36 protein-coding genes (1 of these 36 only partly in view) are annotated in these 47400 nt (G+C 65.1%); 22 read left to right on the top strand and 14 right to left on the bottom strand.

Features of this window, described 5'->3' with window-relative positions:
* Positions 1 to 251 precede the first annotated feature (251 nt).
* The 4 genes from AC1RQP_RS21485 to AC1RQP_RS21470 all read left to right on the top strand — a co-directional run bounded on the left by AC1RQP_RS21485 (position 252) and on the right by AC1RQP_RS21470 (position 7753).
* Entirely contained in the window at positions 252 to 3521 is a 3270-nt protein-coding gene (locus tag AC1RQP_RS21485; RefSeq protein ID WP_492938414.1) for a transglutaminase family protein, read from the top strand.
* Between the two features lie 27 nt (positions 3522 to 3548).
* Entirely contained in the window at positions 3549 to 6074 is a 2526-nt protein-coding gene (locus tag AC1RQP_RS21480) for a circularly permuted type 2 ATP-grasp protein (RefSeq protein ID WP_492938413.1), read from the top strand.
* A complete protein-coding gene (locus AC1RQP_RS21475) occupies positions 6071 to 6949 on the top strand; it encodes a transglutaminase family protein (protein WP_492938412.1) in 879 nt (292 codons plus the stop codon). The genes AC1RQP_RS21480 and AC1RQP_RS21475 overlap by 4 nt, the downstream gene beginning before the upstream one ends.
* A 327-nt stretch (positions 6950 to 7276) precedes the next feature.
* On the top strand, positions 7277 to 7753 hold the full coding sequence (locus tag AC1RQP_RS21470; protein WP_492938411.1) for a hypothetical protein: 477 nt from the start codon (positions 7277 to 7279) through the stop codon (positions 7751 to 7753).
* A gap of 240 nt (positions 7754 to 7993) precedes the next feature.
* Here the strand turns inward: AC1RQP_RS21470 and AC1RQP_RS21465 are convergent, their stop codons facing one another.
* The 5 genes from AC1RQP_RS21465 to AC1RQP_RS21445 all read right to left on the bottom strand — a co-directional run bounded on the left by AC1RQP_RS21465 (position 7994) and on the right by AC1RQP_RS21445 (position 13120).
* Entirely contained in the window at positions 7994 to 8818 is an 825-nt protein-coding gene (locus AC1RQP_RS21465) for a phosphodiesterase (RefSeq protein WP_492938410.1), read from the bottom strand.
* A gap of 68 nt (positions 8819 to 8886) precedes the next feature.
* The gene (locus tag AC1RQP_RS21460; RefSeq protein ID WP_492938409.1) at positions 8887 to 10167 is read right to left on the bottom strand and encodes an ABC transporter substrate-binding protein; all 1281 of its coding nucleotides are present in this window, start codon (positions 10165 to 10167) and stop codon (positions 8887 to 8889) included.
* A 28-nt stretch (positions 10168 to 10195) separates the two neighbouring features.
* On the bottom strand, positions 10196 to 11032 hold the full coding sequence (locus tag AC1RQP_RS21455) for a carbohydrate ABC transporter permease (RefSeq protein WP_492938408.1): 837 nt from the start codon (positions 11030 to 11032) through the stop codon (positions 10196 to 10198).
* Complete coding sequence (locus AC1RQP_RS21450; protein WP_492938407.1) at positions 11029 to 11976, bottom strand: carbohydrate ABC transporter permease; 948 nt, start codon at positions 11974 to 11976, stop codon at positions 11029 to 11031. The genes AC1RQP_RS21455 and AC1RQP_RS21450 overlap by 4 nt, the downstream gene beginning before the upstream one ends.
* Positions 11969 to 13120, bottom strand: coding sequence for an ABC transporter ATP-binding protein (locus AC1RQP_RS21445; protein ID WP_492938437.1), 1152 nt, complete (start codon positions 13118 to 13120; stop codon positions 11969 to 11971). The genes AC1RQP_RS21450 and AC1RQP_RS21445 overlap by 8 nt, the downstream gene beginning before the upstream one ends.
* A gap of 151 nt (positions 13121 to 13271) precedes the next feature.
* Here AC1RQP_RS21445 and AC1RQP_RS21440 point away from each other — a divergent pair, with 151 nt between their 5' ends.
* From AC1RQP_RS21440 to AC1RQP_RS21415, 6 genes are all read left to right on the top strand, one after another.
* Entirely contained in the window at positions 13272 to 14171 is a 900-nt protein-coding gene (locus AC1RQP_RS21440) for a LysR family transcriptional regulator (RefSeq protein WP_239622316.1), read from the top strand.
* Positions 14172 to 14398: 227 nt separating this feature from the next.
* On the top strand, positions 14399 to 15226 hold the full coding sequence (locus AC1RQP_RS21435; protein ID WP_239622317.1) for an HD domain-containing protein: 828 nt from the start codon (positions 14399 to 14401) through the stop codon (positions 15224 to 15226).
* A 116-nt stretch (positions 15227 to 15342) separates the two neighbouring features.
* Positions 15343 to 16239, top strand: coding sequence for an alpha/beta fold hydrolase (locus AC1RQP_RS21430; RefSeq protein WP_492938406.1), 897 nt, complete (start codon positions 15343 to 15345; stop codon positions 16237 to 16239).
* 152 nt (positions 16240 to 16391) lie between these two features.
* Positions 16392 to 16967: an HdeD family acid-resistance protein gene (locus tag AC1RQP_RS21425; RefSeq protein ID WP_239622319.1), complete on the top strand. Its 576-nt coding sequence runs from the start codon at positions 16392 to 16394 to the stop codon at positions 16965 to 16967.
* A 204-nt stretch (positions 16968 to 17171) separates the two neighbouring features.
* The gene (locus AC1RQP_RS21420; protein ID WP_492938405.1) at positions 17172 to 18383 is read left to right on the top strand and encodes an ABC transporter substrate-binding protein; all 1212 of its coding nucleotides are present in this window, start codon (positions 17172 to 17174) and stop codon (positions 18381 to 18383) included.
* 183 nt (positions 18384 to 18566) lie between these two features.
* A complete protein-coding gene (locus AC1RQP_RS21415) occupies positions 18567 to 19781 on the top strand; it encodes an acyl-CoA dehydrogenase family protein (protein ID WP_492938404.1) in 1215 nt (404 codons plus the stop codon).
* A 396-nt stretch (positions 19782 to 20177) separates the two neighbouring features.
* On the opposite strand, the gene arsA is transcribed toward AC1RQP_RS21415, so the two are convergent.
* The 3 genes from arsA to AC1RQP_RS21400 all read right to left on the bottom strand — a co-directional run bounded on the left by arsA (position 20178) and on the right by AC1RQP_RS21400 (position 24569).
* Positions 20178 to 21935, bottom strand: coding sequence for an arsenical pump-driving ATPase (gene arsA / locus AC1RQP_RS21410; protein WP_492938436.1), 1758 nt, complete (start codon positions 21933 to 21935; stop codon positions 20178 to 20180).
* A 209-nt stretch (positions 21936 to 22144) separates the two neighbouring features.
* The gene (locus AC1RQP_RS21405) at positions 22145 to 22336 is read right to left on the bottom strand and encodes a thiolase family protein (RefSeq protein ID WP_492938403.1); all 192 of its coding nucleotides are present in this window, start codon (positions 22334 to 22336) and stop codon (positions 22145 to 22147) included.
* Between the two features lie 493 nt (positions 22337 to 22829).
* The gene (locus tag AC1RQP_RS21400; protein ID WP_492938402.1) at positions 22830 to 24569 is read right to left on the bottom strand and encodes a methyl-accepting chemotaxis protein; all 1740 of its coding nucleotides are present in this window, start codon (positions 24567 to 24569) and stop codon (positions 22830 to 22832) included.
* Between the two features lie 237 nt (positions 24570 to 24806).
* On the opposite strand from AC1RQP_RS21400, the gene AC1RQP_RS21395 reads away from it, so the two are divergent.
* The 4 genes from AC1RQP_RS21395 to AC1RQP_RS21380 all read left to right on the top strand — a co-directional run bounded on the left by AC1RQP_RS21395 (position 24807) and on the right by AC1RQP_RS21380 (position 31295).
* Positions 24807 to 26189 carry an ethanolamine ammonia-lyase subunit EutB gene (locus AC1RQP_RS21395; RefSeq protein WP_492938401.1) on the top strand — a complete coding sequence of 461 codons (1383 nt, stop codon included), beginning with the start codon at positions 24807 to 24809 and terminating at the stop codon, positions 26187 to 26189.
* A 151-nt stretch (positions 26190 to 26340) separates the two neighbouring features.
* Positions 26341 to 27927 (top strand): B12-binding domain-containing radical SAM protein, encoded by a 1587-nt coding sequence (locus tag AC1RQP_RS21390; protein WP_239622325.1) that lies wholly within the window; start codon positions 26341 to 26343, stop codon positions 27925 to 27927.
* 6 nt (positions 27928 to 27933) lie between these two features.
* On the top strand, positions 27934 to 28719 hold the full coding sequence (gene eutC / locus AC1RQP_RS21385) for an ethanolamine ammonia-lyase subunit EutC (RefSeq protein ID WP_492938400.1): 786 nt from the start codon (positions 27934 to 27936) through the stop codon (positions 28717 to 28719).
* A gap of 209 nt (positions 28720 to 28928) precedes the next feature.
* Positions 28929 to 31295: an efflux RND transporter permease subunit gene (locus AC1RQP_RS21380; RefSeq protein WP_492938399.1), complete on the top strand. Its 2367-nt coding sequence runs from the start codon at positions 28929 to 28931 to the stop codon at positions 31293 to 31295.
* Between the two features lie 30 nt (positions 31296 to 31325).
* Here AC1RQP_RS21380 and AC1RQP_RS21375 read toward each other — a convergent pair whose 3' ends face one another.
* Both AC1RQP_RS21375 and AC1RQP_RS21370 read right to left on the bottom strand, forming a co-directional pair.
* The gene (locus AC1RQP_RS21375) at positions 31326 to 32159 is read right to left on the bottom strand and encodes a hypothetical protein (RefSeq protein WP_492938398.1); all 834 of its coding nucleotides are present in this window, start codon (positions 32157 to 32159) and stop codon (positions 31326 to 31328) included.
* Positions 32160 to 32234: 75 nt separating this feature from the next.
* Positions 32235 to 32732, bottom strand: a complete 498-nt coding sequence (locus AC1RQP_RS21370) for a hypothetical protein (RefSeq protein WP_492938397.1) — start codon at positions 32730 to 32732, stop codon at positions 32235 to 32237.
* Between the two features lie 458 nt (positions 32733 to 33190).
* Here AC1RQP_RS21370 and AC1RQP_RS21365 point away from each other — a divergent pair, with 458 nt between their 5' ends.
* From AC1RQP_RS21365 to AC1RQP_RS21340, 6 genes are all read left to right on the top strand, one after another.
* Positions 33191 to 33424: a hypothetical protein gene (locus AC1RQP_RS21365; RefSeq protein ID WP_025035011.1), complete on the top strand. Its 234-nt coding sequence runs from the start codon at positions 33191 to 33193 to the stop codon at positions 33422 to 33424.
* Positions 33425 to 33616: 192 nt separating this feature from the next.
* Positions 33617 to 34501 (top strand): squalene synthase HpnC, encoded by an 885-nt coding sequence (gene hpnC, locus AC1RQP_RS21360; protein ID WP_492938396.1) that lies wholly within the window; start codon positions 33617 to 33619, stop codon positions 34499 to 34501.
* The gene (gene hpnD, locus AC1RQP_RS21355; RefSeq protein ID WP_492938395.1) at positions 34491 to 35330 is read left to right on the top strand and encodes a presqualene diphosphate synthase HpnD; all 840 of its coding nucleotides are present in this window, start codon (positions 34491 to 34493) and stop codon (positions 35328 to 35330) included. Before hpnC ends, hpnD begins: the two co-directional genes overlap by 11 nt.
* Positions 35330 to 36598: a hydroxysqualene dehydroxylase HpnE gene (gene hpnE / locus AC1RQP_RS21350; RefSeq protein ID WP_492938394.1), complete on the top strand. Its 1269-nt coding sequence runs from the start codon at positions 35330 to 35332 to the stop codon at positions 36596 to 36598. The genes hpnD and hpnE overlap by 1 nt, the downstream gene beginning before the upstream one ends.
* 52 nt (positions 36599 to 36650) lie before the next feature.
* Positions 36651 to 38603, top strand: coding sequence for a squalene--hopene cyclase (shc, locus tag AC1RQP_RS21345; RefSeq protein WP_492938393.1), 1953 nt, complete (start codon positions 36651 to 36653; stop codon positions 38601 to 38603).
* A complete protein-coding gene (locus tag AC1RQP_RS21340; protein WP_239622334.1) occupies positions 38600 to 39349 on the top strand; it encodes a phosphorylase in 750 nt (249 codons plus the stop codon). Before shc ends, AC1RQP_RS21340 begins: the two co-directional genes overlap by 4 nt.
* A 118-nt stretch (positions 39350 to 39467) precedes the next feature.
* On the opposite strand, the gene hpnH is transcribed toward AC1RQP_RS21340, so the two are convergent.
* A complete protein-coding gene (gene hpnH, locus AC1RQP_RS21335) occupies positions 39468 to 40628 on the bottom strand; it encodes an adenosyl-hopene transferase HpnH (RefSeq protein WP_492938392.1) in 1161 nt (386 codons plus the stop codon).
* 35 nt (positions 40629 to 40663) lie between these two features.
* Complete coding sequence (ispH, locus tag AC1RQP_RS21330; protein ID WP_239622336.1) at positions 40664 to 41590, bottom strand: 4-hydroxy-3-methylbut-2-enyl diphosphate reductase; 927 nt, start codon at positions 41588 to 41590, stop codon at positions 40664 to 40666.
* A gap of 452 nt (positions 41591 to 42042) precedes the next feature.
* Between ispH and hpnN the strand changes: the two genes are divergently transcribed.
* Positions 42043 to 44631 carry a hopanoid transporter HpnN gene (hpnN, locus tag AC1RQP_RS21325; RefSeq protein ID WP_492938391.1) on the top strand — a complete coding sequence of 863 codons (2589 nt, stop codon included), beginning with the start codon at positions 42043 to 42045 and terminating at the stop codon, positions 44629 to 44631.
* On the opposite strand, the gene AC1RQP_RS21320 is transcribed toward hpnN, so the two are convergent.
* A complete protein-coding gene (locus AC1RQP_RS21320) occupies positions 44599 to 45258 on the bottom strand; it encodes a DUF2147 domain-containing protein (protein ID WP_239622338.1) in 660 nt (219 codons plus the stop codon). The two genes, hpnN and AC1RQP_RS21320, sit on opposite strands and share 33 nt — an antisense overlap.
* Positions 45259 to 45400: 142 nt before the next feature.
* Here AC1RQP_RS21320 and hpnO point away from each other — a divergent pair, with 142 nt between their 5' ends.
* Positions 45401 to 46792, top strand: coding sequence for an aminobacteriohopanetriol synthase HpnO (gene hpnO / locus AC1RQP_RS21315; RefSeq protein ID WP_239622339.1), 1392 nt, complete (start codon positions 45401 to 45403; stop codon positions 46790 to 46792).
* A 94-nt stretch (positions 46793 to 46886) separates the two neighbouring features.
* Here the strand turns inward: hpnO and AC1RQP_RS21310 are convergent, their stop codons facing one another.
* Positions 46887 to 47400: the 3' portion of an alpha/beta fold hydrolase gene (locus tag AC1RQP_RS21310; protein WP_492938390.1), read on the bottom strand. It continues 368 nt past the right edge of the window; 514 of the gene's 882 nt are visible here — the last part of the coding sequence; its start codon lies off the right edge, out of view; its stop codon occupies positions 46887 to 46889.

The following is a 47400-nucleotide window of genomic DNA, read 5'->3' as shown; positions in this document are numbered from 1 at the left end:
GCTGATCCTCCCAGCCGACAGAGAACTGTCACCCATCCATCCGGTCTACCGTGTTACCTATCTATCCGGTCTGGACATGCTTCTTCCTTCTCCCCTTGTGGGAGAAGGTGGCGCAGCCTCGCCGGTGCGGCCGAACAACGACCACCATCACCGCCCCGCACCTTACCTAGGCACGGTCTGCCCGTTGTTAGTGCTTGATCGCACCGACATCAGGTGTTCTGCTCAAAAAAGCTGCTGGAGCATCGCACCCCGTGTCGATCTACGTCGCATTACACCACGTCACGCACTACAAATACGACCGCCCGATCGACCTTGGCCCGCAGACCATCCGCCTGCGGCCGGCGCCGCATACGCGCACGCCGATCCTGAGCTATTCGCTCAAGGTCACGCCATCCAATCATTTCGTGAACTGGCAGCAGGATCCGCAAGGCAACTGGCTCGCTCGCTACGTCTTCCCGGAGAAGGCCACCGAGCTGAAATTCGAGGTCGACTTCACGGCGCAGATGACCGTGGTCAACCCGTTCGACTTCTTCGTCGAGCCCTATGCCGACAGTTTTCCGTTCGAGTACCCGAAGGATCTCAAGACGGAGCTGGCGCCGTATCTCGAGACCGTCAAGCCCGATCGCCTGTTCGCGCAATATCTCGACTCGATCCCGACTGAAGCCCCGAACACCGTCAACTTCCTGGTCGATCTCAATCGCGAGCTCCAGAAGAAGATTCGCTACATCATCCGGATGGAGCCGGGGGTGCAGACGCCGGAGGAGACGCTTGCTTCCTGCGCGGGGTCATGCCGCGATTCCGCCTGGCTCCTGATCCAGACGTTCCGCCATCTCGGCCTCGCCGCGCGTTTCGTTTCCGGCTATCTCATCCAGATCCGTCCCGACATCGATCCGATCGAGGGACCGCCCGAAGTCGAGAACGACTTTACCGATCTGCACGCCTGGGCCGAGGTCTATCTGCCGGGCGCGGGCTGGATCGGATTCGATGCGACCTCCGGCATGCTCGCGGGCGAGGGGCACATCCCGGTCGCCGCCACGCCGCATTATCGCTCCGCGGCGCCGATCTCGGGCGGTGCGGGCTTTGCCGAGGTCGAATTCGCCTTCGATATGAGCGTGCGGCGCATCCGCGAGGCGCCGCGCATCACGAAGCCCTTTTCCGATGAGGCATGGGCGCGCCTCAACGATCTCGGCGAGCAGGTCGACGGCGATCTCGCCGCGCAGGATGTTCGGCTCACGATGGGGGGCGAGCCGACCTTCGTCTCGGTCGACGATCTCGAGGCGGCGGAATGGAACACCGACGCCGTCGGCCCGACCAAGCGCGCGCTCGGTGACGATCTGATCCGCCGCTTGCGCACGCGCTTCGCGCCGGGCGGCCTTTTGCATTACGGCCAGGGCAAATGGTATCCGGGCGAGAGTCTGCCGCGTTGGGCCTTCGGCCTTTACTGGCGCAAGGACGGCGTGCCGATCTGGAAGAACGCCGACCTCATTGCCAGGATCGAAAATCCGCGCCGCGCCGAGGTGAAGGACGCCGAGGCCTTCATGGAAGGCACGGCGGCCCGGCTCGGCCTCGATGCCGGCTACATCATGCCGGCTTATGAGGACACCGCGTATTGGCTCCAGAAGGAGGCCGAGCTTCCCGTCAACGTCGATCCCTCCGATTCCAAACTGTCGGATCCGGAAGCCCGCGCGCGGATGGCGCGCGTGTTCAACGAGGGCCTCAACACACCGCGCGGCTTCGTGCTGCCGGTGCAGCGCTGGAACGCGCCGCCGCGCTGGCGCAGCGAGCGATGGCAACTCCGGCGCAATCATCTGTTCCTGATGCCAGGCGATTCGCCTCTCGGTTTGCGCCTGCCGATCGGGTCGCTCGGTTACGTCCCGCCTAACCAATATCCCTACATCGTCGAGCAGGACCCGATGGAGGCGCGGGACAAGCTGCCGGTGTTCACGCTCGCCGCGCGTCCGGAATCTCCGCCGCGGGCTGCGCCCGAGCATCTCAACACCTCCGTCCCGGTGCGCACCGCGATGTCGGTCGAACTCCGCGACGGCGTGCTCTGCGCCTTCATGCCGCCGGTCGAGCGCATCGAGGACTATCTCGAACTGGTCGCCGCGCTCGAAGCCACCGCGGAGGAGATGCAGCTGCAGGTCCATGTCGAGGGCTATCCGCCGCCGTTCGATCCGCGCATCGAGGTCATCAAGGTGACGCCCGACCCTGGTGTCATCGAGATCAACGTCCAGCCGGCGAAGAGCTGGCGCGACGCGGTGGAGATCACCTCCGGACTCTACGAGGACGCGGCGAAGGTACGACTCGGTGCCAACCGTTTCCTGGTCGACGGCCGTCACACCGGCACCGGCGGCGGCAATCACGTCGTGGTCGGCGGCTCGAGCCCGCAGGACTCCCCGTTCCTTCGCCGCCCCGATCTCCTGAAGAGCCTCGTGCTGTACTGGCAGCGGCATCCGTCGCTGTCCTATTTCTTCTCCGGCCTCTTCATCGGCCCGACCAGCCAGGCGCCGCGCATCGACGAGGCCCGGCACGACAGCATCTATGAGCTCGATATCGCGCTCTCGCATGTGCCGCCGCCGGGCACCCAGGCGCCGCTGTGGCTGGTCGACCGCCTGTTTCGGCATCTGCTGGTCGACATCACCGGCAACACCCACCGTGCCGAGATCTGCATCGACAAGCTCTATTCGCCGGAGGGACCGACCGGCCGGCTCGGCCTCGTCGAGTTCCGCGCGCTCGAAATGCCGCCCGATCCGCGCATGTCGCTGGCGCAGCAGCTCCTGATCCGCGCGCTGATCGCCAGATTCTGGCGCGAGCCGCAGGCCGGCAGGTTCGTGCGCTGGGGCACCGCGCTGCATGATCGCTTCATGCTGCCGCACTTCATCTGGGACGATTTTCTGGAGGTGCTCACCGAGCTGAAGCAGTTCGGCTACCCGTTCGAGCCGGAATGGTATCTGGCCCAGCTCGAATTCCGCTTCCCCGCCTTCGGCCGCGTCCATCATGGCGGCGTGACGCTGGAGCTGCGCCAGGCGCTGGAGCCCTGGCACGTGCTGGGCGAGGAGGGCTCGGCCGGCGGCACGGTGCGCTATGTCGACTCATCGGTCGAGCGGCTTCAGGTCAAGGCGGAGGGCTTCGTCGAGGGCCGCCATATCGTCACCTGCAACGGCCGCCGCCTGCCGATGACCCCCACGGGCCGCTCGACTGAAGCCGTGGCCGGCGTCCGCTTCAAGGCCTGGCAGCCGGCCTCCGGCTTGCACCCGACCATCCCCGTTCACGCGCCTCTGACGTTTGATCTGATCGATACCTGGAACGGCCGCTCGCTCGGCGGCTGCGTCTATCACGTCGCCCATCCTGGCGGGCGCAACTACGACACCAAGCCGGTCAACACCTACGAGGCCGAGGCGCGGCGGCTGGCGCGCTTCCAGGATCACGGCCACACCCCGGGTCCGATGCAACCGCCGCCCGAGGAACGCACAAATGAGTTTCCGCTGACCCTCGACTTGCGGACCCCGCTCCTGCAATGAGTATGATGCGGGGGCAGGGAGAGGCGCATGGGCGAGGGCGCAGCCGAACAGGATGACAAGGCGGGGAAGGCGCAGGGCCAGCGTGAAGGCCAGCGCCGCCTCGCGCAATGGGTCCGCGACTATAGCCGGCTGCCCGGCATCCCCGACGAGTTCTTGGGCCCGGACGGCGCCCCGCGCGCGGTCTGGAGCCGCTTCTTCGACGCCTTCGGCGCGCTGGCGCCCGACGAGATCGAGCGGCGCTTCGGCATGGCCGACCGCCATCTCCGCGAAGCCGGCGTTACCTACCGCGCGCCCGGCGACAGCGCCGACCGGCCGTGGTCGATCAGCCATCTGCCGCTTCTGATCGACGAGGCCGACTGGCGGCAGCTTTGCGCCGGCATCACCCAGCGCGCCGAGCTGCTGGAGAGCGTGCTGCGCGACATCTATGGCGGGGGCCGGCTCGTTGCCGAAGGCGCGCTGCCGGCGGCCGCGATCGCCGGCAGCCCCGAATATCTTCGTCCCGTCTGCGGCGTGCCGCCCCCCGGCGGGCGCTATCTCTCGCTCTATGCCGCCGATGTCGGCCGCGGCCCCGACGGCCGCTGGTGGGTGCTCGGCGACCGCACCCAGGCGCCATCGGGCGCGGGCTACGCGCTGGAGAACCGTCTGGTGCTCTCGCGGGCCTTCTCCGACCTCTACAAGTCGATGAACGTGCCGCGCGTCGCGCCGTTCTTCGAGGCGTTCCGCGACAGCCTTCGTGCGCGCGCCGACCGCGACGAGCCGCGGATCGGCGTGCTCACCCCCGGCAGCTTCAGCGAGACCTATTTCGAGCATGCGACGCTGGCGCGCTATCTCGGCTTCCTGCTGGTCGAGGGCGACGACCTCGCGGTCAGCGACAACCGCGTCCACATCCGCACCGTGGCCGGCCTGAAGCGGCTCGACGTGCTGTTGCGCCGGGTCGATTCCAACTCGCTCGATCCGCTTGAGCTCGATGCCTCCTCGCGGCTCGGGGTCCCCGGTCTGATCGACGTCCTGCGCAAGGACGGCGTCGTCGTTGCCAACATGCCGGGCTCGGGCGTCCTGGAGGCGCGGGCGCTGCTCGGCTTCCTGCCGGCGCTCAGCCGCCGCCTGCTCGGGGAAGACCTGAAGATGCCGCACATCGCGACCTGGTGGTGCGGCCAGCGCGCGGCGCGCGACGAGGTGCTGGCGCGGCTCGACGAGGTCGCGATCGAAGGCGCCTACCGGCGCGGTGTGCCCGGTTTCGACAGCAGCGGTCCGGTGCTCGCGAGCGAGCTGGACGCCGCCGACCGCCGGCGCCTGGTCGACGCCATCACCGCGCGCGGCATGGACTATGTCGGCCAGGAAGTGGTGCGGCTCTCGACCATGCCGGTGTGGGAGCAGGGCCAGCTCACGCCGCGTCCCTTCGTGCTGCGCGTGTTCGCGGCCGCCACGCCCGACGGTTGGGCCATCATGCCCGGCGGGTTCTGCCGGATCGCCGAGCAGGCCGATGCGCGCGCGGTCTCGATGGGCGACGGTGCGCGCGCCGCCGACGTCTGGGTGGTCTCCGACAAGCAGGTCCCGACCGCGACGCTGCTGCCGGCGACCGACAAGGTGCGCATCCGCCGCATCGCCGGCGTGCTGCCGAGCCGCGCCGCCGACAATCTGTTCTGGCTCGGCCGCTATCTCGAGCGCGCCGAGGCGACGCTGCGGCTGGTGCGCGCTTTGGGCTCGCCGAGCGGGCCCAACAAGGGCACTGCGGCCTCGCTGCAATCGGCCGAACGCATCCAGCGCCTGCTGGTGGCCTGGGGCGCGATCTCGCAGACATCGCGGGCGGCTCCCGGGCGCATCACGGCCGAAGCGTTGCAGAGCGCGGAGCGTTTCGGCTCGGCACTGTCGCTGGTGCGCGCGGCACAGCGCACTGCGATCTCCTTGCGCGAGCGCCTGTCGCCCGATGCCTGGCAGGTCATCACCGAGATGGCCGAGCGTCTTGCCTACGAGGTCGAGGACGAGGACAGCGTGCTCAGCGCAGCCGAGCTGACCTTGCAGGAGCTTGCGAGCTTCGCGGGCCTCGCGCAGGAGAACATGAACCGCGCCGCCGGCTGGCGTTTCCTCGACATCGGACGCCGCACTGAACGCGCCATCAACACCACGCGCTTCACCCGCCAGTTCGCCTATGACGAGGCCGGCGACGAGGATCTCGACATCCTGCTGACGCTGGTCGATTGCCAGATCACCTACCGCTCGCGTTACCTGCTGGCGCCGATCCTGGCGCCGGTGCGCGACCTCGCCGTGCTCGACGGCTACAATCCGCGGTCGGTGGCGTTCCAGGTGACGACGCTGAACGAGCACATTGCCGCGCTGCCGAGCTTGAAGGAGCACGGCCTGATCGAGAAGCCGCAGCGGCTCGCGGTGGCGATGCAGGCGATGCTCGCGACCGCGGATGCCGAGAAGCTCGAGGTCAAGACCCTGTTCGCGCTGGAGCAGGATCTGCTCAGCCTTGCCGACGCGATCGGGCAGCACTACTTCCCGCACGGTCCCAATGCCAGCCGGCCGGAAAAGCTGACGGGGCTGGCGTGATCTACGACATCCGTCACGTCACCACCTACGAGTACGAGCATCCCGTTAGCTTCGCCCGCTGCACGCTGCGGCTGGAGCCGAGAAGCGGCGGCGGCCAGGAGCTGATCTCGCACGATCTCGAGATCCATCCGCGCCCGGCCGAGCGTAATGTGCGGCGCGATTTCTTCGGCACGCTCACCGAGAGCGTCGTGATCGAAGCCGCGCATCGCAATTTGCGCATCGACTCGCGCTCGCGCGTGTCGGTCTCGCGCGAGCCGCCGCCACGTGATGCGTCGAGCCCGTCCTGGGAGAGCATTCGCGACCTTGCCTTCGAGGCGACGAGCCTCGGGCCGGCTTCGCCCGTCGGCTACGTCTTTGCGAGCCCCCTGGTGCCGGTGCTGCGCCCGGTCAGCGCCTATGCCGCGGAAAGCTTTGCGCCCGGCGCGGGCATTCTCAAAGGCGCGGTCGATCTGATGCATCGCATCCGCAACCAGTTCCGCTACGACCCCAAGGCCACGGTGATCTCGACGCCGCTCGACGAGGTCTTCGAGAAGCGTCACGGCGTCTGCCAGGACTTTGCCCATGTGATGATTGCAGGGCTGCGCGGGCTCGGCCTGCCGGCGGCCTATGTCAGCGGATATCTGCGCACCATGCCGCCGCCGGGCCAGCCGCGTCTGCAGGGCGCCGACGCTACCCACGCCTGGGTGTCGCTGTGGTGCGGTGTGGAGCTTGGCTGGGTCGATCTCGATCCGACCAACGATGTCCTCATCGGCAACGATCACATCGTGCTTGCAATGGGGCGCGACTTTTCCGACGTCTCGCCGGTCGACGGCATCATCGTCGGCTCGCAGAAGCAGAAGCTCGGCGTCGCCGTCGACGTGCTGCAGGTGGAGTAGGGCGTGTACTCATAAGCGTCGGGCTCCGACGCAAGGCGGAGGTCTGCCATCTGGAATGTCATCGGCAGCTTGTGGCCCATCTGCGAAGTTGCGCCGCGTCTGACGGAAGTCCGCTCGTTGCGGCAAAGCGGACCGGATTTGCTCAACCTGAGCTCTTCGCATTTTGACCCAAAGCAGACCTCGTGCAATTTCAATCAACATTGAGCGTTTGCTAGTGCAAAATGGTAGAGAGACGAGGCTTACGCAACCAAATGTCCGGCTTTGCGGCGGTCCGCGGCGTGCGCCATGCCTTTGAGCCCGACTAGGTGACAATCTGGAGAGCCAAGCTTGAGCAATGTCGGCGCTAGTAAACTAGGGCTATTTCGCGATGCAATGATCGGTCTGCCTGTTTCGCACTTCTGGCGAGGTTACGGCTCAACGATCTTCTTGGAGTTTGGGCATCTCACGCCTAGAACCCGGCAATCTGGAAAGCCGGGCAACCCTCAAGGCGAACTTGGGCTTATGATCCACTGGAGCTGGCGTATCGAGAACCCAACATCCATCTTATGCGGAAGTTGGAGCGAGGAGCCCCGGTGGGAGCCGACGTTCGATCTGCTCCGCAACAAACGGGTCTTATCATTATCTGTAGTTGGAAGACTTCCCGAAATTGTCGTTGGTCTGACCGAAGGGCTCTACGTATCGTCATTCATGACCGCCGAAGGCGATCCCCAATGGACCCTGTTTGATCGGCGATCCGGCACCGAGAGGTGGCTGTGCGTCCGCGACGGGGAGTTAACAATCGAACTCGCTAAAAATCGAGATTGACCGCTCCTGCTGCGCGATTTCCGCTAGTGGCCCGGCGCTGCCCTTCGCCCAGAACACCGACGAGTCAGCTTTCCGGAGAAGAGCCGAACAGCGCAATTCGGTCTGGCCAAGGCAGCCTTTGGCCCATCTCCGACCGAGGGTGACGAGGCCAACGCGCCGCTATCGAGGCGGAGCGGACTCTCCAAGAAGCGCAGCGCGGGTTTATGAGTGCACGCCCCGGTAATGGTCGGCGCTCGCCGGTCACCGAACCATGGTGTCGCGATCCCAGGCCTGATAGTCGGGTGACCCCTCGACGCGGATGGGACCGTCGTAGCCGTACTCCACCATGTGGACGGTCACATAGTCATCCCCGAGGAAGACGACTCCATAGGATTGCGGCAGGTCGCAGGCGCTCAGCAGCCTGGTCTCGGAGAACAGCGGAAAGCTCGCATGGTTGGTGCCGCGCAGCGACGAGGCGGGGACCCCTGCAACCGAGCCGGCGAGGGGCAAGTGACAATGACCGAAGAAGACGTGGCGGATCCTTGCCCGATGTTGGCCAATGAGACGCCGGAACGGCGCTTCGTCGAGCAGGCGGATCTGGTCGAGGGGACCGAGATGCACCGGCATGGGGTTGTGGTGCATGAAGAGCAGGAATGGCCCGTCATGCTCGGCCAGCCGTGCCTCGAGCCAGCCGAGACGATCCTCGCAATAGCGGCCGGCGTGCGTTTCCGGATGGGCGGTGTCGAGGAACAGGCAGCGGCCGGCGGCGGTATCGTGGATGCCCTGGACGAAGCCGTTGTCGTCGGTGAGGTCGGGGAACACGCTCAGGAAGGCGGCGCGTCGGTCGTGGTTGCCGATGCACAGCCGGATCGGCAGCGGATATTCGTCGATGCGCTGCCTGAGCCATTGATAGTCGGCGAGATCGCCCCAATCCGAGAGATCGCCGGTGATCACCATCAGTTCAGCGTCGTGATGATCGTTCAGCGCATGGGCGAGCGCCCGCTCGAAATTGGCCCGCGGATCGCGGCCGCCGATGGTCGAGCCGGGCGCAGTCAGGTGAATGTCGCTCAGATGAAGCAGTTTCATCGCCATCTCCAGTCATTGGTGCGGCACGGGGCGCCGATGGCGTCCCGTGCCGGCGGATGTCAGGATCTTCAGCGCGCCGCGCCGGTGGTCTTCGGCAGCAGCTTCTGCACGTCCGCGGTCATGTCGGCGAGGACGGCCTCGGGCTCCTTGGCGCGGGCGCCCGAGATGATCGAGTTGAGATGATCCTTGATCACGTCGGTGATCTTCAGGCCGTTGTCGCCGGGGAAGGCGTACCATTTGGTGAGCAGCGCGAGCTGGCTGACCGCGGTGTAGTTGTTGGGGTTCTTGACGTAGAAGTCCTTCAGATAGACGTCGTTCGCGACCTTGTTCGGCGGCATGTAACCGGTGGTCTCCGCCATGATCGCGGCGCCCTTGGGGCCGGTCCAGAACTTCACCGCTTCCCAGGCGGCGTCGCGCTTGGCCTTGTCCTTGGCGAGGATCAGCACGACATTGCCGCCGGCCGGCAGCCGGCCGGCCGGAGAGACGACGTCCGGGAACGGGATCGTCTTCAGCGCGAACTTGCCGCCGGTCATCTGCGTGACCTTGTTGAGGTCCGAGGTCGAGGTGATGTGAAAGCCGGTCTTGCCGGCCGCGAACGCCGCCCGCATCGACGGCTGGTCGAGATTGGGCATGCCGCCCTCGTTGACGAGCCGCGCAATCGTGTTGATGGCGAACTTGCCTTCCGCTCCGTCGAACGCGACCTTGGTCTCGTCGGCATTGAGCATGGTGCCGCCGCGCGCGAAGACCGGCGCCTGCCACAGCCAGTTGCCGGTGATGTCCCAGGCATAGGTGACGCCGTTGGTGTCGTTGCCGAGCGCCTTGACCTTCTTGGCAAGCGCGATCAGCTCGTCCCAGCTCTTCGGCAGGTTGTTCACGTCGCCGCCGGCCTGCTTCACGAGGTCGAGATTGACGTAGACGATGGGCAGCGAGATCGCGAAGGGCAGGGCATAGACCTTGCCGCCGGCGGTGCCGATGTCGTACATCGCCTGGTGGAAGCCCTGCTTGTCGAAGTCCTTTTCGGCCGCGATATAGCCGCCGAGCTCGGCCGGGATGTTCTTGTCGACCAGGACGCGGATGCGGTTCAGGCCCTGGAAGGACACGTCCGGCATCTGGTTGGTCACGGCTTCCCGCAGCACCTTCTGGGTGGCGTCCTCGTAGGACTCGTAAGGCGCGCGCATGGTGACCTTGATCTCCGGGTGCACCTTGGCGAACTCCTCGGCGATGCGCTTGTGGGTCTCTGTGAACAGCTCCGGATAGGGATACTGCATCACGATCTCGGTCTGGGTCTGCGCGAGGGCAGAGCCGGCCGCAAGCGACAGAGCCGCCGCGGCGATGATGGACTTCAGCATGGATAGACTCCTGTTTGAGGTGACGTGGTTACTTGATGCCGGTGAGGGTGATGCCCTCGATGAAACGGCGCTGGGCGAAGAGAAAGGCGATGACGAGCGGTGCGATGATCACCATCGCCGCGGCCATCAGCGGGCCGTAGCTGGTGCCGGCCTCGTTGTTGCGGAAATGGGCGACCGCGAGCGGCGGCGTGCGCAAATGCTCGCTGTTGAGCACGATCAGCGGCCAGAAATAGTCGTTCCAATGCGCGACCACGGAGAAGATGCCGAAGGCGGTGACGGCCGGGATCGCGGCCGGCAGCATCACCCGCCAGACGATGCCGAATTCGGAGATGCCGTCCATGCGCGCAGCATCGACGAGATCGTCGGGCACGGTCTTGAAGAACTGGCGCATCAGGAAGATGCCGAACACCGAGATCGTGAAGGGCAGGACGAGCGCGGCATAGCTGTCGAGCAGGCCGGCCTTGTGCAGCATCAGGAAGACGGGGATCGCGGTCGCCTGCGGCGGGATCAGGATCCCGAACAGCACGAGCGCGAACAGCGTCTCGCGGCCGCGGAAGCGAAGCTTTGCCAGCGCATAGGCCGCCGGCAGCGCCACCATGACCTGCAGCACGAAGATCGAGACCGTGACGATGACGCCGTTGATCAGGAAGCGCAGGAGATTGGCCTTGGCGAAGGCTTCGCGCAGGTTCTCCGCCAGCGCGAAATGGTGCGGGATCAGGTGCAGCTCGCTGGAAAAGATCTCGGTCTGCGGCTTGGACGCGGTCGAGATCATCCAGATGAAGGGCGCCAGCATGAGCGCGGCGCCCGCGATCAGGAGCACGTGGCGGAGGATCGCCCGGAACGGGATGGGATGCGCGTAGCTCATGTGTAGTGCACGCCGCGATCGGCGAGCCTCGACTTGATCAGAGTGAGCAGGAGAACGAAGACCAGGAAAACGACGGTGATCGCTGCGGCATAGCCCGAGCGGAAGAACTCGAAGCCTTCCGTGTACATGGTGTGGATCAGCACCTCGGTGGATTTCGACGGGCCGCCCTTGGTCAATACGTGCACGGTGTCGAACACCTGGAAGGAGCGGATGCCGGAGATCACGACGACGAAGGTCGTGACTGGCCCCAGCATCGGCCAGGTCACGAGGCGGAAGCGGGCCCAGCCGCTCGACGCACCGTCGATTTCGGCCGCCTCGTACAGCTGCTTGGGGATGGAGACGAGGCCGGCGAGAAACAGCACCATGTTGAAGCCGACCGCCTGCCAGATGCCGATCGCGCACAGCGCATAGAGGGCGGTGCTGCGGTCCTGCAGCCAGGAAAAGGCCGGCAGGCCCGCGCCGCGCAACATCCCGTTCACCAGGCCGAATTGCGGGTGCAGCATGAACTCCCACACCACCGCCATGGCGATCAGGGTCGCCATGACGGGCAGGAAATAGATCGTCCGGTAGAGGCTGCGCAGGCTGGTGCCGCTCTGGATCAGGAGTGCGATGGCAAGGCCTGCGACCACGGCGCCGGGTACCACGATCACGACGTAAGCCAGCGTGTTGCGCAGCGCGGTCCAGAACACCTTGTCGGCGAACAGGTCCTGGTAATTGGAAAGGCCGATCCAGGAGAAATGCTGCGCGCCGAGCTGATAGTCGGTGAAGGAGAGGGCGATCACGCCGGCGAGCGGACCAAGCAGCATGATCAGCATCAACGCCGCGGCCGGCGTCACCAGGGCGTAAGCGGAGTATGTCCGCCGGCTGCCATGGGCCTGCACCGTGCGCCGTGTCGCGCCTGCGGGAACGATGGCCGCGCCAATGGTCATGGAGCCGTCAGACATGGGCGGGCTCACGGACGCCCTCGGGCTGCTCCAGTCTGAGCTCGATCCGCTTCCCGGCCGGATCGAAAATCCGCACCGCGTCGGGGGCGAAACCGAAGGTGACGGAGCTGGCCATCGCAGGCAGATGCCTGACGTCCGCGAGCCGCGCGATCAGGCGCAATCCGGCGCCTTCGATCGCAAGGTGCACAAAAGCTTCCGCACCGAGATTCTCCAGATGGACCACGGTTCCGGAGAACGGCCCCGCGCCGACGTCGATCCGCTCCGGGCGGACGCCGACGCGGCATTCGCCGGCCGCCGCATTGCACGAGAGCTTCAGGGCAGTCCCCAGCACGTCGACGCCGCCATCCTTGCGGATCCGGCCGGGGAGGACGTTGATCTTGGGGCTGCCGATGAATTCGGCGACACGGATGTCGCCGGGGTCGTTGTAGATCTCCGCAGGCGTCCCGGCCTGAATCAATTCACCGCCCATCATGACGGCGATCCGGCTCGACATCGTCATCGCCTCGGCTTGGTCGTGCGTGACGTAGACGAACGTCGCCTTGAGACGGCGATGCAGCTCGGCGAGTTCTGCGCGCATATGGACACGCAGCTTTGCGTCGAGATTGGAGAGCGGCTCATCGAACAGGAAAGCCAGCGGCTCGCGCACCATGGCGCGTCCGACCGCGACGCGCTGCCGCTGTCCGCCCGACAATTGCCCGGGCTTGCGCCGCAGCAATGGAGATATGTCGAGCTGCTCGGCGATCCCTTCGACGTCGGCCCGGATGTGCCGTTCCTTGGCGCGCCGGCCCGGCAGCAGCTTGCCGAGCAGCGGCAGCCGTTCGATCGCCGAGAGGCGCCGCATCCGCAACGGCACTGCAATGTTGTCGAAGGTACTCAGATGCGGATAGAGCGCGTAGGATTGGAAGACCATCGCGAGGTTGCGCGCGCTCGGGCGAATGGCGTCCACGGGGCGGCCATCGATGTGGACTTGGCCGGAATTCTGCGGCTCGAGGCCGGCAATGATGCGGAGCAGGGTCGACTTGCCGCAGCCGGAAGGACCGACCAGCGAGATGAACTCGCCGTCCTCAATTCGGAAATCAATGCCCTTCAGGACGTCCGTGCCGTCAAAGGACTTGCGGATTGCGGAAAGCTCGATCTGCGCCATGCGCGCTGGTCCCCTGCTGGCCTTGTTGCGGCGCATGAGGAGTAGGGAGCGCATCTGACATTCACATAACGGTCAATGGCCGTCCTTATGGTCATCCCAGGTTTTGCTTTTGCCGGTTCGGCAGACGGAGGATCGACTTGGGGTTGTTGTCGTGGCGTTGACGTCCTCGCGCGTCCGGGCGGTCAATGCGGTGTTCGAGACCGGCAGCTTTGCCGCCGCAGCAAGGCGGCTTGGGGTGTCGCAGCCGGCCGTTGCCCAGCTCGTGCGCGATCTGGAGGCCGAGTTCGCGGTTGCGCTGTTCGACCGGCACGGCCAGACTCTGATCGCGACGCCGCTGTGCCGCCGGCTCTACGCAGCGACGAGCCGCATGCAGGCGATCGAGGCGGACGCACTGGCCATCCTGCAGCAGCGCGATGAGCTCACGGGAGGTGAGCTCCGCATCGGGCTCGGCAACGCCATGCCGGGCATGGCGCTGATCGCGGCGTTCCGCAATCTGTATCCGAAGATCCAGATCAACATCGAGATCGGCAGCTGGTCGGCGATCATGGCCGCCGTGGTCGACCAGCGCGTCGACGTTGCCGTCTTGCCGGAGGTGCCGCAGGACAACCGCTTCCGGCGCGAGCCCTGCGTGCAGCAGCGCGTCGTGGCGATCTGTCATCCCGTTCACGAGCTCAGTCGCGAATCGCGCGTGTCCATCGCCGGCCTCGTGCAATATCCGCTGGTCTTTCGAACCCGGGATTCCGCGACCCAGCGCGCCGTGGACAGGGCCCTTCGCGCCGTCAACCTGCGCGCCACTCCCGCGATCATCGTCAATACACGCGAGGGGATGCTGGAGGCGGTTGCCAATCGGCTTGGTGTCGGTTTTGTCTGGGAGCACGGCTCGAGCCGCATCGATCGGATCGCGAAGGTGGCGATCGCGGAGATCGAGGCGGAGTCACCCGAATACATCTTCTCGCTGGCCGGCAAACGCGGCAAGCTGGTCGAGCTGTTCTATCTGGCCAGAAGTCTTTCGCGCTCGGCTGAAGGTGCCGCCATGCTGGCCGCGCCCTGATGCGGCAGTCGGGCCTGGAGTCGACCCCGGCCCACCGGCACCTTTGGTTGTGGTGCACTGTGGCGGCAACCGTGATGTTGCGCAGCGGGACGGCAAGATATTTACGTATTTTTGCTTCGGAGTTTGGTTACCCGGCCCAAGATGGGCTATGCTCCCCGCTGCGTCGAGGACAAGAATGAGACGTCGGGAGATGGCATGGGACACCAGCGGCAGACGGGGCTGCATCCATGATGACCTTACCGAGACTGGCGGCTGAATCCCTGGAACAGTTCCTCGGCAGATTCATGCGTCGCCGGTACGATGAGACTTCTGCGAACATCGTCGAGAGCGCGACCCGCACCGCGATGGAATGCATCGGCAACAGCGATGCGCTCTACCACAACATCGAGCATACGATGCTGGTGACGCTGGCGGCCCAGGCGATCCTCCGCGGCCGGAGTCTTCATACGCATCTGTCGGCCGAGGATTACGTCCATGTCCTGATCGCCTGCCTCGCCCATGACATCGGTTATGTGCGCGGGCTGTTCGAGGAGGATGACGCCGACGGCTTCGTGATCGATGCGGCCGATTCCAAGATCTCGCTGCCGCGTGGCGCGTCGGACGCGAGCTTGATGATGTATCATGTTGACCGGTCGAAGCTTTATGTGACGCGTCGGCTCCGACACATTCCCGGGGTAGATCCGGACCGCGTCGCCCGCGCCATCGAAGGCACGCGCTTTCCGGCCCGTGAAGGGCAGGAATATGACCACGAAGCCTCGATCCTGCGCGCGGCCGACTTCATCGGCCAGCTCGGCGATCCCAACTATCTGCGCAAGGCCAACGCGCTGTATTACGAGTTCGAGGAGGTCGGCATCAACCGTCAGCTCGGCTACGATTCGCCTGCCGACATCGTGAATCGCTACCCGCAGTTCTATTGGAATAGCGTCGCACCGCACATCCAGACCGAGATCGGCTATCTCAACAAGACCGAGATCGGCCGGCAATGGATCGCCAACCTCTACAGCAACGTGTTCCGCGCCGAACGCGACATCTCGCTGTCCGGTCCGCAGACATAGGCTACGCTCTTCTAGCCTGAATGGAGCGCAGCGAAACCCGGATTCGCGGATGCTGGCTTTCCGGAATTGCGCTGCGCTCCATTCAGGCTAAGAAGTCCCGACGCGGTGAGAAAAGCATGCAACAAAAAACGATCACCACTGATGTCCTCGACGTCGCGTATCTCGAATTCGGCGCTTCTGATGGCTGGCCCTGCATCATGGGTCATGGCTTTCCCTACGATGTGAACGCCTACGCCGCGACCGCGCCGATCATCGCCGAGGCAGGCGCACGGGTGCTGGTGCCCTGGCTGCGCGGCTATGGACCGACGCGGTTTCGCTCCACCGAGACGTTGCGCTCCGGCGAGCAGGCGGCGCTGGGCGCCGATCTCCTCGCCTTCATGGATGCGCTCGGCATCGAGCGCGCCGTCGTCGGCGGCTATGATTGGGGCGGGCGTGCGGCTTGCGTGGTCTCGGCGCTCCATCCGGAACGCGTGATCGGGCTCGTCTCCGGCAATTCCTACAACATCCAGAACATCGCCCGCGCCATGGAGCCGGCCTCGCCGCCGGAGGAGGCGGCGCTCTGGTATCAATATCTCTTCCACAACGAGCGCGGCCGCCGCGCGCTGGAGCGCAACCGCCGCGGCTTTGCCCGCCAGCTCTGGGCGATGTGGTCGCCGAAATGGGCGTTCGACGACGCGACATTCGAGACGAGCGCTGTGTCCTTCGACAATCCCGATTTCGTCGATGTCGTGATTCACTCCTACCGCCACCGCTACGCGCTGGTGGCGGGCGACCCTGCCTATGCCGCGATCGAGGCGAAGCTCGCCGCCCAGCCGCCGATCCGCGTTCCGACGATTGCGATCGACGGCGACAGCGACGGCGTCAATCCCGGCACGGCCCACCACGCGCGCAAGTTCGAGGGGTTTTTCGAGCGGCGCGTCTTCACCGATGCCGGCCATAACCTGCCGCAGGAACGGCCTGCCGAATGGGCCCAGGCCGTGCTCGACGTTCGCAACGCTGCCGCGCGCGCCTGATCATTGCAGCACATGGCAGACGTATTCGCCGCATTCGATCTTGATTTGCGTCAATGTTGCTGCGGATGAGGAGTGTTCTGCTGGCTGTCGTCCCGGTCCGGCTCGTGCTATCTTGAATTGTGCCTCCGGGCTTTGCAACAGGAGTGGCGGCCATGACGAGTGCTTCGGATACGTCTCACCAAGCGAGCCTCGGTTCGGGCATCGCCGCGCTGCATGCCAAATGGGGCTGGATCGTCGCGCTCGGCGTCGTCTATCTGATCGCCGGCTTCGTCGCTCTCGGCAGCGTCGTGATGGCGACGGTGGCGAGCGTGATCGTGGTCGGCGCGATGATGATCGTGGCTGGTGTCGCCGAGGTGATCGGCGCATTCCAGATGAAGAGCTGGGGCAAATTCCTGATCTGGGCGTTTCTCGGCGTGCTCTATATCGTCGCCGGCTTCCTGACCTTCGCGAATCCGCTGCTCGCGGCAGTCCTGCTGACGTTGTTTTTGGGGGCATCGCTGATCGCCTCCGGCGCCGTCAGGCTGTTTCTCGCCTTCAGCATGAAGCGCGAGAGCCCGTGGGTGTGGGTCGCGATCTCCGGCGCGATCACGTTGCTGCTCGGCCTGCTCATCGTGGCACGCTGGCCCGTGAACAGCGTCTACATCCTCGGCCTGTTTCTCGGTATCGACCTGATCATGGCCGGTGCCGGCTGGATCAGCCTCGGCTTTGGCCTGAAGCGGCGAGGCTGAGCGCAGGCGCGCGCAGCTCTCTCTTCATCTCTCCCGTCGGGACAGGTGAAGCGAGGGCTTGATGCGCCAAGCCGACACGGGCCATCAGCAACTCGACGCAAGACCATCTTGCGGAACTCCGCTGATCTGACGCGCTGACAATAAAGCAGCACGCCGCGCGGGCGCCGACCGCCTCGCGCGGGCGATCATCACCGGGGAGAAACCATGAGAGCCGCTTTGGCCCTGGCCGCAGCGCTGGCTGCCGGCTGCCTGTCCACGCCCGTTTTCGCGCAAAAGTCCTACGGTCCCGGCGTCAGCGACACCGAGATCAAGATCGGCAACACCATGCCCTATAGCGGCCCGGCCTCGCCGCTCAGCATCACGGGCAGGGTAATCTCCGCCTATTTCGACGAGATCAACGAGAAAGGCGGAGTTGGCGGCCGCAAGCTCAATCTGATCTCGCTGGACGACGCCTTCTCCCCGCCCAAGACCATGGAGGCGGCGCGGCGCCTCGTCGAAGGCGACGGCGTCGCCTTCATCTTCGCGACCATGGGCACGGCACCGAGCTCGGCCATCGCGAAGTATCTCAACAGCAACAAGGTGCCGCAGCTCTTCTTGATCAGCTCGGCCTCGAAGTGGAACGATCCGGCCAACATGCCATGGTCGATGGCGCTGCCCTGGGCGCCGAACTACACCAGCGAGGCCGCGATCGACGTCGCCTATGCCCGCGCCAAGAACCCGAACGCGCGCTTCGCGGTGCTCTATCAGAACGACGACGCCGGCAAGGAATATCTGCGCGGCGTCAAGGAGGCGCTCGGCGCCGACGCCGACAAGGCGATCGCGATGGCCTCGAGCTTCGAGGTCGCCGACCCCACCGTCGATTCCCAGGTGCTGACGCTGGCCAATACCAAGGCCGACGTCTTCCTGATCTATTCGGTGACGCCGCGCGCCTGCGCGCAGGCGATCCGGAAAGCCCATGAGGTCGGCTGGCAGGCGATGCGCTTCATCGCGAGCGGCTGCGCCAACAAGGCGACCGTGATGGTTCCCGCGGGCCTCGATGCCGGGAAGGGCGTGCTGTCGCTCGGCGCGCTCAAGCCGTTCGTCGAGACGCCGAAGGACGATCCGGCGATGTCGGCCTATATCGACTTCATGAAGAAGCGCCTGCCCAATGCCGACGTCAACAACGTCGCCGGCCTCTATGGCTACACCGTCGCCGAAGCGCTGGTGGTGCTGCTGAAGCAATGCAAGGACAACCTCACGCGCGAGAACATCATGGCGCAGGCCGCCAACCTGAAGAACGTGCCGTTGTCGCTGCTGATGCCCGGCATCACCCTCAACACCACGCCGCAGGATTTCCGCCCGATCAAGGACGGCTACATGCTCCAGTTCGACGGCAACGACTGGGTCGTGGCGAGCGAGCTGTTGCGCGGGACGTGAGAGGCTGAGGAGGTGGTGCACTCTCTCCCCTTGTGGGCCCCTTGTGGGAGAGGGTGGATGCGCGAAGCGCAGCCGGGTGAGGGGTCTCGATCCTCACGAATGGTGTTGCCGGCGGAGATAACCCCTCATCCGGCGCTTCGCGCCACCTTCTCCCACAAGGGGAGAAGGAAGAAGGAGACCAGCATGGACTTTCAACACTCCGCCCGTTCGCTCGAGCTCCAGGACCGCGTTCGCCAGTTCATGCGGACGCATGTCGAGCCGGTCGAGGAGCTCTATTACGAGCAGGTCAAGCCGGAAGCCGCGCGCTACAAGACGCCGCAGGTGCTTCAGGACCTGAAGCGGCTGGCGCGGGAGCAGGGGCTCTGGAATCTGTTTCTCTCCGGTGAGCATGGCCCGGGCCTCTCCAACCTCGAATATGCGCCGGCGAAGGAGATCATGGGCCGTATCCTCTGGGCCCCCGAGGTCTTCAACTGCTCGGCGCCCGATGTCGGCAACATGGAGGTGCTCGCCAATTACGGCACGAAGGCGCAGCAGGAACGCTGGCTGAAGCCGCTCCTGGAGGGACGCATCCGCTCCGGCTTCTCGATGACGGAGCCGCAGGTTGCCTCCAGCGACGCCACAAACATCCAGTGCGAGATCAGGCGCGACGGTGGCGACTACGTCGTCAACGGCCGCAAATGGTTCACGTCAGGCGCGATGAACGAGGATTGCGAGATCCTGATCGTGATGGGCAAGACCGCGCCGGATCATCCCGACCGCCATCGCCAGCAATCGATGATCCTGGTGCCGAAGAATAGCCCCGGCGTGCGCATCGTCCGCGACATGCTCACTTACGGCTACGACGATGCGCCGGTCGGCCACCCCGAGATCGTCTACGAGAACGTCCGCGTGCCCGCGGAGAACATTTTGCTCGGCGAAGGCCGCGGCTTCGAGATCGCGCAAGGCAGGCTCGGGCCCGGCCGCATCCATCATTGCATGCGGCTGATCGGCTGCGCCCAGCGCGCGCTGGAATTGATGTGCCAGCGCGCGGTCTCGCGCACAGCTTTCGGCAAGCCGCTCGCCGAGCAGGGTTCGGTACGCGAGGACATCGCGCATTCCTTCTGCGAGATCGCACAGGCGCGCCTGCTCACCTTGCAGGCCGCCGACAAGATGGACCGCGAAGGCAACAAGGCCGCGCGCGACCTGATCGCCGCCGCCAAGATCGTGGTGCCCAGCATGGCTGCCCGCGTCATTGACCGCGCCATCCAGATCCACGGCGCTGCCGGCGTCTCGCAGGATACGTTCCTCGCGCGTGCCTACGTCTACGCCCGCTTCATCCGCATCGGCGACGGGCCGGACCAGGTGCATCTGGCCGCGGTGGGCAAGGAGTTGATCCGGCGTGGCGGGGTGATGGGGTAGGGGACATTGTGAGATCGACGAAGGGCGGTAACCTGGGTTCTCGATTGAATAATCTCCAGCGCTTCATCTGCGTCGCCGCACTCGATCACGGAGATCTCGTTCGTTCTCAGCTCGTCCACGACCATGGAGCGGACCAGAACGTCGTCCTCTACGAGCAGGACAGGAGCCTTCGAAAGGGTGTGCCCTGCGCGCGCTCGGAATGATGTGCCAGCGGTCAGTGTCGCGCGTAGCCTTTCGGCAAGCCGCTGGCCGAGCAGGGCCTGGTACGTGAGGACATCGCGCACTCCTCCCGCGAGATTGCACAGGCGCGCCGGCTCGCTTTGCAGGAGGCTGACAGATGGAACGCGAGGGCACTTCGCCTCGCCCTGCAGCCGACATCACACCGTCGAACAACGTTCATGACAGACTACGCAGCTCTTCCACGCCGATCGGCGGCTTTACTCGCCACCCGACGATGAAAGCGCGTTTTGCGAGTCCGTTCTGAACGCGAGCGATCTGCGTTCGCTCTCTATCGAGCCGAAGCCGCAGCAGGGGATCGCGAGTTCCCGAGACGGCGAGGCACTTGTTGATGACCCAGCCGTATGGTTCGACGCCGGCACGCCGCAAGTCGTCCTGAAGGGAAGCGGCCTCGGAAACCGGCGTCGTCTCCGGCAGCGCCACGAGGATGATCTTCGTGTGGTTCGGATCCTGCAGCCTCATCAACGGGGTGACGATACGTCCTGTACCGGTCGGTGCAACCTGGCTCGTCATCTGGCGGTGATAGGCGCCGGTCGCGTCCAGCAGCAGGAGCGTGTGGCCTGTCGGCGCCGTATCGAGCACCACGAATGCGCTCCGGGCCTCCGCAACAATGCGCGAGAAGGCGTGGAACACTGCGACCTCTTCCGTGCATGGCGAAGCGAGGTCTTCGAGCAGCAGATCCTTGGCCTGCTCGTCCAGGTCCCGGCCCCGGCTCGCCATTATCTTTGCGACATACCGCTCCGTTTCAACCCGGGGGTCGATCCGGTCGACCGTCAGACCGGGCATGACGCCATCGACGACGAAGCTGACGTGAGCTGCGGGATCGGTCGTGCTGAGATGAACGGCATGACCCCGCTTGGCCAGTCCCGCGGCGACGGCCGCGGCGATCGTCGTCTTTCCGACGCCCCCCTTACCCATGACCATGATGAGGCCGTGCTCGTCCCGCGCGATGTCATCGACCAGTCGGTTCAGGCCGGGCAGGTCGAGCGGTTCGGTGCCGGGTTCGGCGGATACAAGCGATGGCTGATCGGTGGGCGATAAGAGTGCGCGCAGAGCCACCAGGCCGACGATGTCGAACCCGACCAGAGGAATTTCGTCGCGCGGCAGTTTCGTGAGCGATGCAGGCATTGCGGCCAGGGCCTCGTCCTGATCCCGCTCGAGGGCAACTGCAACGACATCGGCCGGGTCCGTGGCATGGAAGCGCCCATTCACCACGAGGAGCTGGTTCGAGAGATTGAGCGCGTCGAGTTCGGCGGCCGTTCTGGCCGCCTCGCGGATCGCACCCCGGTCGGCGCGGGTGACCAGGATGATGGTGGTCTGCCTGGAATCGCCCAAGGCTTGGAGCGCCTTGCGAAAGCGGTTCTCCTGCATCTTCAGCCCTGAATGCGGCCCGAGGCAGGATGCTCCCCGATCGTTGTCCTTGAGAAAGCCGGTCCATGCTTTTGGCAGGCTCAGGAGCCGCAACGTGTGACCGGTCGGCGCGGTGTCGAATACGATGTGATCGAACCCCGCGATATCGCCGTCCAGCAGTCCCACGAACTCGTCGAAGGCAGCTATTTCGGTCGTGCAGGCGCCGGAGAGCTGCTCGCGTACAGTCGATCGCTCGTCAGGGGGAACCTCCGGTCCAAGCTGCTCGAGCACTTTACTGCGATAATTGTCGGCTGCGGCCTCGGGATCGATGTTCATCGCCGAAAGTCCGGCCGCGTTTGGCACCGGGGTAGGGCGATCGGTCAAAGTGACATCGAGCATCTCGTCGAGATTCGACGCAGGGTCGGTGCTGACGATCAGGACGCGCAGTCCGCGGTCGGCGAGGCTAACGGCCGTGGCGCATGCAAGAGAGGTCTTGCCGACTCCGCCCTTGCCGGTGAAAAACAGATACGGGGTCGGGGCGGTCAGCGCGCGAAAGTGGGGCAACATAGGCTGTCCTGTGGTCACAGAGGTCTCGCGACATTTGCCGATCGGTCCAGATTCCGCGCGAGCACTGCGTTCGAATGATTGATCGGCTTGACGCTTCTGGCGCGCCGGAGATCGGCGCGCGAGGCGGATCATGCCTTCTCTTCGAAGGCAGGCTCAGTTCATCGATTCAAGCGCAAGCGCAATCCCTTGGCCGCCGCCGATGGGTTCATCTAGTTGCCGGCCTGGATCACGTTGCCCATGACGATCATGCCGACATCACCGGGCGACAGCTTCGCGCGCTCCAGCGTTGCACGGATCGCTACGGCGCCGAGATCGACGGCCGGCAAATCCTTCAGCGTGCCGCCATACGTGCCGATGGCGGTGCGCACGGGCGAACAGATCACGACTTCCCTATTGGCCATTGGTCATCTCTCGCTTTCGGCTGCATCGCTCGGCGATGGGCATCTAGCGCGATCTATGAACAATTCGGCCGAGGCTCTGTTGAGATGGATCAACGGAGCGGAGGAACCAATCTGAATCAATGTCCGATCTCGGCCTCAGGCGCTGTGGCATTGTCGCGGGGGCTGTTGGCCGTTGGGCGCAGGGCCGCATCGACCCCATTGGACTCAAACGCTGCCTTCTGAGAGCATGGCCAACGCGACGATTCTTGGGAGCAGGCCTGCCCTGCGCGCGTGCACCGGATAGCATCTAGGCCCGTCTACGCCGACGGAGGGGCCGTGAGCCAATGATGACATCATGCCGGTGTTTTGCCCGACGAGTCAAACTGACTTCGTAAAATCCGTAGCGTTTCGCGACGGCAGGTAACCCATTGATTCAGTTGCCCCTGTCTACTGTGCATGGGGTTGTTTTCGCACTTTTGTGTCGGCGCCGGCTTCGCGGCCCGCGCCCGCGCCGTCATCCCGCCCTGGCGAGGCGGCCGTCCGCCGAACCTGCGCGCAGGTTCTGGAAGAACTTCTCCACCTCGCGCGACAGCGTGTCCGCCGTCGCCGTCAGGCTGCTTGCCGCCGTCAGCACGGACGCCGCGGCCGTATCCGTCTCACCTATGGCATCGCGCAGCGAGGTGATGTTGGCGACCAGGGTCTCGTTGCCCTGCGCGGCCGACTGCGCATTGGACGAGATCTCGCGCGTGGCGGCGTCCTGCTGACTGACGGCGCCGGCGATCGCCGAGGTGACCTCGTTGATCTCGCGAACCGCGCCGCCGATCTCGCGGACGGCATCGACGGCGTTGCGGGTCGAGGCCTGGATCATCGAGACGTTCTCGCTGATCTCGGCGGTGGCCTTGGCGGTCTGGCCCGCGAGCGCCTTCACCTCGTGGGCGACGACGGCGAAGCCGCGGCCGGCATCGCCGGCGCGCGCGGCCTCGATGGTGGCGTTCAGCGCGAGCAGATTGGTCTGCTCGGCGATCGCCTGGATCAGGCTGAGCACGCCATCGATGCGCTGCGTGGCCGCGGCGAGGCTCTCGATCTCGGAGATCGATTTCTCGGTGCGCTGGCCGGTCTGCTCGACCGCGCCGGCGCTCTGGCGCACCTGGCGGCCGATCTCCACCACCGAGGCCGACAGTTCTTCGGCCGCGCCCGCCACTGCCGTGACGTTGTGCGAGGCCTGCTCGGTGGCGTTCGCCGCCGTGCCGGCGCGGCTGTTCGCATCGGCGGTGACGCGCGTGATGGTCTGCGCGGTCTCGCGCATCACCGAGGCGTTGTCGCTGAGGCCGCGCATGATCGCGCCGATCGCCTCGCGAAACTGCTCGACGGATCGTTCGATGTGGCGGGCACGCTCCTCGCGCGCGGCGGCGTCGTGCGACACTTGCGAGGCGAGGTTGCGGTTGCGGCCCATGGCGTCCTGGAACACCTGGATCGCGCGGGCCAGTGCACCGATCTCGTCGGCGCGGTCAGAGTGCGGCACCACGACGTTTTCGGCGCCGTCGGCGACCTGCTTGATGGTGGCGGTGATCGAGGCGAGCGGCCGGGCGATCGAGCGGGCGATGATGACGATGCCGATCACGACGAGCGCCAGCGCCACGCCGCCGAGGCAGGTCAGCACGAACGACAATTCGCGATTGGTCTCGGTCTGCTGCGCGATCTGCCGGGCGCGCTCGGCATAGACCTTGGACAGCGCCTCGAGGTCCTTGTTCAGGGCCGAGCGCACCGCGCGGTTGGCGTCGTTGTCGCCCCATTCGCGGCCCGCGGCAGCATTGATCTCGACGCCGCGGCGCACCAGCTCCTTGCGGAACTCGACGAATTGCTCGATGCGCGTCTTGAAGGTGGCAAACTGCTCGGCGTCGTCGGCCTTGACGATGGTCTCCCAACGCTTCACGACGTCCAGGATCTGGGCGTTGAACTTGAGCAGGCCATCGCCGTATTTCTTCACCACGGCCGGCTCGGTCGACATGTAGACGCCGCGCGATTCCATCACGACCGCATAGACCAGCGAGTTGACCCGCTCGACGTTCAGCGCGGCGGCATTCGCCGTCTCGATCGCGCTGGTCAGGTCGGCGCTGCGGCGGCTGTTGTAGTCGGACAGCATCGCGATCGCGGCCGTGAGGAGCGCGAACAGCGCGAAGATCGCATAGAGCTTGGTGGCAAGCGTGAAACGGCCTGCCGGCTTGGCGGCATTCCCAGATCGGTCGGATGTCATGGTGTGCAGGAGCCCGGGATGGCCTGAAGCGGCCGGTGAGCGGGGTCGTGTAGAATTGATGCAAAACTTTGCAGGAGGAAGGTGGATGCGGCGTTAACGCGCCCGTCGGCTCCCTTCGTCCCTTGGTCGAATGAAAGGTAAGATATTTCAGCGTCTTGATCCCAAGGTATAGTTTCAGGATAGTCTTTCAGCATAGTCTTGGGGTCGGCCGTTGGCCGACCAAGCCCGGAGAGCCCAGTGGTCTACCGCCACAGCATCGACGCCACGACCTACACCTTCCCGGATCTGCGCGACCTGCTCGCCAAGGCGACGCCGCCGCGCTCCGGCGACCGGCTGGCCGGAATTGCCGCTGCCAGCTCCGAGCAGATGATCGCGGCACGGATGGCGCTCGCGGATGTGCCGCTCGGCCAATTCCTCCAGGAAGCCGTCATTCCCTATGAGACCGACGAGGTCACCCGCCTCGTCATCGACAGCCACGACGCCAGGGCCTTCGCGCCGGTGGCATCGCTCACGGTCGGGGCCTTCCGCGACTGGTTGCTGTCCGATGCTGCAACGCCCGAGATCCTGCGCAAGCTCGCGCTCGGCATCACGCCGGAGATGGCGGCCGCAGTGTCAAAGCTGATGCGCAACCAGGATCTGATCCTGGCGGCGCGGAAATGCGAGGTCATTACCGCTTTCCGCAACACCATCGGGCTGAAGGGGCGGATGAGCACGCGGCTCCAGCCGAACCATCCCTTCGACGACGCCAGGGGCATCACCGCCTCGATCCTTGACGGCATTTTGCTGGGGGCCGGCGATGCCTGCATCGGCATCAATCCCGCGAGTGACGATCCTGCCGTCATCGCCCATTTGCTGCGGCTGCTCGACGAGGTCATCGCGCGGCTGAAGATCCCGACGCAAGGCTGCGTGCTGACCCATGTCACGACGACGCTGTCGCTGATCGGGCAGGGCGTGCCGGTCGACCTCGTCTTCCAGTCGGTCGCCGGTACGGAGGCCGCCAACCGCAGCTTCGGCATCGACCTCGCGCTCCTGAAAGAGGCGCAGCAGGCCGGGCTGTCGCTGCGGCGCGGCACCGTCGGGCAGAATGTGATGTATTTCGAGACCGGCCAGGGCTCGGCGCTGTCGGCGGGCGCCCATCACGGGGTCGACCAGCAGACCTGCGAGGCGCGCGCCTATGCGGTCGCCCGCGCGTTTGCCCCGCTCCTCGTCAACAGCGTGGTCGGCTTCATCGGCCCGGAATATCTCTATGACGGCAAGGAAATCATCCGGGCTGGACTGGAGGATCATTTCTGCGGCAAGCTGCTCGGCCTGCCGCTCGGGGTCGACATCTGCTACACCAACCATGCCGAGGCGGACCAGGACGACATGGACAACCTGCTGACGCTGCTCGCCGCCGCCGGCGTCACCTTCATCATGGGCGTCCCCGGCGCCGACGACGTCATGCTGAACTACCAGTCGACGTCTTTTCACGACGCGCTCTATGTCCGCGACGTCTTCGGCTTGCGCCGCGCGCCGGAATTCGACGACTGGCTGGTGCGCTCGGGAATTGCAGGCGCCGATCTCCGTCTGGCCGGCGATGCAGGCCTGCTGCCCGATTTTGCCTCGCGGTTGATCGCGTGAGGCGGCGCGCCAATTGGCACTCCGATGAAACTATCGGCGCCTCCCGGAATTGTGCTTGTGCCACAATATTGAGAAATTCCGGCGACAGCGTTACCCTGAGTCTGGCTGGCAATTTCCGCACTATCGGTCGAGCGTGGCGGGGGGAGCTTTGATGCGAGCTGAAAGTAACGGAACGACCCGGCGGATTCTCTGCGTGTTTCCGCGCTACACCTCGTCCTTCGGTACGTTCGAGCATTCCTATCCCTTGACCGACGGCGTCCGCGCCTTCATGCCTCCGCAGGGGCTGCTGCTGATCTCCGCCTACCTTCCGAAGGAGTGGCAGGTCAAATTCGTCGACGAGAACCTGCGCCCCACGACGAAGGAGGAATTCGAATGGGCGGAAGCGGTCTTCGTCAGCGGCATGCACATCCAGCGCCAGCAGATGAACGACATCTGCCGCCGCGCCCATGAATTCGATCTGCCGGTCGCGCTCGGCGGGCCCTCGGTCAGCGCCTGCCCGGACTATTACCCGTCCTTCGACTATCTGCATGTCGGCGAGCTCGGCGACGCCACCAACCAGCTGATCGAGATCCTGTCGCGCGACACCTCGCGTCCCGAGGCCCAGGTGGTGCTGACCACCAGGGACCGCGTGCCGATGACGGAGTTTCCGATTCCGGCCTACGAGCTCGCCGATGTGAAGAAGTATTTCCTCGGCAGCATCCAGTACTCCAGCGGCTGTCCCTATCAGTGCGAGTTCTGCGACATCCCCGGCCTCTACGGCCGCAATCCGCGCATCAAGTCGCCGCAGCAGATCATCGCCGAGCTCGATCGCCTGCGCGAATGCGGCATGACCGATACGGTCTATTTCGTCGACGACAATTTCATCGGCAACCGCAAGGCGGCGCTGGACCTGCTGCCGCATCTGATTGAATGGCAGAAGCGGACCGGCTACGTGGTGCGGCTCGCCTGTGAGGCGACGCTCAACATCGCCAAGAGGCCCGAGATCCTCGAGAAGATGCGCGAGGCCTATTTCGTCACCATCTTCTGCGGCATCGAGACGCCCGATCCTGATGCGCTGAAGGCGATGCAGAAGGACCACAACATGATGGTCCCGATCCTGGAGGGCGTGCACACCATCAACTCCTTCGGCATGGAGGTCGTGTCCGGCATCATCATGGGGCTCGATACCGACAAGCCGAACACCTCGGAAGCGCTACTCGCTTTCGTCGACGAGTCCCGGATTCCGCTGCTCACCATCAACCTGCTCCAGGCGCTGCCCAAGACGCCGCTGTGGGACCGTCTGGAGCGCGAGGGCCGCCTGGTTCACGACGACGGCCGCGATTCCAACGTCGACTTCCTGTTGCCTTATGACGAGGTCGTCGCCTCGTGGAAGCATGCGATGGCGGTCGCCTACGCGCCCGAGAAGGTTTACGCGCGCTACCAGTATCAATGCGACAATGTCTACGTGCGCCGAGTCAAGATGCCGGTGGCGGACGAGATGAAGACCTGGCCGAACATCCGGCGCGGCCTCGTCATGTTGCGCAACATCTTCTGGAAGGTCGGGGTGCTCGGCGACTACAGGCGCGTGTTCTGGAAGTTCGCGCTGGGACGCATCAAGCGCGGCGACATCGAAGGCCTGATCGGCTGCACGCTGATCGCGCACCATCTCATCACCTTTGCGCGCGCGGCCTCCAGCGGCAAGCAGAACGCCTCGAACTATTCGATCCGGCTGCGCGAGGCCGCCGTTCCGGCCGAATGATGCGACATGTCTGAACCGGCTCCGCCGCGTCGACCGACCCTCGATTTGCGGGCGTTCACGCCCGCGCGCGTCGCGCTCGGGCGCAGCGGCGCGAGCATGCCGACGAGGGCGCTGCTTGATTTCACGCTGGACCATGCCCGCGCGCGCGATGCCGTGCATGCCGCCTTCGACACGCCGCGCCTGGTCGCCGATCTCGGCGCGCTCGGACTTGCGGTGACCGAAGTGAGGAGCCGGGCGGTCGATCGCAGCGACTATCTGCGGCGGCCGGATCTGGGACGACAGCTCGAACCCGGCTCGGCGCAGCTTCTGGCACGAAGCGCCTCGGCGCCGTGCCGGCTCGCGATTGTGATCGGAGACGGCCTTTCCGCGGCGGCGGTTCAGGCCCATGCGGCGATCGTGGTGAGGCGATTGTTGCCATTGCTTGCGCAGGGGGATGACGTCGCGATCGGCCATGTCGTTGTCGCGTCGGGCGCGCGCGTCGCGCTCGGCGACGAGATCGGCGCGATTCTCGGGGCACGCATGGTCGCGATGCTGATCGGCGAACGGCCCGGCCTGTCCGCGCCCGACAGTCTCGGCGCCTATCTGACCTTCGCACCGAAGCCCGGCCGGACCGATGCCGAACGCAATTGCGTGTCGAACATCCACCACGCCGGTTTGAGCTACGACGAGGCCGCCTTCAAGATCGCCTGGCTCGTCCGTGAGGGGCTCGCGCGGGAGACCACCGGCGTGGCTCTGAAGGACGAGAGCGCGGACCGTGCGCCGCGTCGAATTGGCACGGCGCCGCCGGAATGATAGGCGGTCGGGACCCGAAATCGCCGCTTCTTGATCGATTCGGCCACGCTTCGCCTGCTTGCGAGAGGACCTGTTGACCTGCTAAACCCCTCGCGGCGATTTTCCGCGCATTTTCAAAAGGCAAGCCTCCCATTGGTATGGCGTTTTCAAGCCGTTCGCGGGGCGCAACAAGCTCTCAAGACCGAGCCGATTTAGGAACTGGACAAGGCATGCTCGAAAAGCACAGCGAGAATGAGGTTCATGTCGACAAGGTCGAGCAGGGACCTGCGTCCTCGATCGCCTTCGGGCTGGAGCGCCTCGGGCTGATAGCCGTTCGGGCGCCGATCGTCTCCTGCATCGTCCTGCTGGCGCTGATCGTCGGCGCCGTGTTCGGCATCCACCGGATCAAGATCGACGATTCGCTGTCGCAGCTGTTCCGCTCCGACACCCGCGAATTCAAGCAGTATGAAGAGGTGACGAAGAAGTTCCCGGCCGAGGAGTTCGACGTCCTCGTCGTGGTCGAGGGCAAGTCCCTCCTGGAGCGCAGCAACCTCGAGAAGCTGCGTGACTTCGTCACCGACCTGCAACTGGTCGAAGGTACGCGCGGGCTGGTCTCGCTGTTCTCGGCGCGTCAGGCGCCGGCGCCGGGCAAGCTGCCGGCGGCGCTGTTCCCGGCCGAGCTCCCCGAGGGGGCCGCCTATGACAAGTTCATCGAGACCGTCAAGAACAACGAGATCATCCGCGGCAAGCTGCTGTCGGAGGACGGCACGCTGGCGCTGATCGTGCTCTCGCTCGATCCTGAGGTGGTCGCCTCCAACAAGCTGACCAAGACCGTCGGCGACATCCGCGCGCTGATGAAGGAGGACCTCGGCGACACCGGGCTCAACGTGCAGCTCTCCGGCGTTCCGGTGATGCAGCTCGAGATCCGCAACGCGGTCGAGCGCGACGGGCTGACCTACAACATCCTCGGCATTCTCGCCGGCTGCATCATCGCCATCATCTTCTTCCGCAAGATCTCGTTCATGGTCGCGGCGGCATTCCCGCCGATGATCGCGATCCTGCTGGCGCTCGGTGCGCTCGGCTGGGCCAATTTCAACCTCAACATGTTCCTGAACGTGATGACGCCGCTCATCATGGTCATCAGCTTCTCGGACTCGATGCAGCTCACCTTCGCCGCGCGCGACCGGCTGATCGCAGGACAGGACAAGTTCACCGCGTTCAAGAACGCGGTGCTGGTGGTGGGACCCGCCTGCGTGCTGACGCACGGCACGGCCGGCATTTCCTTCATCGCGCTGCAATTCTCCGACTCCGACCTGATCCGCAAGTTCGGCGAGGCCGGGCTCGCCGCCACCATCATCGCGCTGGTCGCGGTGCTGTCGCTGGTGCCGGTGTTCGGCGTGCTGCTCGTGCGCAACGAGAAGGTGTTCGCCGTCAAGTTCCAGAGCGCAGATGCCGGCGTCCAGGCGCTGCGCAATTTCTGCTACTGGATCGCGGTGCGCATGGTCGGCCGTCCCGGCCTGTTCAGCCTGATCGCAGTGCTGTTCGTCGGCGGCCTCGGCGTCATCTATGCCAATCTGGAGCCGCGCTACCGGCTCGCCGACCAGGTGCCGGACAAGCGCCAGGCGGTCGCCGCCAGCGACCGGCTCGATGCCAAGCTGACCGGCGCCAACCCGGTCAACGTGCTGATCGCATTCCCCAAGGGCGAATCGCTCTATTCGCCGGAGACCCTCCAGACCATCGCCGACGTGCATGCGACCGTGGAGAAATCGGCCGGTGTCGGCAACGTCTGGTCGCTCGAGACGCTGCGCCGCTGGCTGGCCGAGAAGGCGGGCAGCGCCGACGTCGCGACGTTGAAGGAATATGTCAACGTCATCCCCGAGCATCTGGTGCGGCGGTTCATCGATGCCCAGCAGGATGCCGTCGTGGTCGCCGGCCGCGTGCCGGACAAGGATTCCAGCCAGCTCCTGCCGATCGTCGACAAGCTCGACCACGAGCTCGACGCCGTCCGCAGGAAGCATCCCGGCTACGAGATCGCGGTGACGGGTCTTGCCGCCATCGCTGCGCGCAACTCGGCCAGCATGATCGAGAAGCTGAACCACGGCCTCACCATCGAATTCGCGCTGGTCGCGATCTTCATCGGCCTCGCGTTCCGCTCCTGGGTGGTGATGTTCGCCTGCATCCTGCCGGGCATCTTCCCGGTGGTGATGTCGGGAACGGTGCTGTGGGCGATGGGCGAGGGCCTGCAATTCGCCAGCGTCGTCGCGCTCACCGTCTCGTTCGGCCTGGGTTTGAGCGCGACCATCCACTTCCTCAACCGCTTGAGACTCGAGAGCAAGCCGGGCGTTGGCTCGGCGCTCGCGGTGGAGCGGGCCACCGTGCTGGTCGGCCCGGCGCTGATCCTGACCACGGTGGTGCTGGCCTGCGGCCTCGTCGTCACCGTGTTCTCGGACCTGCCGTCGCTGCGGCTGTTCGGTTGGCTCAGCGCCTTCTCGATGGTCATGGCCCTCGTCGCCGACCTCTTCATCCTGCGGCCGACGGCGATGTGGCTGATCAATCTGCACGCCAGGCTTCAGGGCCCCGACAAGCCCGCGATCTGAGCGGCAGGGCGGCAAAAGGCGCCAGCGCTCTCAGGCCTCGATACGGACGATCCCGTACGGATTGAACTTGAAATCGTCCTCGGCGTAGTCCTGCTCGCGCGATAGCGTGAGCTTGCGGTCGCGCAGCGTCGCGTCGACGCCGCGCTCGGCCATGGCGTCGGCGAGCTCGTCCATCACTTTGACCGCGTCCCGATCGCTGCCGTGCGATGTCGCGACATAGACCTCCGGCAGGCCGACGAGGTGGTAGCCGACGGTCTCGTAATAGCGATCGCCGGCGAGCGGGCGCTTGGCGAAGGCGAGACGACACGCCTTCGTGACGGCGGGGGTCATCTTCAGGCCCTGGCTGGTCCTCGAGCCCTTGCGAGCTTGATCGGCGAGACTGCGCCAGCGCGCGACGCCATGGGCGACACCGGCGCTTTCACCTTTCGCCGCAATGGCGCCTGCCTCAAGCATCTCGTCCACGATCAGCAAGGCGGCGGCTGAATAGGCGGCCGACTTCTGCTGATCGATCGGCGGGCTCCGCACGTACAGCACCGCCTTGTGATTGGCTACGGCGGCTTCGTCGGACGCAGACCAGGCTTTCGGAAAGACGCGGTCCCAGCACACGCCGAACGACCGCTCCATATGCGGATCGGGCTTGGCCTGCGAATAGGTGCGGTCGATCTCGAAGTTGAAGTCGGCGATCGTCCTGGCCACCGCCTTCGGCGGATGTAGCAGGCTTTCGTCCTTGCCGAGGAAGCACAGCACGTGGCGTGGCTTCACGGACGAAGGCTGCATGCTCGCCTCCTGCTGGTCGCTGGCGAAGGCGCGACTGGCTACGAAGAGCCCTGCGGCCTTGAGCAGATGTCTGCGAGTTGGGTTCATGTCTGCAACGATGTCAGCAAAAAGCCCCCGGGTCGCGAGAGCCGGAGGCTGTATCCTTTCGCAGCGGGAAGGGCGTCAGCCCTTCGTCATCGTGATGTTGACGCCGCGGATCTCGCCCTTGGAGGAGATCTGCACGGTCTGCTTGGTGCCGTTGGTGCGCAGCGACAGGTTGGCGGCAAAGCCGTTGGCTTCGACGAACACGTCGATCTGGCCGCCGCCGGCGGTGCCCTGGAGATTGCCGAAGATGTTGCGGCTGGACTCGCTCCAATTGCCGGAGATGCGCTCGCCCTGGCTCGTCACGTCGCTGGTGAGGTCGAACTTGTAACTGTCGGAGGCGCAGTGCAGCGCCTGCTTCAAGTTGAGGCCGCTGCCGCCCACCTTGTAGTCCGCCTTGCAGCGAATGCGCTCGGTGGAGCCGTCGGACAACGACACCGTGCCGGTGCCGGTCCACGCGCCGTCGAAACCGGCAAACGGTCCGGACGACTGAGCAAGGCTCGCCGGAACCGAAAAGAGCAGCGCCGCGCCGATGCCGGCCGCCTTGATTGCCAATCCAGATCGCCCAAAGAATTTCATCGCAAATATCCCGTTTTGGAACGACGTTCGCTTACCCATTGAGAACGTCTCGCCACATCGAAAGTTTAGTGCTCCGAGCCAGGGTCAGGTTCAAAGCCTGGCCGCCCGGGATGGCGGGCCACGACGCCTCGCGCCAGGTTTGATCCCCCGATTTGCCACGTTTCGGCATGTTTCAGGCGGGAAAGGCAAGGCGGACAGATGCAGCGCTGCAACAGGTATGCAGTAAAACGCAGATCTTCTGAATTATGACGTAGTATCAACCTCTTACATCTGCGAATGAAGACGCGGGGAAGACCCGATTCGGCACATGCGGTGCCAATTTGGCCGCATTTGCCGGTGCTTGTGCCTTCTCTGGGCCGCCACTCCTGCGGCGACTTGCCATCAGAACAATCCGCCCCGGTAGTTCGCCCTGTGCAGCCGGGTCCGGTACGATTCTGCCGTCAGAATGAAGGAATACAATGCGTAATCTTCTCGTCGCTCTTACCCTGCTGTCGGCATCCCTTTCGACGGCGGCGTTCGCTCAGCAAGGGCGTGGCACCGACGCCGAGCAGAAGGCCTGCACACGCGATGTGCAGAAGTTCTGCCGTCCGGTCATCGATCAGGGCGATTTCACGATCCTTGCCTGTCTCAAGGAGAACCGGGCCAAGATCTCGCAGGCCTGCGACCAGGTGCTGAAGAACCACAACCAGTAAGCTTGGTCATTGGCTCCCAAAGGCGGATCCCGGAGCCGCCTTTTGGGGCCCGATCCGCAAAGGGCGGCCATCGACAGACAGGATTGGTTTTGCGGCCGTATTCCCCTATATGGGGGCCGCGGCGGCATCGCCGGCATGAGCCCGCGCGAGCGAAAAAGCCCTCCTGTCCAAACGATTGTAAATCAGCCCTCGATGACCTCTGCGAGCGAATTGCGATCCGGCAAGGGTGACCGCGACGAGAATTTTCCCGTCGCGTCCTGGATCATTCATCCGCGCCATCGTGCCCTGATCCTGGCCTATTACAATTTCGTCCGCACCGCCGACGACATCGCCGACCACGCGACCCTGCCGCCCGACCAGAAGCTCGCTTATCTCGACCTGCTCGAGGCGGAACTGCTCGGCAAGGGCGACACCCAGGCCGAAGCCGTCACGCTGCGCCGCGCGCTGGCCGAGCGCGGCATGGCCCCACGCCATGCGCTCGACGTGCTCATCGCCTTCCGCATGGACGTGACCAAGTTGCGCTATGAGAATTGGGACGAGGTCATCCACTATTGCCGTTACTCGGCGATGCCCGTCGGCCGCTTCATGCTCGACGTCCATGGCGAGAGCACCTCGACCTGGGCCGCATCGGACGCGCTCTGCGCGGCGCTCCAGATCAACAATCACCTGCAGGATTGCGGCAAGGATTTTCGCGAGCTCAACCGCGTCTATCTGCCGCGCGATGCGCTGGCAGCACACGGCGCCTCCGTCGAGCAGCTCGGGCTTGCGCAGTCGCCGCCGGCGATGCTGGCCTGCCTTCACGCGCTTGCCGCACGCAATGAAGCGCTGCTCAACCAGAGCAAGTCGCTGAGCGCGGAGGTGAGGGATTTTCGCCTCGGCGTCGACATTTCAGTGATCCAGGCCTATGCCGACCGCATCGTGCGCCTCTTGAAGGTGCGCGATCCCCTGCGCGAGCGCGTTCATCTGAACAAGTTCGAGCTGCTCGCCTTCAGCCTCGCCGGGATGATCGGCGAAGTCGGTCGCCGCGCGATCGGACGCAAGGCCATTTCCAGACCGGGGACTGCACATGACGCTTGAGGCGACCACGCCCGGCGCCAATTACGGCTCGACCGCATCCGGCAGCTCGTTCTATGCCGCGATGCGCATCCTGCCGCACGACCAGCGCGAAGCGATGTTCCAGATCTACAGCTTCTGCCGCCAGGTCGACGACATCGCCGATTCCGACGGCCCGCGGGAGGAGCGGCTCGCCGCACTCCAGCAATGGCGCGACGACATCGACGCGCTCTATCAGGGCCATCCGCCGCCGCGGCTGAAGGACTACGTCGCCTCGGTGAAGACCTTCGGGCTCAAGCGCGAGGATTTCCTCGCCATCGTCGACGGCATGGAAATGGATGTGCCGCAGGACATCCGCGCGCCCGACATGGCGACGCTGGATCTCTACTGCGACCGTGTCGCCAGCGCCGTGGGGCGGCTGTCGGTGCGGGTGTTCGGCATGCCCGAGGAAGACGGCATCCTGCTCGCGCACCATCTCGGTCGCGCGCTGCAGCTCACCAACATCCTGCGTGACATCGACGAGGATGCGGGCCTCGGTCGGCTCTATCTGCCGCGCGAGGCGCTGCTGCATGCCGGCATCACCTCCAATGATCCGGACCGCGTGATCGCCGAGCGCGCGCTCCCGAAGGTCTGCCTGCCGCTGGCGCAGCGCGCGAAGGTGCATTTCGAGAAGTCGGACGAGATCATGAACCGCAACAAGCGCCGCGTGGTGCGCGCGCCGCGGATCATGTCGAAATACTATCATTCCATCCTGGACCTGCTGATCGCGCGCGGCTTCACCGTGCCGCGCGAGCCGGTGCGTGTGTCGAAGATCACACGCATCCTGATCTTGCTCCGTTACGCTTTCATCTGATGCAAAAGACAGCTCACATCATCGGTGCTGGGATTTCCGGCCTCTCCGCCGCTGTGCGGCTCGCCAATGCCGGCTTCAAGGTCGCCGTGCACGAGGCGACGCACCAGGCCGGCGGCCGCTGCCGTTCCTATTTCGACGGCGCCACCAATCTCACCATCGACAACGGCAATCATCTGCTGCTGTCGGGCAACAGCCATGCGCGCGCCTATGCGCGCGCGATCGGCACCGAGGCGGGTCTCGTCGGCCCCGAGAGCGCGCAGTTTCCGTTCGTCGACATCAGGACGGGGCAGCGCTGGCAGATCGATCTCGGCGCTGGCCGGTTGCCGACCTGGGTGCTCGACGAGAGCCGCCGCGTTCCCGACACCGGCCTCACCGATTATCTGAAGCTGGCGCCGCTGATCTGGGCGTCGGAGGAGACGCTGGTCGGCAAGTCCATTCCTTGCGAAGGCATCCTCTACCAGCGTCTGGTGCAGCCGTTGCTGCTCGCGGCGCTCAACGTCGATCCGCCCGAGGGCTCGGCGGGGCTCGCGGGCGCGATCGTGCGCGAGACGCTGCTCGCGGGCGGGCAGGCCTGCCGTCCCTTGATCGCGCGCGACGGTCTCAGCGCGGTGCTGATCGAGCCTGCCGTGAAGTTCTTGCAGGAGCGCGGCCATTCGGTTCAGCTGGGCCATGAGCTGCGCTCGTTTGCGACCACCGACGGCAAGGTCGGCGCGCTGAATTTCGGCGGCGAGGATGTGATCCGGATCGGTGAGGGCGATGTCGTGGTGATGGCGGTGCCGCCGCGCGCCGCCGCGAGCCTGCTGCCGGGCCTGAAGACGCCGACCGAATTCCGCGCCATCGTGAACGCGCATTTCCGCATCACACCGCCGGCGGGCTCGGCACCGATCCTCGGCGTGATCGGCGGCGTGGTGGAATGGCTGTTCGCGTTCCCCAACCGGCTTTCCGTGACGATCAGCAATGGCGACCGTCTGGTCGACATGCCTCGCGAGGAACTCGCGCAGGCGATCTGGACCGACGTCTGCAAGGCCGCCGGCCTGTCCGGTGAGCTGCCGCCGCAATTGCCCCCCTGGCAGATCGTGCGCGAGCGCCGCGCCACCTTTGCCGCCACGCCGGCCCAGAATGCCCTGCGTCCAGGGCCGGTCACTGCGCTGAAAAACCTGTTCCTCGCCGGCGACTGGACTGCTACGGGATTGCCTGCAACCATCGAGGGATCGGTCCGGTCCGGCGATCGCGCTGCCGATCTGGTTCTGGCCGCACAGCGGCCCTGACGGGCAGATGTCCCGGTCAACTTTCAATCCACTATCGGAGCAATCGAGCGACATGGATTCCGTGAACGCGACCAGCCGCGAGACCCTGGAATCGAGCATTGCGTCGGCGAGGCAAGGCGTCCTCGGCTTCCAGCAGCCTGATGGCCATTGGGTGTTCGAGCTCGAGGCCGACTGCACGATTCCGGCCGAGTACGTCCTGCTGCGCCACTATCTCGCAGAGCCCGTCGACACGGTGCTCGAAGCCAAGATCGGCAATTACCTGCGTCGCGTGCAGGGAGCCCATGGCGGCTGGCCGCTGGTGCACGACGGCGAGTTCGACATGAGCGCCAGCGTGAAGGCTTACTTCGCGCTCAAGATGATCGGCGACTCCGTCGATGCGCCGCACATGGTGCGCGCGCGCGAGGCGATCCATGCCCGAGGCGGTGCGATCAACAGCAACGTCTTCACGCGCTTCCTGCTGGCGACGTTCGGCGTCGTGACCTGGCGCGCGGTGCCGGTGTTGCCGATCGAGATCGTGCTGCTGCCGTTCTGGTCGCCGTTCCACCTCAACAAGATTTCGTACTGGGCGCGCACCACCATGGTGCCGCTGATGGTGATCGCCGCGCTGAAGCCGCGCGCGAAGAATCCGAAGGGCGTCGGCATCGACGAGCTGTTCCTGCAGGATCCGCGCTCGATCGGCATGACCGCGAAGGCGCCGCATCAGAGCATGGCCTGGTTCCTGCTGTTCCGCTCGCTCGATGCGATCCTGCGCGTGATCGAGCCGCTATTTCCGAAGAGCCTGCGCAAGCGCGCGATCGATACTGCGCTCGCTTTCATCGAGGAGCGGCTCAACGGCGAGGACGGCATGGGCGCGATCTATCCGCCCATGGCCAACATCGTCATGATGTATGACGCGCTCGGCAAGGACGAGAACTTTCCGCCGCGCGCGATCACGCGGCGGGGCATCGACAAGCTGCTCGTGATCAACGACGACGAGGCCTATTGCCAGCCCTGCGTCTCGCCGGTGTGGGATACGACCCTGACCGCCCACGCGCTGCTGGAGGCGGGCGATGCGCAGGCCGTGCCGGCCGCCAAGCGTGGCCTCGACTGGCTGATTCCGAAGCAGGAGCTCGAGGTGAAGGGTGACTGGGCCGTGAAGCGGCCCGACGTGCGTCCGGGCGGCTGGGCCTTCCAGTACAACAACGCCCATTACCCTGACCTCGACGACACCGCGGTCGTGGTGATGTCGATGGACCGCATGCGCCGGGAGCACGGCGTCGCCGGCTATGACACTGCGATCGCCCGTGGCCGCGAGTGGATCGAGGGCATGCAGAGCGACGACGGCGGCTGGGCGGCCTTCGACGTCAACAATCTCGAATATTACCTGAACAACATCCCGTTCTCGGACCATGGCGCGCTGCTCGATCCGCCGACCGAGGACGTCACCGCGCGCTGCATCTCGATGCTGGCGCAGCTCGGCGAAACCGCGACAACCAGCCAGCATGTGGCCGCCGGCGTCGCTTACCTCAGGAAGACCCAGCACCCGGAAGGGTCCTGGTACGGCCGCTGGGGCATGAACTTCATCTACGGAACATGGTCGGTTCTGTGCGCTCTCAACATGGCGGGCGTCGACCACAACGATCCCATGATCCGCAAAGCCGTCGCCTGGCTGGCCTCGATCCAGAACGAGGATGGCGGATGGGGCGAGGACGCCGTCAGCTATCGGCTGGACTACCGGGGATGGGAGACCGCCCCCTCGACCGCCTCGCAAACGGCATGGGCCTTGCTTGCCCTGATGGCGGCAGGCGAGGTTGATCACCCGGCCGTCGCCCGCGGGGTGGAGTACCTGATTGCAACACAAAACAAAAAAGGACTGTGGGACGAGCAGCGGTACACCGCCACGGGCTTTCCCCGTGTATTCTATCTACGTTATCATGGTTACCCAAAGTTCTTTCCGCTGTGGGCGTTGGCGCGGTATCGGAACTTGCGGAACACCAACAGCAGGGTGGTAGGGGTCGGAATGTGACTTTGGGGACGGGGGACTATTTCACCGCGGGGAATACCATCGACCCGCGGCCGATATTGATCGTGACCGGACTGGTTCAGGAGGCCCGCATTGCGGCCGGGCCCGGAATGGCGGTCATCTGTTCATCCAGCAGCCCGACCCAGTTGCGGGCCCTGCTGACGGTGGTGGATCCCGAAACGATTCGCGGCGTGATCTCCTTCGGCGTGGCCGGCGGGCTCGACCCGACGCTGCGGTCCGGCGACGTCGTGCTGGCGACCGAAGTGCTGTCCGGCGACACCCGCTGGGCCGCCGGGCTGTCGCTCGGCGACGACCTGATCGAGCGACTGACCTCGGGCCGGCGCCGTGTGGTGCGCGGCAGCCTCGCCGGCGCCGAGGAAGTGGTCACCGGGCGGTCCTGCAAGGCGGCGCTGCATTCGGAAACGGGGGCATTCGCCGTCGACATGGAGAGCCACATCGCGGCCGCCTACGCCGCGGAAGCCGGTCTGCCCTTTGCCGCCGTCCGCGTCATCAGCGATCCCGCCCATCGCGCCCTGCCGGCGCTCGCGCGCGCCGCCATCAAGCCGAACGGCCAGATCGATCTCGCCGCCGTGCTGCGCGGCATCGTGCGCAACCCGACCACGTTGCATGCGCTGGTCTCGACCGGCATCGACTTCAATCGGGCGCTGCGCAGCCTGCGGGGGTGCCGGGACTATCTGATCGGGACGGAGTTCGCCGAGAGCGAGGCCCTGGTCTCCAAGGCGGCCTGAGCGGCTTTTCGAACTGACAAACGGAAAAGGCCCGGTCGCCATTGGCGTCCGGGCCTTTTTTGCTGATGTTGCCACCCGGATTCGCTTCATGCCATCCGGGCGACAAGGTTCGTCGTGACTATGCCGCGGTCGAAGCCTTCTGCGCCGCCTTCGCCTGCGCGGCGGCGGCCTCGTCCTTCCGGATCTCCGACAGGCGCTTCTGCACTTCCGCCGAGAAGATGTACTGCGCCGGGCGCTGCTTGGAGAGGTCGATCTCGGGCGCCATCGGGCCGTTCGTCCGGACGCCGCGCAGCGCCACCCACATCGCCTTCAGCGGGTTGTTGAAGGCTGCGGTCGCCGCCGTCGGCTCATAGCCGCAATGGGCCATGCAGTCGGCGCACTTCTCGTAACGGCCGGTGCCGTAGGAATCCCAGTCGGTGGTCTCCATCAGCTCCTTGAAGGTTTTCGCGTAGCCTTCACCGAGCAGATAGCAGGGCTTCTGCCAGCCGAAGATGTTGCGCGCGGGCATGCCCCACGGCGTGCACTCGTATTCCTGGTTGCCGGCGAGGAAGTCCAGGAACAGGCCGGAATGCATGAAATTCCACTTCTTGCCCTTGCCCATGGCAAAGACGTCGCGGAACAGCTTCTTGGTCTTGGTGCGGTTGAGGAAGTGCTCCTGGTCCGGAGCGCGCTCATAGGCGTAGCCCGGCGACATCGAGACGCCGACGCCGAGTTCGACGGTGAGGTCGAGGAATTTCGCGATCTCCTCGGCCGGATGGCCGTCGAAGATGGTGGCGTTGACGTTGACGGTGAAGCCGCGCGCCTTGGCCGCCTTGATCGCGGAGACGGCGCGGTCGAACACGCCCTTCTGCGACACCGCCTTGTCGTGGTGATCGCGCAGGCCGTCGAGATGCACGGAGAAGAACAGGTACGGCGAAGGCTCGAACAGATCGAGCTTCTTCTCGAGCAGCAGCGCGTTGGTGCACAGCGAGACGAACTTCTTGCGCGCGACGAGGCCGCGGACGATCTCGCCGATCTCCTTGTGGATCAGCGGCTCGCCGCCGGGAATGGCGACCATCGGCGCGCCGCACTCGTCGGCGGCGTCCCAGCACTCCTGCGCCGTCATGCGGCGGTTGAGGATCGCGTCGGGATAGTCGATCTTGCCGCAGCCGACGCAGGCGAGGTTGCAGCGAAACAGCGGCTCCAGCATCAGCACGAGCGGATAGCGCTTGCGGCCAAGCAGTCTCTGCTTGAGCAAATAGCCGCCGATACGCATTTCCTTGAAGAAGGGGATAGCCATTACACGTTTCTTTCTGGGCTTGAAATTCGGGTGGGTCAGCTCGCAGCCAGTTGGGCCGGAAGCCGAAATTCGATGTTCTCCTCGCGGCCCGGCAGCACCGAGACCTTGACCGGTCCGAGCCGCCGCATCGCTTCGATCACGTCATCCACGAGTACCTCAGGCGCCGAGGCGCCGGCCGTGATGCCGACGGTCCTGGCATTTTTCAGCCACTCCGGATTGAGCTCGCTGCCGTCGGCAATCAAATAACTCGCGACGCCGGCCTCGGTGCCGATTTCGCGAAGCCGGTTCGAGTTCGAGCTGTTGGCAGCGCCCACCACCAGGATCACGTCGACCAGCTTGCTCAAGTCCCTTACCGCAGATTGGCGGTTCTGTGTCGCATAGCAGATATCCCGGATATCCGGACCTTGAATGTCTGTAAAGCGGGCCTGCAGGGCCGCGATGATGTCCTTGGTGTCGTCGACCGACAGGGTGGTCTGGGTGATGTAGGCCACCGGCGTATCCGCCGGCAGCGTGAGCGCCTTAACCTCTTCAACACTCTGGACAAGCTGCACGGGCCCGGGGACCTGGCCCATCGTGCCCTCGACTTCGGGGTGGCCGGCATGGCCGATCAGGATCAGCGTGCGGCCCTTGCCGATGTAGCGCTTCCCCTGATTGTGAACCTTCGTGACCAGGGGGCAGGTGGCATTGAGCACCGGAAGATCGCGCGCGGCGGCCTCTTCCTCGACGCTGCGGGCGACACCATGGGCGCTGAAGACCGTCACCGCTTTCGGTGGAACCTCGGAGAGTTCCTCGACGAAGATCGCGCCTTTGCTCTTCAGGCTCTCGACGACGTATTTGTTATGCACGATCTCATGGCGCACGTAGACCGGGGGGCCGTATTTCTCCAGCGCCCGTTCCACGATCTCGATCGCACGCACCACGCCCGCGCAGAAGCCGCGCGGTTGCGCCAGATACACTTCCATTGGACGCCCATTACGCAAGTTGCACCAATCCGATTTTGTAAGTCCCCACGGCACCCCGATACTGACCAATGAGTTGCAATATCCGCACCATTGGTTCGCGTACGCGGTAGCCGCCCACCCCCGGAGGGGCTCTGGCGCATGGAGGCGCAATACTTTGTGTCAAAAAATCGGCATTAAGGAAAGGTCGGACCGCTACGGGGCCATGTTAGAGGTACCATAGTAGGATATGCGATGGGTGCAAATGCGCGACATTCGTGCATCGTCCTTCGTCACTTTCCCGCCTCAACTCCCCGGCTATACCGGCCGCCCCGCATGATTTTGCCCGGGTCTCCCGCCGTTTACCTCGAACCTTCTAGCGGCGGGAACCACTCAAAACAGCAATAGGTTTCGCCCGGAAACTCCGATAAACAGCGGGCGTTTCTGGCAAGCTGTTAACCGCAGAAAGAAAAGAAGTGCTGCAAAGCGTAGTCGTTGCCATTGTCAGGGCCTGCACCCGGTTTGCCTCCCTCGTCGTCCTTCTCGGGCTCCTGCTGTCGGTGGGAGCGGGCTATTACGCCGCGCGCCACTTCGCCATCAACACCGACATCAATTCGCTGATTTCCCAGAATCTCGACTGGCGCAAGCGCGACCAGCAATTCGACCAGGCGTTCGATCAGAACGAAACGATCCTCGCCGTGATCGAGGCCCGGACGCCGGAGATGGCGAGCGCCGCGGCAGAGGCGCTCTATGCAAAGCTGAAGGACGACAAGACCAACTTCCACTCGATGCAGCAACTCGGTAGCGGCGAGTTCTTCGAGAGGAATGGACTGTTGTTCCTGCCGACGGAGGAAGTCGCCAAGACGACCGGCCAGCTCGAATCCGCCGCGCCCCTGATTGAGATCATGGCCGGCGATCCCTCGATCCGCGGCCTGACCGGCGCGCTGGAAACCGGCCTTGCCGGCGTCAAGCGAGGCCAGGTCAAGCTCGACAACACCGAGCGGCCCTTCAACCTGATCGCGCAGACCGTCGAGACCGTGCTCAACAAGGGCAAGCCCAGCTTCTCCTGGCGCGAACTCGTCAGCGACGAGCCGTTGAAGGATTCGGACAAGCGCGCCTTCATCGAGTTCAAGCCCATCCTCGATTACAACGCGCTGGAGCCGGGCAAGGACGCGACCGACGCGATCCGGAAAGCCGCGGCCGATCTGGACTTCCCCAACAAATACCAGGCGCGGGTGCGCCTGACCGGCCCGGTCCCGATCGCCAACGAGGAATACGCGACCGTCCAGGAGGGAGCCGTCGTCAACGGCGTCGGCACCGTTCTCGTGGTGCTGCTCATCCTGTGGCTGGCGCTGCATTCGGCGAAGATCATCTTTGCGGTGTTCGTCAATCTCTTCGTGGGCCTTGCGATCACGACCGCGGCCGGCCTGATGATGGTCGGCTCGCTCAATCTGCTGTCGATCGCGTTCGCGGTGCTGTTCGTCGGCCTCGGCGTCGATTTCGGTATCCAGTACAGCGTCCGTTACCGCTCCGAGCGCTACAAGCACGATGACCTCTCGGGCGCGCTGGTGCTGGCGGCCAAGCGCTCGGCGGTGCCGCTGTCGCTGGCTGCAATGGCCACCGCGGCGGGCTTCCTCTGCTTCATGCCGACCGACTACAAGGGCATCTCGGAACTCGGGCAGATCGCCGGCGTCGGCATGCTGGTGGCGTTCGTGTCCAGCATCACCGTGCTGCCGGCGCTGCTCAAGCTTCTGAACCCGCCCGGCGAGCCGGAGCCCGTCGGCTATGCCTTCCTGGCCCCGCTCGATCACTTCCTGGAGAAGCATCGCGTGCTGATCGTCGGCGGCACGCTGCTGCTCGCGCTTGGCGGCCTGCCGCTGCTCTACTTCATGAAGTTCGACTTCAACCCGATGAACCTGCGCAATCCCAAGGCCGAATCGATCGCCACCTTCCTCGATTTGCGCAAGGACCCCAATACCGGTGCCAATGCCATCAACGTGATGACGACGTCGGAAGAGCAGGCGAGGCAGGTTGAGGCGAGGCTCGAGAAAGTGCCCGAGGTGCTCAGGGTGATGTCTCTCGACAGCTTCGTGCCGCAGGACCAGCCGCCGAAGCTGAAGCTGATTGCGCAGGCGGCCAAGGTGCTGAACCCCGCGTTGAACCCCGATCAGATCGATGCGGCCCCATCGGATCAGGAAAATGTCGAGTCGCTGAAATCCTCGGTCGACAATCTGCGCCGGACCGCGGGCGACGCGAAGGGGCCGGGTGCGGTCGCCTCGCGCCGTCTTGCAGACGCGCTCGAAAAGCTCGCCGACAGCGACGAGGCCGCGCGCAACAAGGCGCAGGACGTGTTCGTCACGCCGATGAAGATCGTGTTCGACCAGCTCAGGAACGCCATGCAGGCCGAGCCGGTCACCCTGAAGTCACTGCCGCCCGAGCTCGTCAACGCCTGGAAGAGCAAGGACGGCATCATCCGCGTCGAGGCGCTGCCCAAGGGCGATCCCAACGACAACGACACGCTGCGCAAATTCGCGGCAGCGGTGCTCGCGGCCGAGCCGACCGCGATCGGCGGACCGGTCTCGATCCTGAAATCCGGCGACACCGTGGTGAAGGCGTTCATCCACGCCGGCATCTACGCTCTGGTCGTGATCGGGCTCTTGCTGTGGATCACGCTGCGCCGGTTCGTCGACGTGCTGATGACGCTGGTGCCGCTTCTGGTTGCCGGCGCAGTGACGCTCGAGATCTGCGTGTTGATCGGGCTGCCGCTGAACTTCGCCAATATCGTTGCGTTCCCGTTGCTGCTCGGCGTCGGTGTCGCCTTCAAGATCTATTATGTTGTGGCGTGGCGCTCGGGCAGAACAAACCTGCTCCAGACCAGCCTCACGCGTGCGATCTTTTTCAGCGCGCTGACGACGGCAACCGCGTTCGGCAGCCTGTGGCTGTCGAGCCATCCCGGCACGTCCAGCATGGGCAAGCTGCTGGCACTCTCGCTGGTGACGACGCTTGCCGCCGTGCTGCTGTTTCAGCCGGCCCTAATGGGCAAACCCCGCAATCTCAGGGAGTAGGCAGATGTCGCCGACGGGGTCGGCGGCGCCCTTCTGAGCGGGCTTGGCGGCGCCGGCGGCCTTTGGAGCTGCAGGCGCGGGCGCCTGCGCAGGTGCCGTGGCGCCTGTCGTGGCTTGAGCTGCCTGCGCACCTTGAGCCTTCGGCGGCGTGGCGCCGCCGGATTTCGGCGCGCCCTTGGCCATGGCGTTGACGGGGCTCGAGGGGATTGGCGGGCCGACCCGGGTCCAGGTCTCGCCGCCGCAGAGGAAGCCCATCACGCAGCCCTTGATTTCGAGCTGATCGGCACCAGCCGGCGTGATGGTCGCGCTGTAGAGCTGTCCATCCTTGGCGTTGTAAACCTGTCCTTCCCACTGATCGATGCCGGGCTTCTTCTTCATGTCGATCAGGGTCGCCATGCCCAGCGTCGGCCTGTTCTTTTTCGAGACATCCGGATTGTTCTCGTCGCGCCCCCCGGGCTGCTTTTCCCAGGAGACCGCGCCCCACATGCTGCCATAGCATTGGGCGACACGAATGTTGGCGACGCCGTCGGCGACCCGCCAGTCGCCGGTCGGGTCTGCAGCGAGCGCGGGTGTCAGGCAGGTGTAACCGCCAGCCAGTATTAGTCCGGTGTAAAGGGCTAAACGCATGATGGTTCCTTGGCAGTGCAACATGATCTAAAAGCTGTGCTTGCGAAGATGGTCCGAAAAAGGGCAAAAGGCCGCACAGACCGTTTTCAGCAGCGGTCCGTTTTCAGTTGACGAGACGGCCTCCAATCGAAGTATGTAGCGGATGCACAGCCCAAATCCAGACATGTCTCAGCTATTCGCGGACCGTCAGGCCCAGCGCAGCACCCTGCATAACCGGTATCTGAACGAGCAGTTCGTTCGGGTTCTCAAGACCATCGGCTACGATGTCGGCTTCCAGAAGGGGCAGGGGCAGTACCTTTACGATCGCGAGGGCGCTCGCTACCTCGACCTGTTGTCCGGCTTTGGCGTGTTCGCGATCGGGCGCAATCATCCTGTCATGCGCGATGCGCTCAAGAGCGTGCTCGATGCCGACCTGCCCAACCTCGTCCAGTTCGACGTCTCGACGCTCGCCGGCGTGCTGGCCGAACGGCTGCTGAAATATGTCCCCTATCTCGACAAGGCGTTCTTCGCCAATTCCGGCGCGGAATGCGTCGAAGCCGCGATCAAATTTGCGCGTGGCGCGACCGGCCGCCCCGGCATCGTCTATTGCGCCCACGGCTACCACGGCCTGACCTACGGCGCGCTGTCGCTGACGGGCGATTCGAACTTCCGCACCGGATTCGAGCCGCTGCTGCCGGGCTGCACCCCGGTCCCGTTCAACGATCTGGCTGCGCTGGAAAAGGCCCTGGCCTCGCGCGAGGTTGCGGCCTTCGTCGTCGAGCCGATCCAGGGCAAGGGCGTCAACATGCCCACCGACGAGTTCCTGCCCGGCGCGGCTGCGCTCTGCAAGAAATACGGCACGCTGTTCGTCGCCGACGAGATCCAGACCGGCATGGGCCGCACCGGCCGCTTTCTCGCGGTCGAGCACTGGAACGTCGAGCCCGACATGGTGCTGCTGTCGAAGTCGCTGTCGGGCGGCCACGTGCCGGTCGGCGCGGTGCTGACGCGCAAGAGCATCTTCGACAAGATCTTCAACCAGATGGACCGTGCGGTGGTGCACGGCTCCACCTTCTCCAAGAACGACCTCGCCATGGCCGCGGGCATCGCCACGCTCGACGTCATGGAGTCCGAGAAGCTGATCGAGTCCGCCGCCAAGCGCGGCGCCGAGCTGCGCCTCGCATTGACGCGCATGGTGCCCGGCTACGAGCTGATGAAGGAAGTGCGCGGCAAGGGACTGATGATCGGCGTCGAGTTCGGCCCGCCGAAGTCGCTGCGCCTGCGCGCCTCCTGGAACGTGTTGGAGGCCGCCAACAAGGGCCTGTTCTGCCAGCTCATTACCGTGCCGCTGTTCAAGGATCACAAAATTCTGACCCAGGTCGCCGGTCACGGCAGCCACACCATCAAGCTGTTGCCGCCGCTCACGATCACCGAGGAAGATTGCAGCTGGATCGAGCGCGCCTTCGACGACGTCATCGCCGGCAGCCACAAGGTCCCCGGTGCGATCTGGTCGCTCGGCAAGACGCTGGTGGACAACGCGGTGCGACGGTCGGCCTGATTTCTTGTCGGGCCGCCACGTTCGCCTTCATCGCCGCCTCGAACTTCTCGCGTGAACGCGCTTATGGTGTTGCGCCGCGTCCGCGATACGCGAGCTATTTCGCAAACTCCCGCACGGCCTCGACCACGCGCCCTGGCACTTCCTGAGCCACGCAATGGCCGGCGCCTTCGAAGACCTGCGTGCTGACGCGCGGGATCAGCGACACGGCGCGTCGCGCCATCTCCTTGTAGATCGGCCCCGAATTTGCGGCGGTCGTGACGCGCACCGGGCAGTCGATCTCGGTCAGCCAGGAAAACGGATTGCCGCGGGCGTCGCCAGCGTACACCTGCTCCATGGCCTCGTAGATCGGACGCAGGATCGCGGACTCGATCTCGGGTGTGCAGCAGAGTCGGACGCGGCCATCGTCGAGCGGCACGAAGCCGTGGCGCACATAGGCGCGCAGCGAGGTCTCGGTCCAATCCGCGAAGGCCGGAGCGGCGCGATAGCGCTCGAACACGGCGTCGGCACTGTCGAACTCAGCGCGTCGGCGCAACGTGCTCTCGACGCGGGACAAGGATTCCTCGCTCAGTCCGCCGGAGCGCGTCCTGCGCGGGTCCATCACTGTCGGC

The organism is Bradyrhizobium sp. GW821-FHT13H06 (assembly GCF_058803975.1).
The sequence above is the reverse complement of the archived record's forward strand: the minus strand, read 5'-3'. Positions and strand labels throughout refer to the sequence as shown.

Excerpts from the sequence above, each read along its gene's own strand:
- eutC (WP_492938400.1), top strand. The coding sequence starts at position 27,934 with ATGTCTGAACCGGCTCCGCCGCGTCGACCGACCCTCGATTTGCGGGCG.
- AC1RQP_RS21450 (WP_492938407.1), bottom strand. The coding sequence starts at position 11,976 with ATGTCTGACGGCTCCATGACCATTGGCGCGGCCATCGTTCCCGCAGGC.
- AC1RQP_RS21465 (WP_492938410.1), bottom strand. The coding sequence starts at position 8,818 with ATGAAACTGCTTCATCTGAGCGACATTCACCTGACTGCGCCCGGCTCG.
- shc (WP_492938393.1), top strand. The coding sequence starts at position 36,651 with ATGGATTCCGTGAACGCGACCAGCCGCGAGACCCTGGAATCGAGCATT.
- AC1RQP_RS21405 (WP_492938403.1), bottom strand. The coding sequence starts at position 22,336 with ATGGCCAATAGGGAAGTCGTGATCTGTTCGCCCGTGCGCACCGCCATC.
- hpnC (WP_492938396.1), top strand. The coding sequence starts at position 33,617 with ATGACCTCTGCGAGCGAATTGCGATCCGGCAAGGGTGACCGCGACGAG.
- AC1RQP_RS21445 (WP_492938437.1), bottom strand. The coding sequence starts at position 13,120 with ATGGCGCAGATCGAGCTTTCCGCAATCCGCAAGTCCTTTGACGGCACG.
- AC1RQP_RS21425 (WP_239622319.1), top strand. The coding sequence starts at position 16,392 with ATGACGAGTGCTTCGGATACGTCTCACCAAGCGAGCCTCGGTTCGGGC.
- AC1RQP_RS21435 (WP_239622317.1), top strand. The coding sequence starts at position 14,399 with ATGATGACCTTACCGAGACTGGCGGCTGAATCCCTGGAACAGTTCCTC.
- AC1RQP_RS21365 (WP_025035011.1), top strand. The coding sequence starts at position 33,191 with ATGCGTAATCTTCTCGTCGCTCTTACCCTGCTGTCGGCATCCCTTTCG.
- AC1RQP_RS21455 (WP_492938408.1), bottom strand. The coding sequence starts at position 11,032 with ATGAGCTACGCGCATCCCATCCCGTTCCGGGCGATCCTCCGCCACGTG.
- hpnE (WP_492938394.1), top strand. The coding sequence starts at position 35,330 with ATGCAAAAGACAGCTCACATCATCGGTGCTGGGATTTCCGGCCTCTCC.
- AC1RQP_RS21320 (WP_239622338.1), bottom strand. The coding sequence starts at position 45,258 with ATGCGTTTAGCCCTTTACACCGGACTAATACTGGCTGGCGGTTACACC.
- arsA (WP_492938436.1), bottom strand. The coding sequence starts at position 21,935 with ATGTTGCCCCACTTTCGCGCGCTGACCGCCCCGACCCCGTATCTGTTT.
- AC1RQP_RS21460 (WP_492938409.1), bottom strand. The coding sequence starts at position 10,167 with ATGCTGAAGTCCATCATCGCCGCGGCGGCTCTGTCGCTTGCGGCCGGC.
- ispH (WP_239622336.1), bottom strand. The coding sequence starts at position 41,590 with ATGGAAGTGTATCTGGCGCAACCGCGCGGCTTCTGCGCGGGCGTGGTG.
- AC1RQP_RS21480 (WP_492938413.1), top strand. The coding sequence starts at position 3,549 with ATGGGCGAGGGCGCAGCCGAACAGGATGACAAGGCGGGGAAGGCGCAG.
- AC1RQP_RS21420 (WP_492938405.1), top strand. The coding sequence starts at position 17,172 with ATGAGAGCCGCTTTGGCCCTGGCCGCAGCGCTGGCTGCCGGCTGCCTG.
- hpnD (WP_492938395.1), top strand. The coding sequence starts at position 34,491 with ATGACGCTTGAGGCGACCACGCCCGGCGCCAATTACGGCTCGACCGCA.
- AC1RQP_RS21430 (WP_492938406.1), top strand. The coding sequence starts at position 15,343 with ATGCAACAAAAAACGATCACCACTGATGTCCTCGACGTCGCGTATCTC.
- hpnH (WP_492938392.1), bottom strand. The coding sequence starts at position 40,628 with ATGGCTATCCCCTTCTTCAAGGAAATGCGTATCGGCGGCTATTTGCTC.
- AC1RQP_RS21415 (WP_492938404.1), top strand. The coding sequence starts at position 18,567 with ATGGACTTTCAACACTCCGCCCGTTCGCTCGAGCTCCAGGACCGCGTT.
- AC1RQP_RS21375 (WP_492938398.1), bottom strand. The coding sequence starts at position 32,159 with ATGAACCCAACTCGCAGACATCTGCTCAAGGCCGCAGGGCTCTTCGTA.
- AC1RQP_RS21380 (WP_492938399.1), top strand. The coding sequence starts at position 28,929 with ATGCTCGAAAAGCACAGCGAGAATGAGGTTCATGTCGACAAGGTCGAG.
- AC1RQP_RS21400 (WP_492938402.1), bottom strand. The coding sequence starts at position 24,569 with ATGACATCCGACCGATCTGGGAATGCCGCCAAGCCGGCAGGCCGTTTC.
- AC1RQP_RS21390 (WP_239622325.1), top strand. The coding sequence starts at position 26,341 with ATGCGAGCTGAAAGTAACGGAACGACCCGGCGGATTCTCTGCGTGTTT.
- AC1RQP_RS21370 (WP_492938397.1), bottom strand. The coding sequence starts at position 32,732 with ATGAAATTCTTTGGGCGATCTGGATTGGCAATCAAGGCGGCCGGCATC.
- hpnO (WP_239622339.1), top strand. The coding sequence starts at position 45,401 with ATGCACAGCCCAAATCCAGACATGTCTCAGCTATTCGCGGACCGTCAG.